The organism is Enterococcus hulanensis (genome assembly GCF_005405485.1).
Classification (GTDB): Bacteria; Bacillota; Bacilli; order Lactobacillales; family Enterococcaceae; genus Enterococcus_A; species Enterococcus_A hulanensis.
The window spans coordinates 1-45,596 of sequence record NZ_BJED01000028.1 but is presented as its reverse complement, the minus strand read 5'-3'; the positions used below and the strand labels follow the sequence as shown (position 1 = coordinate 45,596).

The 45,596-nt window shown below is 39.2% G+C and carries 51 protein-coding genes and 1 pseudogene; 47 read left to right on the top strand and 5 right to left on the bottom strand.

Annotated features, from left to right (window positions below; all coding sequences use genetic code 11):
• Positions 1-261: 261 nt before the first annotated feature.
• The 24 genes from fabT to FFR60_RS21185 all read left to right on the top strand — a co-directional run bounded on the left by fabT (position 262) and on the right by FFR60_RS21185 (position 18,800).
• Positions 262-702: a fatty acid biosynthesis transcriptional regulator FabT gene (gene fabT, locus FFR60_RS21300; protein ID WP_137665724.1), complete on the top strand. Its 441-nt coding sequence runs from the start codon at positions 262-264 to the stop codon at positions 700-702.
• Positions 699-1,661 (top strand): beta-ketoacyl-ACP synthase III, encoded by a 963-nt coding sequence (locus FFR60_RS21295; RefSeq protein ID WP_137665723.1) that lies wholly within the window; start codon positions 699-701, stop codon positions 1,659-1,661. Before fabT ends, FFR60_RS21295 begins: the two co-directional genes overlap by 4 nt.
• Positions 1,662-1,712: 51 nt before the next feature.
• Positions 1,713-1,940, top strand: coding sequence for an acyl carrier protein (locus FFR60_RS21290; protein ID WP_010746005.1), 228 nt, complete (start codon positions 1,713-1,715; stop codon positions 1,938-1,940).
• A gap of 64 nt (positions 1,941-2,004) precedes the next feature.
• Positions 2,005-2,949, top strand: a complete 945-nt coding sequence (gene fabD / locus FFR60_RS21285) for an ACP S-malonyltransferase (RefSeq protein WP_137665722.1) — start codon at positions 2,005-2,007, stop codon at positions 2,947-2,949.
• The gene (gene fabG, locus FFR60_RS21280) at positions 2,933-3,664 is read left to right on the top strand and encodes a 3-oxoacyl-[acyl-carrier-protein] reductase (protein ID WP_137665721.1); all 732 of its coding nucleotides are present in this window, start codon (positions 2,933-2,935) and stop codon (positions 3,662-3,664) included. Before fabD ends, fabG begins: the two co-directional genes overlap by 17 nt.
• 17 nt (positions 3,665-3,681) lie before the next feature.
• The gene (gene fabF, locus FFR60_RS21275) at positions 3,682-4,908 is read left to right on the top strand and encodes a beta-ketoacyl-ACP synthase II (protein ID WP_088932978.1); all 1,227 of its coding nucleotides are present in this window, start codon (positions 3,682-3,684) and stop codon (positions 4,906-4,908) included.
• A gap of 2 nt (positions 4,909-4,910) precedes the next feature.
• Positions 4,911-5,381: an acetyl-CoA carboxylase biotin carboxyl carrier protein gene (gene accB / locus FFR60_RS21270; RefSeq protein WP_137665720.1), complete on the top strand. Its 471-nt coding sequence runs from the start codon at positions 4,911-4,913 to the stop codon at positions 5,379-5,381.
• A 13-nt stretch (positions 5,382-5,394) separates the two neighbouring features.
• Positions 5,395-5,817 (top strand): 3-hydroxyacyl-ACP dehydratase FabZ, encoded by a 423-nt coding sequence (gene fabZ / locus FFR60_RS21265; protein WP_137665719.1) that lies wholly within the window; start codon positions 5,395-5,397, stop codon positions 5,815-5,817.
• A 6-nt stretch (positions 5,818-5,823) separates the two neighbouring features.
• On the top strand, positions 5,824-7,188 hold the full coding sequence (locus FFR60_RS21260) for an acetyl-CoA carboxylase biotin carboxylase subunit (protein ID WP_088934650.1): 1,365 nt from the start codon (positions 5,824-5,826) through the stop codon (positions 7,186-7,188).
• An 11-nt stretch (positions 7,189-7,199) separates the two neighbouring features.
• A complete protein-coding gene (gene accD / locus FFR60_RS21255) occupies positions 7,200-8,069 on the top strand; it encodes an acetyl-CoA carboxylase, carboxyltransferase subunit beta (RefSeq protein ID WP_088932975.1) in 870 nt (289 codons plus the stop codon).
• Positions 8,066-8,851, top strand: coding sequence for an acetyl-CoA carboxylase carboxyl transferase subunit alpha (locus tag FFR60_RS21250; RefSeq protein WP_088932974.1), 786 nt, complete (start codon positions 8,066-8,068; stop codon positions 8,849-8,851). Before accD ends, FFR60_RS21250 begins: the two co-directional genes overlap by 4 nt.
• 139 nt (positions 8,852-8,990) lie before the next feature.
• Complete coding sequence (locus tag FFR60_RS21245) at positions 8,991-9,797, top strand: transporter substrate-binding domain-containing protein (RefSeq protein WP_137665718.1); 807 nt, start codon at positions 8,991-8,993, stop codon at positions 9,795-9,797.
• Between the two features lie 203 nt (positions 9,798-10,000).
• Positions 10,001-10,840: a transporter substrate-binding domain-containing protein gene (locus FFR60_RS21240; RefSeq protein WP_137665717.1), complete on the top strand. Its 840-nt coding sequence runs from the start codon at positions 10,001-10,003 to the stop codon at positions 10,838-10,840.
• A gap of 17 nt (positions 10,841-10,857) precedes the next feature.
• Positions 10,858-11,547, top strand: a complete 690-nt coding sequence (locus FFR60_RS21235) for an amino acid ABC transporter permease (protein WP_088932971.1) — start codon at positions 10,858-10,860, stop codon at positions 11,545-11,547.
• A gap of 12 nt (positions 11,548-11,559) precedes the next feature.
• Positions 11,560-12,294, top strand: a complete 735-nt coding sequence (locus FFR60_RS21230; RefSeq protein ID WP_088932970.1) for an amino acid ABC transporter ATP-binding protein — start codon at positions 11,560-11,562, stop codon at positions 12,292-12,294.
• A 127-nt stretch (positions 12,295-12,421) separates the two neighbouring features.
• Positions 12,422-12,946, top strand: a complete 525-nt coding sequence (locus FFR60_RS21225; RefSeq protein WP_137665716.1) for a YqeG family HAD IIIA-type phosphatase — start codon at positions 12,422-12,424, stop codon at positions 12,944-12,946.
• Positions 12,947-14,056, top strand: coding sequence for a ribosome biogenesis GTPase YqeH (gene yqeH, locus FFR60_RS21220; RefSeq protein ID WP_137665715.1), 1,110 nt, complete (start codon positions 12,947-12,949; stop codon positions 14,054-14,056).
• Positions 14,057-14,086: 30 nt separating this feature from the next.
• Positions 14,087-14,398 (top strand): ribosome assembly RNA-binding protein YhbY, encoded by a 312-nt coding sequence (gene yhbY / locus FFR60_RS21215; protein ID WP_137665714.1) that lies wholly within the window; start codon positions 14,087-14,089, stop codon positions 14,396-14,398.
• 34 nt (positions 14,399-14,432) lie between these two features.
• Positions 14,433-15,068: a nicotinate-nucleotide adenylyltransferase gene (locus FFR60_RS21210; protein WP_137665713.1), complete on the top strand. Its 636-nt coding sequence runs from the start codon at positions 14,433-14,435 to the stop codon at positions 15,066-15,068.
• Positions 15,058-15,654 carry a bis(5'-nucleosyl)-tetraphosphatase (symmetrical) YqeK gene (gene yqeK, locus FFR60_RS21205; protein ID WP_137665725.1) on the top strand — a complete coding sequence of 199 codons (597 nt, stop codon included), beginning with the start codon at positions 15,058-15,060 and terminating at the stop codon, positions 15,652-15,654. The genes FFR60_RS21210 and yqeK overlap by 11 nt, the downstream gene beginning before the upstream one ends.
• Before the next feature lie 102 nt (positions 15,655-15,756).
• Positions 15,757-16,095: a ribosome silencing factor gene (rsfS, locus tag FFR60_RS21200; protein ID WP_088932964.1), complete on the top strand. Its 339-nt coding sequence runs from the start codon at positions 15,757-15,759 to the stop codon at positions 16,093-16,095.
• Positions 16,095-16,823 (top strand): class I SAM-dependent DNA methyltransferase, encoded by a 729-nt coding sequence (locus tag FFR60_RS21195; protein WP_137665712.1) that lies wholly within the window; start codon positions 16,095-16,097, stop codon positions 16,821-16,823. The genes rsfS and FFR60_RS21195 overlap by 1 nt, the downstream gene beginning before the upstream one ends.
• Positions 16,824-16,868: 45 nt before the next feature.
• Positions 16,869-18,008, top strand: a complete 1,140-nt coding sequence (locus FFR60_RS21190) for a nucleotidyltransferase (RefSeq protein WP_137665711.1) — start codon at positions 16,869-16,871, stop codon at positions 18,006-18,008.
• Between the two features lie 72 nt (positions 18,009-18,080).
• The gene (locus FFR60_RS21185) at positions 18,081-18,800 is read left to right on the top strand and encodes a YebC/PmpR family DNA-binding transcriptional regulator (RefSeq protein WP_088932961.1); all 720 of its coding nucleotides are present in this window, start codon (positions 18,081-18,083) and stop codon (positions 18,798-18,800) included.
• Between the two features lie 70 nt (positions 18,801-18,870).
• Here FFR60_RS21185 and helD read toward each other — a convergent pair whose 3' ends face one another.
• The 3 genes from helD to FFR60_RS21170 all read right to left on the bottom strand — a co-directional run bounded on the left by helD (position 18,871) and on the right by FFR60_RS21170 (position 22,582).
• Positions 18,871-21,153, bottom strand: a complete 2,283-nt coding sequence (gene helD, locus FFR60_RS21180) for an RNA polymerase recycling motor HelD (RefSeq protein WP_137665710.1) — start codon at positions 21,151-21,153, stop codon at positions 18,871-18,873.
• Positions 21,154-21,285: 132 nt separating this feature from the next.
• A complete protein-coding gene (locus FFR60_RS21175; RefSeq protein WP_137665709.1) occupies positions 21,286-22,152 on the bottom strand; it encodes a VOC family protein in 867 nt (288 codons plus the stop codon).
• A 19-nt stretch (positions 22,153-22,171) separates the two neighbouring features.
• Entirely contained in the window at positions 22,172-22,582 is a 411-nt protein-coding gene (locus tag FFR60_RS21170) for a VOC family protein (RefSeq protein WP_137665708.1), read from the bottom strand.
• A gap of 328 nt (positions 22,583-22,910) precedes the next feature.
• Here FFR60_RS21170 and thmT point away from each other — a divergent pair, with 328 nt between their 5' ends.
• The 7 genes from thmT (at position 22,911) to FFR60_RS21135 (ending at position 30,016) form a co-directional block, all read left to right on the top strand.
• The gene (gene thmT / locus FFR60_RS21165; RefSeq protein ID WP_088932957.1) at positions 22,911-23,087 is read left to right on the top strand and encodes a 2-hydroxymuconate tautomerase; all 177 of its coding nucleotides are present in this window, start codon (positions 22,911-22,913) and stop codon (positions 23,085-23,087) included.
• 319 nt (positions 23,088-23,406) lie between these two features.
• Positions 23,407-25,344 carry a threonine--tRNA ligase gene (gene thrS / locus FFR60_RS21160; RefSeq protein ID WP_088932956.1) on the top strand — a complete coding sequence of 646 codons (1,938 nt, stop codon included), beginning with the start codon at positions 23,407-23,409 and terminating at the stop codon, positions 25,342-25,344.
• A 404-nt stretch (positions 25,345-25,748) separates the two neighbouring features.
• Positions 25,749-27,866, top strand: coding sequence for a penicillin-binding transpeptidase domain-containing protein (locus FFR60_RS21155; RefSeq protein ID WP_088932955.1), 2,118 nt, complete (start codon positions 25,749-25,751; stop codon positions 27,864-27,866).
• 77 nt (positions 27,867-27,943) lie between these two features.
• Positions 27,944-28,417, top strand: coding sequence for a glutathione peroxidase (locus FFR60_RS21150; protein WP_137665707.1), 474 nt, complete (start codon positions 27,944-27,946; stop codon positions 28,415-28,417).
• A 124-nt stretch (positions 28,418-28,541) separates the two neighbouring features.
• A complete protein-coding gene (gene rpmG / locus FFR60_RS21145) occupies positions 28,542-28,691 on the top strand; it encodes a 50S ribosomal protein L33 (protein ID WP_010740369.1) in 150 nt (49 codons plus the stop codon).
• 183 nt (positions 28,692-28,874) lie between these two features.
• The gene (locus FFR60_RS21140; RefSeq protein ID WP_137665706.1) at positions 28,875-29,282 is read left to right on the top strand and encodes a hypothetical protein; all 408 of its coding nucleotides are present in this window, start codon (positions 28,875-28,877) and stop codon (positions 29,280-29,282) included.
• Positions 29,279-30,016: a DUF6681 family protein gene (locus FFR60_RS21135; RefSeq protein ID WP_137665705.1), complete on the top strand. Its 738-nt coding sequence runs from the start codon at positions 29,279-29,281 to the stop codon at positions 30,014-30,016. The genes FFR60_RS21140 and FFR60_RS21135 overlap by 4 nt, the downstream gene beginning before the upstream one ends.
• 59 nt (positions 30,017-30,075) lie before the next feature.
• On the opposite strand, the gene FFR60_RS21130 is transcribed toward FFR60_RS21135, so the two are convergent.
• A complete protein-coding gene (locus tag FFR60_RS21130) occupies positions 30,076-31,002 on the bottom strand; it encodes an ABC transporter substrate-binding protein (RefSeq protein WP_137665704.1) in 927 nt (308 codons plus the stop codon).
• Positions 31,003-31,161: 159 nt separating this feature from the next.
• Here FFR60_RS21130 and FFR60_RS21125 point away from each other — a divergent pair, with 159 nt between their 5' ends.
• The 12 genes from FFR60_RS21125 (at position 31,162) to FFR60_RS21070 (ending at position 41,514) form a co-directional block, all read left to right on the top strand.
• Entirely contained in the window at positions 31,162-31,950 is a 789-nt protein-coding gene (locus tag FFR60_RS21125; protein WP_137665703.1) for an ABC transporter ATP-binding protein, read from the top strand.
• 3 nt (positions 31,951-31,953) lie between these two features.
• Complete coding sequence (locus FFR60_RS21120) at positions 31,954-32,937, top strand: FecCD family ABC transporter permease (RefSeq protein ID WP_088932949.1); 984 nt, start codon at positions 31,954-31,956, stop codon at positions 32,935-32,937.
• The gene (locus tag FFR60_RS21115) at positions 32,934-33,917 is read left to right on the top strand and encodes a FecCD family ABC transporter permease (protein ID WP_137665702.1); all 984 of its coding nucleotides are present in this window, start codon (positions 32,934-32,936) and stop codon (positions 33,915-33,917) included. Before FFR60_RS21120 ends, FFR60_RS21115 begins: the two co-directional genes overlap by 4 nt.
• Before the next feature lie 17 nt (positions 33,918-33,934).
• Complete coding sequence (locus tag FFR60_RS21110; RefSeq protein WP_137665701.1) at positions 33,935-34,930, top strand: GDSL-type esterase/lipase family protein; 996 nt, start codon at positions 33,935-33,937, stop codon at positions 34,928-34,930.
• A gap of 56 nt (positions 34,931-34,986) precedes the next feature.
• The gene (locus tag FFR60_RS21105) at positions 34,987-35,523 is read left to right on the top strand and encodes a 5-formyltetrahydrofolate cyclo-ligase (protein WP_137665700.1); all 537 of its coding nucleotides are present in this window, start codon (positions 34,987-34,989) and stop codon (positions 35,521-35,523) included.
• A gap of 47 nt (positions 35,524-35,570) precedes the next feature.
• On the top strand, positions 35,571-36,239 hold the full coding sequence (locus FFR60_RS21100; protein WP_137665699.1) for a rhomboid family intramembrane serine protease: 669 nt from the start codon (positions 35,571-35,573) through the stop codon (positions 36,237-36,239).
• A 47-nt stretch (positions 36,240-36,286) separates the two neighbouring features.
• Positions 36,287-36,820, top strand: a complete 534-nt coding sequence (locus FFR60_RS23035; RefSeq protein ID WP_137665698.1) for a DUF1697 domain-containing protein — start codon at positions 36,287-36,289, stop codon at positions 36,818-36,820.
• 140 nt (positions 36,821-36,960) lie between these two features.
• Positions 36,961-37,167: a YqgQ family protein gene (locus FFR60_RS21090; RefSeq protein ID WP_137665697.1), complete on the top strand. Its 207-nt coding sequence runs from the start codon at positions 36,961-36,963 to the stop codon at positions 37,165-37,167.
• 1 nt (position 37,168) lies between these two features.
• Positions 37,169-38,125, top strand: a complete 957-nt coding sequence (locus FFR60_RS21085) for an ROK family glucokinase (protein ID WP_088932942.1) — start codon at positions 37,169-37,171, stop codon at positions 38,123-38,125.
• Between the two features lie 26 nt (positions 38,126-38,151).
• On the top strand, positions 38,152-38,553 hold the full coding sequence (locus FFR60_RS21080; RefSeq protein WP_088932941.1) for a rhodanese-like domain-containing protein: 402 nt from the start codon (positions 38,152-38,154) through the stop codon (positions 38,551-38,553).
• Between the two features lie 260 nt (positions 38,554-38,813).
• Positions 38,814-39,623 (top strand): sugar-phosphatase, encoded by an 810-nt coding sequence (gene yidA, locus FFR60_RS21075; protein WP_137665696.1) that lies wholly within the window; start codon positions 38,814-38,816, stop codon positions 39,621-39,623.
• Positions 39,624-39,744: 121 nt separating this feature from the next.
• Complete coding sequence (locus tag FFR60_RS21070) at positions 39,745-41,514, top strand: FAD/NAD(P)-binding protein (RefSeq protein WP_137665695.1); 1,770 nt, start codon at positions 39,745-39,747, stop codon at positions 41,512-41,514.
• A 26-nt stretch (positions 41,515-41,540) separates the two neighbouring features.
• Here FFR60_RS21070 and FFR60_RS21065 read toward each other — a convergent pair whose 3' ends face one another.
• On the bottom strand, positions 41,541-41,708 hold the full coding sequence (locus FFR60_RS21065) for a DUF3042 family protein (protein WP_088932938.1): 168 nt from the start codon (positions 41,706-41,708) through the stop codon (positions 41,541-41,543).
• Between the two features lie 211 nt (positions 41,709-41,919).
• On the opposite strand from FFR60_RS21065, the gene galE reads away from it, so the two are divergent.
• The 4 genes and pseudogenes from galE to FFR60_RS23210 all read left to right on the top strand — a co-directional run.
• On the top strand, positions 41,920-42,909 hold the full coding sequence (gene galE / locus FFR60_RS21060; RefSeq protein ID WP_088932937.1) for a UDP-glucose 4-epimerase GalE: 990 nt from the start codon (positions 41,920-41,922) through the stop codon (positions 42,907-42,909).
• An 11-nt stretch (positions 42,910-42,920) separates the two neighbouring features.
• Positions 42,921-44,402, top strand: a complete 1,482-nt coding sequence (gene galT, locus FFR60_RS21055; protein ID WP_137665694.1) for a UDP-glucose--hexose-1-phosphate uridylyltransferase — start codon at positions 42,921-42,923, stop codon at positions 44,400-44,402.
• A gap of 12 nt (positions 44,403-44,414) precedes the next feature.
• Positions 44,415-45,398, top strand: a complete 984-nt coding sequence (locus FFR60_RS21050; RefSeq protein WP_137665693.1) for a LacI family DNA-binding transcriptional regulator — start codon at positions 44,415-44,417, stop codon at positions 45,396-45,398.
• Between the two features lie 129 nt (positions 45,399-45,527).
• Positions 45,528-45,596 (top strand): annotated as a pseudogene (locus FFR60_RS23210) (helix-turn-helix domain-containing protein); the annotation flags it as partial.

Here is a 45,596-nt window from a genome sequence, read left to right as displayed (position 1 = left end):
TAGCTTCGTTTGAAGAACAATTCTTCAAACGAAGCTAGTGTTTATTTGTCAAGATGCTTAAGTTAATGACATTGCGTTTTCACGGGTGGTTCTGATTAATTCCTTTGATGATCAAAGTATTTTTTTATCTAAAAAATAAATAGGATTCAATAACAATCATTAATTTTTGGTTAATTGAAAAAATGTGGTTGCATTCAGAAAAAAAATAAGATATAGTTTGAACATCAAATGATTTGATAATCAAACTAATTAGGTGAGGACATGGAAAGAAACTGGGAAGAATTAAATGCCTATTTAGTTTCAATTTTCAACGACGTTTTGTCGATTGAAGAAAACGAACTAAAAAAATCACAATTCAGCGATTTGACGATTACAGAAATGCACACCATTGATGCAATCGGGATGTATAAAAAGAAGACAACGACAGAAGTTGCTAGGGAACTACTGGTAACCGTCGGAACTTTGACGACATCAATCAATCGTTTAGTGAAAAAAGGCTATGTAGAACGTATCCGCAGCGAAGATGATCGCCGAGTAGTCAAGCTAGGATTGACGAAAAAAGGACGCTTAGTCTTTCGAATCCATCAGCATTTCCATCATGAAATGGTTAAAAGTGCCATTAGGGATTTGAATGCAGAGGAACAAGAGATTTTCTTGAAAGCACTAGTGAATCTATATAGTTACTTAGAGGAGATCAAATGAGTATGAGCTTCGGAAAAATAATTGCAACAGCACGTTATTTGCCTGAAAAGATTGTGACAAATGATGACCTGGCTGAATGGCTGGATACTTCAGATGAATGGATTCAGTCGCGGACAGGAATCAAGCAACGCCATGTTGCAGAAGCAGAGAATACTTCGGACATGTGTTTGCAAGTTGCAAAAAAATTGGTTGATAAAGCAGCCATTGATCCTATGAGTTTGGATTTTATTATTGTCGCTACGATGTCGCCGGATTATACATCGCCATCTGTAGCTTGTCAGGTCCAAGGTCAGCTGGGGGCAAAACAGGCGATGGCTTTTGATGTAGCTGCCGCTTGTGCTGGATTTGTTTATGCACTAGCAACAGCTGAAAATTTTATCCGCGGTGGAATGAAGCGCGGTATTATTATCGGCGGTGAAAAAACCTCAAAACTGTTAGATTGGCATGATCGTTCGTCAGCTGTACTTTTCGGAGATGGAGCTGCGGGAGTTTTACTAGAGTCGAATGAAGAAGCTTCTATTATAAAGCAAATGCTCCGAGCAGATGGTGAGCGGGCAAATGCATTGACTTCTGGATTTCGCAAGAACAGTAATATTTTCCACGAAGGTGCAGAAACTAGTACGGCATTGTCAATGGACGGCCGTGGAATCTGGAACTTTGCCTTAAATGATGTAACTAAAAGTTTGAAGGAATTTATTGGTGATGAGCCTGTTGATTATTACTTGCTGCATCAAGCCAATAAACGAATCATTGAAAAAATCGCTCGCAAAATGAACGAGCCGATTGAAAAATTTCCTATGAATCTGATGAATTATGGGAATACTTCAGCAGCAAGCATTCCGATTTTATTGGATGAACTTGTTGAAGCAAATGTTTTATCATTAAATAGTAATCAAAAAGTGGTATTGACAGGCTATGGCGGCGGATTGGCATGGGGAAACCTACTCATTCAGCTGTAAGTTTGTTAAAAATATAAAATTAAAATTTAAAATTATCGGAGGAAACAACTTATGACATTCGAAAAAATCCAAGACATTATCGTAGAAGAACTAGGGGTAGAAAAAGAAGAAGTGAAATTGGAAACAAATATCCAAGAAGATCTTGAAGCAGACAGCTTGGACCTATTCCAAATTATCAACGAAATCGAAGACGAGTTTGATGTGAAGATCGAAACTGAAGATGGTATCACAACTGTTAAAGATTTAGTTGAATATGTTGAAAAACAACAAAACGCTTAATTAATAAAATTCCGGGACAAGGCTAGGCGTAAGGCCTGGCCTTTCCTGCTATTAGGAGACGATCATGAAAACAGCATTCTTGTTCAGCGGGCAGGGCGCTCAATATGTCGGAATGGGCAAAGAGTTGTACCAGCAAGAAAAAATCGTAAAGGAAACATTTGAAGAGGCTAGTGATTTACTTGGTTTTTCAATGGAAGACTTATGCTTCGATGAAAATCCCCAATTAAATGAGACAAAATACACTCAGCCAGCAATTTTAACTGTGAGTACCGCTTTTTTACGTGTGTTAACAGCTAAGGGATTTCAAGCTGATGCAGTTGCCGGTTTGAGCTTAGGCGAGTATACGGCATTAGTTGCTTCCGAGGCTTTAAAGTTCAGCGATGCAGTACAACTTGTCCATAAACGCGGACAGTTCATGAGTGAAGCTGCACCAACCGGTAGCGGAAAAATGGTAGCTGTAATGAATACAGCAGCCGAGGTGATTGAAGATTGCTGCAAGCAAGCTTCTGCCATAGGAATTGTTTCACCAGCAAACTATAATACTCCGCAGCAGATCGTGATTGGCGGCGAAGTAGCTGCAGTTGAGAAAGCGGAAGAATTATTGCAAGCTGCTGGAACAAAGCGTATGATTCCGTTGAATGTGAGCGGACCCTTTCATACAGCGTTATTAGAGCCTGCCAGCAAGCGATTGAACGAGGTATTGAACACAATCAATTTTGAGGAGATGCAGATTCCGTTAATTTCAAACACCACTGCAAAACCTATGCCTCAAAACGAGATCGTTTCATTACTAACAAAACAAGTGATGTCGCCCGTACGATTTAGCGATAGTATCGTAACCTTAAAAGAAATGGGCGTTGAACAATTAATCGAGATTGGTCCTGGAAAAACATTGATCGGATTTATTAAGAAGATTGATCGTTCGCTCTCAACGAGTCGTGTAGAAGATGCGAAGACATTAGCAGAAACAATCAGCTTTTTAGGAGGTTCGAATGGAATTAACGAATAAAACAGTGTTTATTACCGGCAGCAGTCGTGGAATCGGCTGGGGCATTGCAAAAGCTTTTGCTCAAGCTGGGTCAAATATCATATTGAATGGACGTAAAGCTATTCCTGCAGATAAAATTACTGAGATCGAAGCCTTTGGGGTGAAATGCACCGCAATTTGCGGTGATATCAGTTCATTTGAAGAAGCTGGAAAAATGATCAAGGAATGTGAAGATACTCTGGGGTCTGTCGATATTTTGATTAACAATGCTGGTATTACAAAAGATCAACTGCTTTTACGGATGAAGCCGGAAGATTTTGATGCCGTTATGGATATCAATTTGAAGGGGACCTTTAATATGACTCAGCAAGTTTTGAAGAAAATGATGAAAAAACGTGCTGGAGTTATTATCAATCTTTCCAGCGTAGTTGGTTTGATTGGAAATGTCGGACAGAGCAATTATGCTGCGAGCAAAGCGGGTGTCATTGGTTTCACAAAAGCAGTAGCAAGGGAAGTTGCACCGCGTGGTATTACTTGCAACGCAATTGCTCCCGGTTTTATCAAAACAGATATGACAGATGAACTAAATGATAAAGTCAAAGGACAAATGGAAGGTCAAATTCCGCTAAAATGTTTTGGCAGTGTGGATGATGTAGCAAATGCTGCTTTATTCTTGGCGCAAAACAGTTACATCACGGGTCAAGTATTGAACGTTGATGGCGGAATGGTCATGTAAAGAAAGGACGGAATAAAATGAATCGTGTCGTAATTACAGGCTTTGGTGTTGCCTCACCGATTGGAAATGATGAAGAAACATTTTTAAAGAATTTAAAAGAAGGAAATCACGGGTTTGGCCCGATTACCCGCTTTGATGCCAGTGAAACAGGTATCACGGTAGCGGCCGAAGTAAAAGACTTCCCTTTGGAAAAATATTTTGTCAAAAAAGACACTAAACGAATGGAAACTTACTCATTATATGCGATTTATTCTGCGCTTGAAGCATTAGAAATGAGCGGTATTGATACTGAAACAGAAAATATGGAGCGTTTCGGTGTAATGATCGGTTCAGGTGTCGGCGGTCTAGGTACAATCCAAGATCAAGTATTGAAGATGGATGCAAAAGGACCTGCTCGTGTTTCTCCTATGTTTGTTCCTCTAGCAATCGTTAACATGGCGGCAGGAAATACTGCTTTGCGTATCGGAGCAAAAGGTATTTGTACAAGTACGGTAACCGCATGTGCCAGTGGAACTCATTCAATTGGCGAAGCTTTTCGCAATATTAAACATGGTTATTCTGATGTCATCATTGCTGGTGGCGCCGAGTCTTGTATCAACAAGATTGGAATCTCAGGTTTTGCTTCATTAACAGCATTGAGTACTTCAGAAGATCCTGCTCGTGCATCAATTCCTTTTGATAAAGATCGTAACGGTTTTGTTATGGGAGAAGGTGCTGGTGTTTTAGTTCTAGAATCTTTAGAGCATGCACAAAAACGCGGCGCAAACATCCTTGGTGAAATTGTAGGGTACGGTGCTACTTGCGATGCTTATCATATGACGGCACCATCACCAGATGGCGAAGGAGCAGCAAGAGCTATTACGGAAGCAATCAAAGAAGCAGGTATCACTCCGGCTGATGTTAATTACGTGAATGCTCACGGAACGAGTACACAAGCAAACGATAAAGCTGAGAGTAAAGCAATTGAAGCGGCTTTAACAGAAGCAGCCTATGTCAGCAGTACGAAATCACTGACGGGTCATCTATTAGGCGGTGCCGGCGGTGTTGAAGCGGTAGCATCATTGATGGCTTTACAGCATCAATTTATTCCGCCAACCGCAAATATTCAAGAAGTAGATCCAGAAATCAAAGCAAATGTTGTTGTGAACGAGGCAAAAGAAACACCGGTTAATTACGCCGTAAGTAATTCTCTAGGTTTTGGCGGTCACAACGCTGTGATCTGTTTGAAACGCTGGGAGGATTAAGAATGGAAATCAACGAAGTCAAAGAACTGCTGAATCAATTCAATGATTCAAATTTAACCGAATTTGATTTGCGAGAAGGCAGTTTTGAATTATACATGAATAAAAATCAGACGAATCGTCAAACTGCAGCGCCAGTTCAAATTGAACAGTCTGTGGAATCAACGCCAGCAGCACCGGCTGTCCAAGCATCTCCGACTTCGAACTCAGAAGCTGCTTCAGTTATTGAAACCAAAGCTGAAGGACAAGTGATTACTTCACCAATAGTCGGGATCGTCTATTTGCAGCCATCGCCTGAACAAGATGCGTATAAATCGGTCGGTGATACAGTAAAACAAGGCGAGACAGTTTGTATTATTGAAGCTATGAAGTTGTTAAATGAAATCACTAGTGATTTTGATGGTACCATCGCTGAGATTTTGGTAGAAAACGAAGATGTTGTCGAATATGGACAGCCGTTATTCCGTATAAGCTAGGAGGAAAAAATAAATGTTAACGATTGAAGAAATCAAAGAAATTATTCCGCATCGCTATCCAATGCTATTGATCGATCGTGTGGAGGAACTAGAAGCAGGAAAAAGTATCAAAGCGAAGAAAAATGTTTCTGTTAACGAACCATTTTTCCAAGGTCATTTCCCGCATGAACCAGTTATGCCCGGTGTATTGATCGTTGAAGCAATGGCTCAAGCTGGAGCTGTCGCTTTATTATCAATGGATGATTTTAAAGGTAAAACGGCTTATTTCGGCGGAATCGACAAAGCGAAATTCCGTAAAAAAGTTGTTCCAGGAGATACATTGATTTTAGAAGTAGAATTAACAAAAGTTCGTTCTTCAGCTGGCTGCGGAAAAGGCATCGCATATGTCGATGGAAAAAAAGTGGCCGAAGCAGAACTGACTTTTATGATTGGATAGATGTCTATGTTTTCAAAAATTTTAATCGCCAATCGTGGCGAAATCGCTGTACGAATCATCCGTGCCTGTCGTGAACTAGGAATTCAGACAGTCGCGGTTTATTCTGAGGCGGATAAAGAAGCTCTGCACACAGAGATGGCTGACGAGGCAATTTGTATCGGGCCAGCTCGTTCAAGCGAGTCCTATTTAAATATGCAAGAAATCTTAAGTGCGGCGATTGTAACGAATGCTGAAGCGATCCATCCCGGATTTGGTTTCTTATCAGAAAATAGTTTATTTGCAACGATGTGCGGGGAATGCAATATCAAGTTCATCGGACCAAGTGAAAAAACCATTGATGCAATGGGAAATAAGATTCATGCACGTCAACTAATGAAAAAAGCAGGTGTTCCTGTTATTCCTGGTAGTGACGGCGCAATTGAGACACTAGCAGAAGCGGAAGCACTGGCTGATAAAATCGGTTATCCTGTTATGCTAAAAGCTGCGGCAGGCGGTGGAGGAAAAGGAATTCGTAAAGTTCCAACGAAAAGCGAACTTGAGAAGAACTTTTTATCTGCTAAATCAGAAGCGAAAGCGGCTTTTGGTGATGATGCGATGTATATGGAGAAAATTATTTATCCAGCACGTCACATCGAAGTACAAATTCTAGGTGATCAGCAAGGCGATGTGATCCACCTCGGCGAACGCGACTGCTCATTACAACGAAACAATCAAAAAGTTTTGGAAGAAGCTCCTTCGGTCGTAATCGGCGAAGAAAACCGTAAAATGCTGGGGGATATCGCGGTAAAAGCTGGAAAAGCTGTTAATTATGAAAGTGCTGGAACAATTGAATTTCTTCGTGATGAAGAGGGGCATTTCTACTTTATGGAAATGAATACTCGGATTCAAGTAGAACATCCAATCACTGAGATGGTTACTGGGATCGATATTGTGAAAAAGCAAATCAAAATTGCGGCAGGGGAACCCTTGGGTTTAAAACAATCAGATGTAAAATTCCAAGGTCATTCTATTGAATGCCGAATCAATGCCGAAAACCCAGCATTTAACTTTGCACCTTCTCCTGGTAAGATCAAGACGTTGCTTTTACCTAGCGGCGGTTTAGGCTTGCGAGTGGATAGTGCGATGTACAGCGGAGTGACGATTCCGCCGTATTATGACTCAATGATTGCCAAGATCATTGTTCATGGCGAAGATCGTTTTGATGCCTTGATGAAGATGCAGCGGGCCTTGGGTGAGTTTGTTTCTGACGGAGTCATCACAAATGTTGAATTCCAAATGGATCTTATTAGTCATCCAAGTGTTCTGTTTGGCGATTATGATACAAGTTTTTTACAAAAAACATTTTTACCTGAGTGGCAACAAAGCGAGTAGGAGGAATTTAGGTGGGACTTTTTAATAAGAAAAAAAACTACATTCGGATCAATCCTAATCGCGACAGCGCGCCAGCGACGAAACCAACCGTCCCCGACGATATGTGGGCGAAATGTCCTAATTGCAAACGGACGCTGTATAAAAAAGAAATTGGTGCTGAAAAAGTTTGTCCTCATTGTGGTTATAGTTTCCGTATCAGTGCTTGGGAACGATTAGCGCTGACAATTGATGAAAAAAGTTTTGCAGATTGGGATAACCAATTAGAACAAAAAAATCCGATTGATTTTCCTGAATACTTAGCCAAAATCGAAACAACTAAAGAAAAAACTGGTTTGGATGAAGCTGTGCTAACAGGAAAAGCAACGATCAATAATCAAACGGTTGCTATTGGTGTGATGGATGCTAATTTCATTATGGGAAGCATGGGTACAGTTGTTGGAGAAAAAATTACTCGATTATTTGAGAAAGCCTTGACTGAAAAATTACCTGTCGTTCTTTTTACTGCTTCGGGTGGTGCTCGGATGCAAGAGGGAATTTTTTCATTGATGCAAATGGCAAAAATTTCGGCCGCAGTCAAACGACATAGTAATGCCGGTTTGCTATATATTACTGTCTTAACGGACCCAACCACAGGTGGAGTAACTGCCAGCTTTGCGATGGAGGGCGATATTATTTTGGCTGAACCGCAGACATTAGTTGGTTTTGCTGGTCGACGTGTGATTGAGCAGACGATTCGTCAACAACTGCCAGATGATTTTCAGAAGGCCGAGTTTCTTTTACAACATGGCTTTATTGATCAGATTGTTCCAAGAATGAAGCTGAGAGATCGTTTGTCGCAATTATTAGCATTTCATCAACAGAAGGGCTGGTGTGAAGAATGAGCCTAACTGCTGGAGAAATTGTTAAGTTAGCAAGACATCAGGATCGTTTAACGAGTCTCGATTATTTCGAAAAAATCTTTACGGATTTTCAGGAATTTCATGGAGACCGTTTGTTTGGTGACGATCCTGCAATTGTTGGCGGGGTGGCCAACCTTGCTGGTAAACCAGTGACGGTAATCGGTATTCAAAAAGGTAACGATCTGAAAGAAAACATGGAGCGTAATTTTGGGCAGCCAAATCCTGAGGGATATCGTAAAGCACTGCGCTTAATGAAACAGGCTGAGAAATTTAATCGGCCAGTAATATGCTTTGTTAATACACCTGGAGCATTCTGTGGTGTTGAGGCAGAGGAACGTGGTGAAGGCGAAGCAATTGCTCGAAATCTTTTAGAAATGTCTGATTTAAAAGTTCCAATCATTTCAATCGTGACTGGTGAAGGCGGAAGCGGTGGAGCACTAGCTTTAGCATTAGCTGATGAAGTTTGGATGATGGAATATAGTATTTACGCAATTCTTTCACCAGAAGGATTTGCATCGATCCTTTGGAAAGATGGCAAACGTGCAGATGAGGCGGCAGAGCTGATGAAAATCACTGCGGCTGAATTATTAGAATTAGACGTTATTGATCGGGTGATTCCTGAAACGCTGAAGGGGAAAAAACTCAGTGAAGATAAGATCATTCGCATGATGCAGAAATCATTAATTGAAAAAATCACTGAACTCTCAAAATATTCCACAGAAGATTTGATTGAAAAAAGATACCAACGATTTAGAAAATTTTAAGCAAGTTAAAAAGGGACAGCCGCGGCTGTTTCTTTTTTTATGCGAAAAAACCAACCTTTTATAAATAAATATACATAAAAAGCTGGATAAAATGAAATAATATGCTATACTATACAAAACTGATTATGGGGGAAAGCAAATGAAAAAAGGGCTGAAGGTTGTTTTAGCAGGTCTTGCTTTATTAGTATTAGCAGCATGTGGAAGCAAGGAAGAAGAGGATAAATTAGACACTATAAACGAGAATGGGGTCATTAAAGTAGCGACTTCACCAGATTATGCACCTTTTGGTTTTCATACAACGATTGATGGAAAAGACAAAATTGTTGGTGCCGATATCGAGATGATGGAGACCATTGCTAAGAAAATGGGTGTAAAAGTTGAATGGTTAGACATGAGTTTTAATGCAGTTTTAGCTGCAGCAAAGGAAGGAAAGGCAGATGTCGCCGTTTCAGCGATTTCAGTTACCAGTGAACGTAAAGAAAGTTTTGATTTTACTACAGATTACTATACATCGCCGCAAGTAATTGTGATTAATAAGCAGCATGCAAATGATTTTACTTCAATTGATCATTTTGCAGGTAAGCAGGTCGGAGCTCAAAAGGGGACGATCCAAGAAAATATTGTCAAGGAACAGTTGAAAGATGCCAAACTAGTATCAATTGAAAAATTGCCAAATATTTTTGTGGAAGTAAAAAGCGGTTCTTTGGACGGTTTAGTTGTTGAAAAAACAGTAGCGGATGCCTATGTTAATAAAAATCCGGAACTGATGATTGCGAATATTTCATTGAAAAGTATGAAGGAGGATTCCTTGTGCATCGCGGTTCCAAAAGGTAATGAAAAATTAGTCAAAGAACTGAATAAACATATCAAAGAAATGAAAGAAGACGGTACCATCGAAAAAATGGTTGAAGAAAACAATCAGTTAGCTCAAAAAGGCGGAAATTAAAAATATTTATTCACTAAAGGGCGTATATATACATTATAGGAACTGATATGCAAACTATATTTAATATTTATACAACAAATCGCTTGTTTTATGAAAATTTCATGTTATAATAAATTCATTGAAAAAAGCCTTCAAAAATAGCTAGTAAACCAACTGTTTTTTGAAGGTTAATTAATAGTAAAATATTTTTAGGAGGAAATAGGATGAAAAAGATTACCGGCTTAGTTATGACATTAGTAGCATTATTCACTTTAGCAGCTTGTGGAGGAGGCAGCGATAAAACTGCGGATTCTTCAAATGCAAAATCTGAGGATCAATTAGCAGCAATTAAAAAAGCGGGCGTGTTAAAAGTAGCGACATCCGCTGACTATGCACCGTTCGAGTTCCATACAATGGTGGATGGTAAAGATAAAATCGTTGGTGCTGATATTGATTTAGTTAATGCAATCGCCGAAGAGTTAGGCGTGAAAGCAGAAGTATCTGATATGAGTTTCAATACCGTTTTAGCTTCATTAAAAGAAGGAAAATCTGATATTGCAATCTCTGCGATCTCTGCAACCAAAGAACGTAAAGAACAGTTCAACTTTACTGACAATTATTATAACCCGCCACAAGTGGTGATCATTAACAAGAAAAATCAAGACAAGTTTACAAGTATTGATTCTTTGAAAGATAAAAATGTTGGTGCGCAAAAAGGTTCTATTCAAGAAGATATCGTTAAAACACAACTAAAAGACGGAAAACTTGTTTCAATCGAAAAAGTTCCGAATATGGTGATCGAAGTAAACAGCGGCTCATTAGATGCTATGGTCGTGGAAAAAACGATCGCTGAATCGTACGTACAACAAAATCCAGATTTAATGATCGCAAATATCGAACTGGAAGCCTCAAAAGATGAAGCATTTGCGATTGCATTGCCTAAAGGCAGCAAAGAATTGCAGACAGAAATAAATAAAATCATTAAAAAGCTAAATGATGAAGGCAAGATTGATGAGTATGTTAAACAAAATCATGAATTAGCTGAAAAATCAGCAAATGAATAGAATTGAGGGTATAAGTTTTGGACTTTTCTTTTTTAGATAAATACTTATCTTACTTTGCTTCCGGAGCAGGGATCACAGTAGTCATCTCATTGGTGACAGTCTGCTTAGGAACCTTAATCGGTCTGGCAATGGCTTTGCTAAAATTATCGAAACACAAACCATTGAACTGGTTAGCGAATGTTTACATCGAAGTGCTGCGAGGCACTCCGATGTTATTGCAAATTACGATTGGCTTTTTAATTCTGCAAGGCTTCTTTCCTTCAAAAGATTTAGATGTTGGTGTGTTATCGGTCGGTGTGAATCGTTTATTTCCCGGGATGATCATTTTATCCTTGAACTCTGGGGCTTACGTGGCGGAGATCATTCGTGGCGGAATCACAGCTGTTAACTTTGGTCAAACTGAAGCGGCTCACTCATTGGGGCTGCGTCCATCCCAAACGATGCGTTACGTGATCTTACCTCAGGCGTTGAGAAATATTTTACCACCGTTAGGCAATGAATTTGTTACCTTAATTAAAGATTCCTCTTTATTAGCAACGATTGGAATCAATGAATTAATGGGTTCTGCTCAAATTGTTGTATCAAACTCCTATATTCCGTTAGAACCATTGATCGTGGCGGCGGGACTATACTTTGTGATGACATTTATCACGTCGCGTCTGCTAAACTTATGGGAGAAAAAACTTGGAAAAGGATATCAACGATAAGAGGTGGATATAATGACAGAAGCATTGATTCAGATTGAACATTTAAATAAAAAATTTGGCGACAACGAAGTTCTTAAAGATATATCCGCGGAAATCATTCCGGGGGAGGTTGTTGTAATTATCGGACCCTCTGGATCTGGTAAAAGCACTTTTTTACGTTGTGTCAATTTATTAGAAGTTCCGACATCTGGTACGATCAGATTTGAAGGTACGGACATTACAGATAAAAAGAACGATATTTTCAAGACGCGGGAAAAAATGGGAATGGTCTTCCAACAATTTAATTTATTTCCTAATATGACGGTTTTAGATAACATCACTTTATCACCCATTAAAGTTAAAAAGATGACTAAATCGGAAGCTGAAAAAATTGCTAAGGAATTGTTGGAGAAGGTCGGGTTGTCAGAAAAAGCGGATGCTTATCCGCAATCTCTATCTGGAGGACAGCAGCAACGGATCGCTATTGCGCGAGCATTGGCGATGCAGCCGGATGTTATGTTATTTGATGAACCAACTTCAGCTCTTGATCCTGAGATGGTCGGTGATGTGTTGCAAGTTATGCAGCAGTTGGCTAAAGAAGGAATGACCATGATGATCGTTACACATGAAATGGGCTTCGCTAAAGAAGTTGGGGATCGTGTAATCTTCATGGATGGTGGTGTAATCGTTGAAGAAGGAACGCCAGAAGAAGTTTTCGATCACACAAAACATTCCCGAACAATCGATTTTTTATCAAAAGTATTATAAGATTAATGAGACTAGGCGGAGAAAGCCTAGTCTTTTTTTAAACCTTTGTAGTCAAATGTAGAGTTTTCAAAAAATTTGCGTTATAATCAGGTTTTGTAGAAGTATAAATAAAGTTATAGGAGTTGCCATGTTAGATAAATTCAAACCAACGTGGATGGTCGAAGCCATTTATCAAATAACCCCAGAACAATTGAAGGCTCATGGATTTAAAGCAGTATTAACTGACTTGGATAATACACTGATAGCTTGGAATAATCCAAATGGTACCAAAGAGCTGATTGATTGGTTAAAAATGATGGATGAAGCGGGGATTCCTGTGGTCGTCGTTTCAAATAACAAAGCCAGTCGTGTAGCCAAAGCGTTAGAGAGTTTTCAATTAGATTTTGTTTCACGGGCAATGAAACCTTTCTCGGTAGGAATAAAGAATGCACAAAGACAACTAGGTGTTTCAAAAGATGAAATCGTCATGATAGGAGATCAAGTGATGACTGATATTCGCGGCGCAAGTGCAGCGGGTATTCGCAGTATTCTTGTTCGGCCGATTCTTGATACGGATGGCTGGAATACAAGAATCAATCGTTTCTTTGAACGTCGTGTGATGCATATTTTATTAAGCAAAGATCCTGAGATGAAATGGAAGAGTGAATTATAAATGGAAGAAGAATTATTTTGTATCGGCTGCGGCGCAAAAATTCAAACGGAACATCCCAATGAACTAGGTTATACTCCGCAAACAGCGTTAGAAAAGGGTTTGGAAAATGGTGAAGTATATTGTCAACGCTGTTTCCGTCTTCGTCACTACAATGAAATTCAAGATGTTTCATTAACTGATGATGATTTTTTACGCCTATTGAACGAGTTAGGCAAAGCAGATGCATTGATCGTGAATGTGGTAGACATCTTTGATTTTAATGGTTCGTTGATTCCTGGGCTGCACCGATTTGTCGGTGATAATCCGGTATTACTGGTTGGTAATAAAGTTGATCTACTGCCTAAGTCATTAAAAAGAGGCCGATTGACACAATGGATGCGAGAACGTGCTCATGAAGAAGGTCTGCGTCCAGTTGATATCCTATTGACCAGTGCGCGTAAATCTAACGAAATGGCTGATTTATTAGAAAAAATCGAAGAATATCGTGAAGGCCGCGATGTTTATGTAGTGGGCGTGACTAATGTTGGCAAATCAACATTAATCAATCAAATCATCAAACAAACTGCCGGTGTCCAAGACTTGATTACCACTTCACAGTTCCCAGGTACAACTTTAGATAAGATTGAGATTCCGTTAGATGATGGTCACTATCTTTTTGATACACCGGGGATTATCCATCGTCATCAAATGGCTCATTATCTTGGTAAAAAAGATCTAAAGATCATCGCACCGCATAAAGAAATCAAACCCAAAGTTTATCAGCTAAATGCTGGACAAACTTTATTTTTAGGCGGATTGGCACGTTTTGATTTTATTCAAGGAGAACGAGCATCTTTTGTTGCATATGTGTCGAATGATATCGATCCGCATCGAACAAAATTGGAAAAAGCTGATGCTTTTTATGAAAAGCATGTGGGTGGATTGTTGCAGCCTCCACGTCCAGATGAGGTAGCAGATTTTCCTGAATTAGTCCGGTTTGAATTTTCAATCAAAGAAAAAACCGATATTGTTTTTGCTGGACTAGGTTGGGTTACAGTATCCAAGCCAGCAGTCGTTGCTGGTTGGGCGCCAAAAGGCGTGGATGTATTGACCCGTAAAGCATTAGTCTAAAAAACTTTTATCCGAATAAGGGGAGTATTAATGGAATTAAGAGGAAAACAAAAACGTTTCTTGCGCAGTCAAGCACACCATCTGCAGCCGATTTTCCAAATCGGCAAAAATGGGATCAATGATGCAGTGATCATTCAAATCGCTGAAGCGTTGGAAAAAAGAGAATTAATCAAAATTAATTTATTGCAGAATACAGATGAGATTGCCGAAGAGGTGGCACATGTTTTAGAAGACCGAATTAACTGTGAAATTGTTCAGATTATTGGACGTGTGCTGGTTTTATATAAAGCTTCAAGCAAGGAAAAATATCAAAAAATATCTAAAGAAGTTCGAGGCATTTAAACGTCAATTTATCAAAAACGAGGGGGAATAACCGTTGTATCAAGATGTCTTAACAATTCCAAAAGTCAAACCAATGACAGATACCGCAATGCCTAAAAAGCAGGTTGGACTGTTAGGTGGGAATTTTAATCCGATTCATCACGCGCATTTAATGATTGCGGAACAGGTCGGGCAAAAAATGGGATTTGATGAAGTGCATCTGTTGCCGAGTTATTTGCCGCCGCATGTAGATGAAAAGAAGACGATCGATAGTAAACATCGTTTGGCGATGGTGAAATTAGCGATTGAAGATAATTCATTTTTGTCAGTCGATATGAGAGAATTAGCGCGTAAGGGTAAGAGTTATACAATCGATACGATGTTGGAGTTAACAGCAGAAAATCCTGATACGGAATATTATTTTATTATCGGCGGGGATGAAGTGGCTTATCTGCCTAAGTGGCACCGAATCGATGAATTAGTTCGGATCGTCAACTTTGTGGGTGTGAAACGGGCTGGCTATGCTCCGGAGAGTCCTTATCCGATTATTTGGGTAGATGTTCCTGAGATACAGCTATCTTCTTCATATATTCGCAAACAAGTTAAACAAGGTTGTTCGATTCGTTATCTTGTACCTGATCGGGTAAGGGAATATATCACGGAAGAAGGCTTGTATCTTGATGAAATATAGTGATAAGTATACAGCAATGGACCGTGAAGCATTGATGCAAGCTGTTCAAATGCGAATGAGCGAACGTCGGTTTAAACATGTGTTAGGTGTAGAAGAAACGGCTGTGGCTTTAGCCGAGCGTTTTGGTGAATCGTCGGAAAAGGCGAGCATCGCTGCATTGACACATGATTATGCGAAGGAACGATCTGATGAGGAATTTCAACTTGCTATCGAGCAAGGGGATTATGAAAATAAAACGGAATTGTTAAAGTATGGCAATGCCATCTGGCACGGACTGGTCGGTGCTGATTTTGTTGCTCGGGAGTTGAAGATTGCCGATGAGGAAATCCTAAACGCGATTCGTCTTCATACCACGGGGGCAGCCGAGATGACTATGTTAGATAAAATTATTTATGTGGCAGACTATATTGAACCTGGGAGAAATTTTCCTGGGGTAGAAGATGCGCGGGTTATTGCTTTTAGTGACTTAGATCAGGCTGTTGCCTTTGAAACCAAGCATACTCTGGCACATTTAGTTGAAGCAGAGAATCCTGTTTACCCGAAAACGATCGAAACTTATAATCGTTGGGTTGCCGGGATACAATAAATAAGAGAGCTTATTCTTAACAATTATTGAAATGTTTAAGTTTTTTAGAGAGAATGTAGATGGTAAGAAATAAGGAGGAGAATTATCATAGAGAGTAAAAATATGTTAGAAATTGCCGTGAAGGCAGCCGATTCAAAGCGTGCGGTTGACATCGTGGCATTAGATGTTTCACAAGTATCATTATTGGCGGATTATTTCATGATTTGTTCAGCTAACTCTGATCGTCAAATCAATGCGATCGTGGATGAGGTTGTCGATAAAGAAGAAGAAGCTCAAGTTGAAGTGAAACGTGTCGAAGGAAAAGATGGTGGAAAATGGGTCTTGATCGACTTAGGCGATGTGATCGTACATGTATTCAGTACTTCAGAACGTGAGTTTTACAATTTAGAAAAATTATGGTCGGATGCACCGCTTGAAAATATCGAGGCTTGGTTGGACTAATGGCTTATGAGACCTTTGCTTTTGTCTATGATGAGGTAATGGATGATTCTTTGTATCAGCAATGGCTGGATTTTTCATTGCGTCATTTGCCAAAGGCTACGAACCAAGTTTTAGAACTGGCTTGCGGAACCGGTGCATTAGCAGTGGAGTTTGCTAAAAAAGGTTTTGATGTGACGGGCTTAGATTTGTCAGAAGAAATGCTGACATTGGCCAGTGATCGTGCAATACAAGAGGATGTTTCTATCAACTGGGTTGCTGGAGATATGCTGGATTTAACTGATATTGGAAAATATCAAGCTGTGACGTGTTTTTCTGACTCGCTTTGCTATATGCAGGATGCTACGCAAGTCCAACAAGTTTTCAAGGGTGTTTATCAGCTATTGGAGGAATCGGGAACCTTTATTTTCGATGTTCATTCGATCTATCAGATAGATGAAGTTTTTCCCGATTATAGTTTTCATGATCAAACCGAAGACTTTGCTTTTCTCTGGGATAGTTATTCTGGTGATTCATCCCATAGCATTGAACATTTTTTGACCTTTTTTGTAAAAAAGGAAGGCGAGATGTTCGAACGATTCGATGAACTTCATAAAGAACGAACTTATTCTTTGGAAATGTATCAAAAAATGCTGACTGAGGTTGGTTTTAAGGTGGAAGTTTTTGCAGACTTCACGGACGATGAACCAATGGAGACAAGTAAACGCTGGTTTTTTGTCTGTCAAAAATAGCCGAGAGGAATCTCGGTTTTTTTGTTATTAGAAAGGGGCAACAATATGCGAAGTTGCGGGATCGTAGTAGAATATAATCCATTTCATAATGGGCATCGTTATCATGCGCAGATGGCTCGTAAGTTAAGTGGTGCAGAGGTTGTTGTCGCAGTCATGAGCGGCAATTTTTTACAACGTGGGGAACCGGCAATCATTGATAAATGGGCGCGAGCCAAGGCAGCATTACAAAATGGTGTTGATCTGGTTGTTGAATTGCCGTTTTCTTGGGCGGTCCAATCGGCAGATTATTTTGCGAAGGGCAGTATCAAACTATTACAAGCGTTGACCTGTGATGCGCTATGTTTTGGTACTGACAGCGAATCTCAATTTGATTATGCTGCTTATGGCCGTTTCTTCATTGAAGAGAAAGCTGCGATCGACCAATTATTCCATAAGTTGCCAATTGGCTGGAGTTATCCAGAAAAAATGGCAGAAGTTGTTTCACGGTTATATCCGAAGGCCCAAGATTTCCCTCCGAATCATATTCTAGGCCTAAGCTATGCAAAGGAAAATGCTCTTTATGAGCATCCGATGGAAATTTTTCCTTTGGCTAGAAAAGATCAAGGATATCATGATGAATCATTGATTGTGGACCAGTTTGCAAGTGCTACTGGAATTCGGCAGGCTGTTTTGGCTGATGAGAATGTTTCTTCATTTGTCCCAACTGAGACACTGGAAGAATTAAGAGCTACGCATATTTCGTGGACAGATTTATGGACATTTCTAAATTATCAATTACGAGCCAGCTCCTTAGCCAGCCTTCGAGAGATTTATCAAATGAGAGAAGGGCTTGAGCATCGTTTAATTGAACAGGAAGCGGATAGCTTTTCAAATTATTTGCAGATCATCAGTACCAAACGCTATACTCAACCGCGGCTTCAACGGCTCTTAACGTATGTTTTGCTGCAAATCACAGAGGCGGAAATAAAAAAAGAGCAAGAAAATTCAATGCTTCATATATTAGGCTTCACTGAAAAAGGTCAAGCTTTTTTGAATGAAAAGAAAAAGCAGTTTAGTTTGCCGGTTGCCGCAAAGATTGGACAACAGGAGAAGGAAAAACATTTTTTGACCTATCGTGCTGATCAAATTTATCAATTGGTTCATCCCAAAGAACAAACAATCGGTCGATTTCCTATCCGAGCATAAAAAATACTTTCCAAAGCGCAGGTGAGTCGTTATAATGGGAAAGTATGAAATTAACGAAAGAGAAGTGAAAACATGGGACGTAAATGGGCGAATATCGTAGCTAAAAAAACTGCGAAAGATGCAAACAACAGTAAAATTTACGCTAAATTTGGAATCGAGATTTATGCGGCAGCGAAATCAGGAGAACCTGATCCGCATGCCAATCAAAAATTGCGTTTCGTAATTGAGCGTGCCAAAACGTACAATGTTCCAAAACATATTATTGATCGAGCAATCGAAAAGGCTAAAGGCTCTGGCGATGAAACTTTCCAAGAATTGCGTTATGAAGGTTTTGGACCGAATGGTTCGATGGTCATCGTAGATGCTTTGACAAACAATGTAAACCGAACAGCTTCAGATGTTCGCGCTGCTTTTGGTAAAAATGGCGGGAACATGGGTGTTTCTGGTGCGGTTGCTTATATGTTCGACAATACGGCATTATTTGGTTTTGCTGGGGATGACGCGGATGAGATCTTGGAGTATTTGATGGATAAAGAGATTGATGTTCGCGATGTTGTAGATGAAGAAGGCCAAATTATTGTTTACGGCGAACCAGAAGACTTCAATGCGATTCAAGAAGCCTTGAAAGAAAAAGGCATTACAGAATTTACAGTTGCGGAAATGCAAATGATTCCTCAAAATGAAGTAACTTTAACTGGGGAAGACTTAGAAAAATTCGAAAAAATGATTGATGTGCTGGATGAACTAGAAGATGTTCAACAGGTCTATCATAACGTTGAATTAGACGATTAATCTAAATAAAAATAGCCGACCAAATCTTTTTAGATTTGGTCGGCTATTTTTGTTTTTTGTCTGAGAGATACTAGTTTAATGATTCTTGAACATATAGATTTTCTGGCACCATTTCTAGTAAAGGACTTCTTTCACCAATGACTAAAAGATTCAATTCATGCATTGCACGGGTGCAAACGGTGTAGAGAATTAGTTTATCCTGTTCAGTATGATAATTTTCAGGTGAAACATTCCAAGCGAACACGCGATCGAACTCCAAGCCTTTTGCTAAATAAGTAGGAATGATGATCAGACTTTTTTTCATAAAGTCTTCTTCATCCGTCAGCAATTGGACTTGATCTTTTTGTTCAGGTGTCAATTGTTCATAGAGCGCCTGGCAGTCTTCAACAGTTTTTGCGATGATTGCTGTTCGCCAGTATTTGGCCAGCTCTGAAGTTTCTTCAATCTGATGAATCAAACCATCGATCATTTGCCGAGAATCATTTGCATAATAAACCTTTGGCAGATCACCAACACGCGCAGTCAATTCGACGCGGTTTTCCTGAGTTAAGAATTGATTTGCAAAGTTAGTGATTTCTTCGGTCGAACGATAGCTGGTCGTTAATTCAAAGTGAGTCAAGGTTTGATCTGGGAAAATCTCTTCTAAAGAATGAACCATACTTTCGTTGCCGAAAACTTTCTGGTTCAAGTCGCCGCATAAAGTATAAGTAGCTTTAGGATATAGGTTTTGTAATAAAGCGACTTGCGCTGGCGAGAAATCTTGCATCTCATCAATAAAAATGAACCGAGCTTTTTGCTTCACGTCTAACGGATGGATGGATTTCATTAAAAGAAACATCAAAGTCCCATCTTCTAAACTGATATCCTTCCGTTTGAAATCATTGCGCAATTCCTCAAGCATCGTTTTCCAATGCTCTTCTGTTAATTGATAGTGGACCAATAACTGGTTTGGCACATTTTGTAAAAAGTGCAGGTATTGTTTTGCGTAATTAATGAAAGCAAAACGATTGATTTGTCTGCGGATCGGCCGCATTTTTTTACGGACGACTTTTTGCGCCATTTGCCGCCGTAAACGACGTTCTGCTTTTTCGGAATCTTCCATATCGGGATTATTCGCAAATACCGCTTCAACTAATTCATCTGCGGCTTTTTTAGCCCAATCCTTTTTCATTTCATCTTTTTCTAAGCCGCCCAACTTTTTCAAGAGCTTCGTCTGTAATAACTGCATCCGCTGATACATTGGTAATTCAGGATTGGCTTCTTGATACCAATTGCGAATTTGTTTTTTCGAGATCAAAACATCTTGGTTCAACTTGAGGTCGCGGAACAATGGACCAAGGTCTGTGATCCGTTCGACATATTTGTACAATTCTTGCACGATTGCGTTACTGCTCTTTGCGCGTAATACGCGGTCATCTTGCCCTGAAAGAAAGACCTCTTCGTGGCTTTCTTCTGTGTGAATCTGATAAGTAGGCAATAGGGCACTTAAGAAAGTCTTGAATGTTTCAGTTGGTATGCCGCTTTCGCCAAGTGAAGGTAAGACAGTTGAAATATAATCCGAAAAAATGTGGTTAGGTGAGAATAGTAAGACTTGCTCATTATCCAGCCATTTCCGATTATGATAAAGCAGGTAAGCGACCCGTTGAAGTAAAGCGGAAGTTTTTCCGCTGCCGGCAATTCCTTCCACGACTAAAACTTTACTATTTGTATCACGAATAATTTCATTTTGTGAATGTTGAATCGTCGCAACGATATTCTTCATATGGTTAGAAGAAGCCTCGTCTAAAATTTCCAATAGAAAATCATCATTAATTGCCTCTGAGGTATCAACCATCGATAAGATTTGACCTTCGCGAATTTTAAATTGACGTTTTAATAAGAGTTCAATAGGAATAATCGCATCATGAGCCTCATATTGTGTTTGACCTAAAGTTCCTTCGTAATAAAGATTAGCGATTGGAGCGCGCCAATCAATGACGACTGTTTCCTCTTGAGTGTCACGCAAAGAGGCGATACCTAGATAAAGTGTTTCTGCTTCTTGATCTTCTTTGAAATCAATTCGCGCAAAATAAGGATTGGCACCCATTAATTTCAACACTTTTTGCCGCTTTTCCTGTGAGGCAAATGTTTGATAGCGTAAAAGCAGTTCGGCTTCGTGTTGGCGTGTTTCCGCCATTGTTTCCGCCAATGCTTCAAAGGAACCGCCTTGAACTCTTTGCCCGGCATTTTCCCGCATATCGTTATCAAATTTTGATTTTGTTGCTTTCTTTTGGTTGTCTAAAAATGCAATTTCTTGTTGGATCAAAGCGCTTGTCTGTTGGACGTGCTCTTGTTCATACTCTCTCGCATTCATTGAGCATCCTCCTTTGTTTTTCCGTCAACTGTTTATAACAGCATAATAGTATATCACATAAGAGTGAGGAGAAGCAAAAGGCTGATTTCAGCAAAAAAAGGAGACAGGCAGTCCCATCTCCTTTTACTGAAATTAGTTTAATCCGTCGTGTGCTCGTTGAATCTGAGCGAGATCGATTTTTTTCATTTTATACATTTCTTGCGTTGCACGCTGAGCCTTTTCTAAGTCTGGGTCATTGGTCCAGTCCAGCAATTTTTGATTAACTGTTTGCCAATAGACGCCATAGCGATCCTCCATCCAGCCGCAAGGCCATTCTTTGCCGTCACGAGTAATTGCCTCCCAAGCATGATCGATATCTGCCTGATCCTTAAAATAAAAGTAAAAGGAATTTCCCATAGAAAAATCAAAATCGTGTTTTTCTGGACTATCCATGATAATCAACTCCTGTCCGCGAAGTTGAAAGCCGGAGGCACGCAGACGATCTTCCTTTCCTTTGATCACAAAGGTCTGTTTTCCACCGAAAGCGGCAATCCACTCGTCAATTGCCGCTTGAGCCAGACCGTAGTTTTCGTTAGCGAACATGATACATGGAACTATTGTTTGCAAGCTGTCGCCTAAGCGAACTTGCCAAGAAAAGCCATAGCGATCATTCGTCCAACCAAATTTTCCAAGCTCAGGATAAGTAGTTAAGGGCATCAAAGTTTCTCCATCCTGATTCAACCGACTCCAGACGTCATTCAACTGTTTTTCATTTTCGCAGTTGACGACATAGGAAATCGCAGGTGTCGGTTTGAAATCTGATCCGCCATTCAATAAAAGAAACTCGCATCCAGCTAATTCTAAAGCGATGGTTAACAAGTCGCCGATTTTTCCGTGTTCATCCGTAATATAATGAGTCTCATCTATTTTTTTACTGTCTTCAAATGTTTTTAAATAAAAGTCAGCCGCTTCAGTCAAATGACCATCAAACCAAAGACAGCAGCCAAATTGCTGTTCCATGTAAGATCATCCTTTCTTATTAATAGAGATTAATGTGCCAAACTACCCCATATCGGTCTTTGACCATTCCGTATAATTCTGCCCAAAAGGTTTGTTCAAGGGGTAATAAAACAACCCCCTTTTCTGCTAATAGTTGAAATATTTCTGTGGCTTCTTCAACACTAGTTGCATTGAAAACTAAAGCGACATTATTTCCGATGATTAACGGAGGAGCCATGCCTTCAGGACTGTCAGAAATCATGACATTGGTATCATTGATTTTCAGATTCGAGTTCATTACTAGATCCTTCATATTTTCATCAACAGGGTGCTCATCGTCGTGGGGCATATCGCCAAAGGTCATAATTTTCGCGGGTTCTGTTTTGAATACTTTTTCGTAATAAGTGATTGCTTCTGTTGCCTGATCTTTAAAGTGCAAATAGATATCCATATTATTTCCCCCATTCTTATGCCTATACTTTACCATGGAGAAAGGGCTATCAATAACGATTTGACTCAGGAAAATGTTTTTGTAAAGGTTAGTACTTGAAATCGAAAATTTTTGATGAGACATTTTAAATTAATGGAGAAATGTTTATAGGTTTAAAGGAAATAAAAGCAATTGGCTCGTTTGATAATTACCGACAGCTATGTCGGATATCAGTTAATATCATTTAAAGTTTTGAAAAAAATAGAGATGTAGGTAGAAGACTCATTTTATTCCTAATTATGATAAAATATGAAACGAAAGAATATAAAAGTCAAAGGAGCGATTCATTATGCCATTTGTTCACATTGAGTTAGTCGAAGGAAGAACAGAGGAACAATTAACTAAGATGGTGGAAGAGGTAACCGAAGCAATATCAAGAACAGCAGGTGCCCCTAAAGAAAATATCCACGTCATCATCAATGAAATGCAAAAAGGAAAATACGCACAAGGCGGCAAGTGGAAATAATAGTTCATCTTATACTTGCATTTCAAATCAATAAGTGTTTATAATTACCTTGTAATTGATTGATGAAGAAAGACACCTGAACTTGAAAGCTGTTTATCAGAGAGGAAAAGCACGGCTGAAACTTTTCCAGACAAGCACAAGGGATGACCACTTTCAGAGACTTCTGCATAAATGCAGAGGCGGGCAGCGCCGTTATCGCTTGTGAGAGGCAGAAATTCTGCTCAAAGATTAGGTGGAACCACGTTTATTCGTCCTAGTACCGATTATCGGTACTAGGATTTTTTTTATCAATCAAAACTAATTAAGGGGGAAGTACAGGATGGTAAAAATTTCATTTCCAGATGGATCAACAAAAGAGTTTGATAATGGTATTACTGGTTTAGAGATCGCAAAAAGTATCTCTAGTTCATTAGCCAAAAAAGCATTAGCTGTCGTAGTAAACGGCGAGTTAGAAGATTTAAATCGTGCAATCGAAGAAGATGCGGAATTAAAAATCGTGACTGAAAAAGATGAAGAAGCTTTACCGCTTGTTCGTCATTCCAGCGCTCATTTAATGGCGCAAGCAATCCGCCGCCTGTTTCCAAATATGCATTTTGGTGTAGGACCAGCGATTGATTCAGGGTTCTATTACGATACTGACAATGGCGAAAGCCAAATCAGCGAAGAAGATTTTCCAGCGATCGAAAAAGAAATGAAAAAGATCATTAAAGAAAACTTGCCAATCGAACGTAAAGTGATGAGTCGTCAAGAAGCATTGGATTTCTTTAGCTACGATCCTTATAAAGTAGAATTAATCACTGATCTTCCTGAAGATGAAGTCATCACTGCTTATACACAAGGGGAATTCACTGACTTATGTCGCGGCCCGCATGTACCATCAACAGGAAAAATTAAAATCTTCAAATTGTTATCTGTTGCAGGTGCTTACTGGCGTGGAAATTCTGATAACAAGATGATGCAACGGATTTACGGAACGGCTTTCTTCAACCAAGCAGACTTAGATCATTTCTTGAAGATGCGTGAAGAAGCCAAAGAACGGGATCATCGTAAACTTGGAAAAGAATTAGATTTGTTTATGATCTCTCAAGAAGTAGGCTCAGGTTTGCCATTCTGGTTGCCAAAAGGTGCAACAATTCGTCGGATCATTGAACGTTACATCGTTGACAAAGAAATCTCAATGGGCTATGAACATGTTTACACTCCAGTTTTAGCTGATACTGGTTTGTATAAAACATCTGGTCACTGGGATCATTATAAAGAAGATATGTTCCCAATCATGGATATGGGTGATGGCGAAGAATCATTGGTGCTGCGTCCAATGAACTGCCCGCATCACATGATGATCTACAAAAACCATATTCACTCATATCGTGAATTGCCAATTCGTTTAGCTGAACTTGGCATGGATCATCGTTATGAAAAATCTGGTGCACTATCAGGATTGCAGCGTGTTCGTGAAATGACAATGAATGATGCGCATATCTTTGTTCGCCCAGACCAAATCAAGGAAGAATTCCGCCGTACGTTAGATTTGATCTTAGAAGTATATAAAGATTTTGGTTTCGAAGATTATCGCTTCCGTTTAAGCTATCGCGACCCTGAAAATACTGAAAAATATTTTGACGACGATGAAATGTGGGAAACATCTCAAGGTCTGTTGAAGGAAGTAATGGATGAATCCGGCTTTGATTATTTTGAAGCTGACGGCGAAGCTGCTTTCTATGGTCCTAAGCTGGATGTTCAAGTATCCACAGCACTAGGAACAGAAGAAACACTTTCTACTATTCAATTCGATTTCTTATTGCCTGAACGTTTTGATCTAACTTATATCGGCGAAGATGGTAAGGAACATCGTCCAGTTGTTGTTCACCGTAGTGTCGTTTCAACAATGGAACGCTTTACTGCTTACTTGATTGAACAATATAAAGGTGCTTTCCCAACTTGGTTAGCTCCAGAGCAAGTAGCGATCTTGCCGGTATCACCAGAACATCATGGTGACTATGCATATGAAGTGAAAGATCGTTTGGTTCGTGAAGGTGTGCGTGTTGAGGTTGATGACCGCAATGAAAAACTTGGCTACAAGATTCGCCAAGCACAAACACAAAAAATTCCTTACCTATTAGTAATCGGGGACAAGGAAGTGAATGATGCTTCTGTTAATGTTCGCCGCTATGGTAGCGAAGAACAAGAAGTACAAGATTTGAATATGTTTGTTGAAGCAATCAAAGATGATATTGACAACCTAAGTCGTAATTAAGCTAAAACGGTGAGTTCGCTCACCGTTTTTTTTGTGCTCAAATCAATTTTAAACAATTAGTAGAATTAAGCAGCGTACGAGAAATTCCAATTCATTTGTGGAAAACTTTTTAAAGAAAATGCGTAATAGCCGCTGTTTAAATTGCAGGAGTTTTCCACAAATAAAATCGAAAAAGAATGTTTCACGGAATATGAGTTTTGAGCTTGTATGAAATCCAGCTATTATGCAAACGAATGGATATGCGATAAAAAAATAATTGTTTGTGTGAAACACTTTGGTTGTTTAAACGTAAAAGAACTTAAAGTTTTTAAACTATCGTAAAGGAACTACGATTAATCCTTTTGAAAAAATCCTTTTTCGGCTACAATAAGACAAGTAACTGTCAAAGTGGAAGGAACAGATGAATGAAAATAACGAATCCATTTAAGAAATTTTTCGAAAAATTGAAGCTTGCGGACGAAGGCGGACGTAATCAAAATAAAAGCCATATCCCTTTTAGGTTGAACTTTCTGTTTTTTGTCATTTTTGGCTTGTTTGTAATCCTAGTTTCACGATTAGGCTACTTGCAGATCGTTGAAGGTGACAAGATGAAAGCCGAAATGAAGGCTTCAACAACTATCACTGTAAAGGAAAATGCGCCTCGTGGGGAGATATATGATGCCAACGGAACAGCATTGGTCAAAAATACAGCAAATCGTGCGATTACCTTTACTCGCGGAAATCAGATGGAAGCTAAGGACATTCTTAAACTGGCGATTGAATTAAATAATTTAATTGATGTGCCGGCAGATGATAATTTGAGTACGCGTGATAAAAAGGATTATTGGTTAGCCGATGAGGACCATCTGAAGGAAGCCGAAGAACGGCTATCTTTCAAAGAAAAGAATCTTGATACTACGAATGAATATCAAAAATTAGTCGATAAAGTCAAAGACAGCGAAATTCAACTCAATGATGAACAGTTGAAAATTGCAACGATCTTTAAACGAATGAATGCTGCTTCATCACTTAGTACCGTCTTTATAAAAAATGAAGGTGTGACAGATGAAGAATTAGCGGTGGTTGCCGAACGTGCTTCAGACTTGCCTGGTGTATCGACAGGTCTTGACTGGGATCGCTCATATAATGATGCACTTGAAGGCTCATTGAAAAGTATTTTAGGAACGATCACTACTGAAAAAGAGGGCCTGCCCGCTGAAGAAGCAGATGCTCTGTTGAAAAAAGGCTATGCCCGCAATGATCGTGTTGGTAAGAGCTATTTAGAGAAGCAATATGAAGAACAGCTTCAAGGGAAAAAAGGCGAGTACAAAGTTACTTTGAATCAGAATGGGAATATCGAGAAGCAGGAAGAAGTCAAAAAAGGTGAAAAAGGGTCAAATATTGTCCTAACAATCAACTCAGACTTCCAGAAAAAGGTCGAAGATATTCTGAAAAAGCATTATCAGGGATTAGTCGATAGCGGTGTTGCGAGATATTCACCAGGTGCCTATGCTGTCGCGATGAATCCAAATACCGGTGAAGTTTTAGCGATGACTGGTTTCACTCATGATGCTAATAGTAAAGAAATAGAAGAAAATACTTTAGGAACGATCACTAGTGCTTTTGAACCAGGTTCGGTAGTTAAAGCAGGGACAGTTACAGCGGGCTATCAAACTGGTGCAATAACAGGAAATGATACGTTGATTGATCAGCCGATTAAATTATCCGGTACAGCACTAAAAGGATCAATCTATAATAAAGCTTTAGGGAATCAAATTCCTCTAAATACAGTAAAAGCTCTTGAATGGTCTTCCAATGCTTATATGATGCAGATCGTCTTGCGGATGCTGGGGGTTGAATACCAGCAGAATATGACTTTACCTGAAAGTGCATCTTCCAAAGAAATGTACGATAAGTTGCGGAATGCTTTCGCTGAATATGGTATGGGGGTAAAAACGCAGATTGATTTACCGAATGAATCTCCCGGTTTAGTCAATGACCAATTTGGGACAGATAATGCACCTGGTGGCGGTAATCTGCTTGACTTGTCATTTGGACAGTACGATACGTATACACCGATGCAGTTGGCACAATATGCCTCAACTGTTGCCAATGGCGGTACAAGAATTGCTCCTCATGTTGTAAAGGGAATCTATGGCAATAATGACAGCGGCGGCTTAGGAGCTCTGCAAAAAGAAATCACTGGCAAGAAGCTAGATCAAGTCAATATTACAGCTGAACAGATGGGAATCATTAAGCAAGGTTTCTACCAAGCGGTCCATGGCTCAGATCCATATACTACTGCTAAAGATTTAGCTTCTGCTAAACTAGATCCGGCTGCCAAAACAGGTACGGCCGAAACGGTAGCAAAGGATGGTACAAACACCATCAATAGTAATATCGTGGCTTACGCACCTTATGACAATCCTCAAATTGCCATTAGTGTGATGCTGCCAAACTTGGATGAAGAACATGACGATACGAACAAAGCCATTGCAAAAGACATAATAAATGCATTTGCCGACACATATGGCGTACAATAAAGCTGAGGAGCGATGCTCCTTAGCTTTTTTTGCTGAAATTTTAACTTGAATAATTTATACAAAAAGGAGTGCTAAGTATGTCAGTCTACGATTTTGAAGTGAAACAAACAGATGGAAACGAAAAGTCTTTATCAGATTATCAAGGAAAAGTTCTTTTGATTGTCAATACCGCAACTGGTTGTGGCTTCACACCACAATATGAAGGATTACAAAATTTATACGACCAATATAAAGGCAACGGATTCGAAATTCTGGATTTTCCTTGCAACCAATTTGGAAATCAAGCACCAGGGACCGATGTGGAGGTGGCGGGATTTTGTCAGTTGAAATATCATACAACCTTCCAAACATTTGCTAAAATTGATGTGAACGGAGAAAACGAAGATCCGTTATACAGCTACTTGAAGAGTGCGCAAGGTGGTTTACTTAACAAAGCAATCAAATGGAATTTTACAAAATTTCTCGTCGACCGTGAAGGAAACGTGGTAAAACGCTATGCATCGCAAACGAAGCCAGAAGATATTGCTAAGGACATTGAAGTGCAGCTTTAAAAACGTCAAGTAGAACTACTTAACAAAAATAGCAAAAAGACTAGTCAAAGAAATAAAAACATGATATGATATCAAAGTCTGAGAAATATCTTGGAAAACTTGTATTTGCAGGGGAGGGAAAATCATGCGCGTAAACATCACTTTAGAATGTACTTCTTGTAAAGAACGTAACTACCTAACAAATAAAAACAAACGTAACAACCCTGATCGTTTGGAAAAAATGAAATATTGCCCACGCGAACGCAAAGTTACTTTGCATAAAGAAGTGAAATAATTGCACTTACGAGTCAGCAATCAAATTCGATTGCTGGCTTTTTTATTTTTTCTCACTGACTAATGGCGCTTGCGAAATTTTTCAGAAATCTACATAGAATCTTCACAGAATCCTAAACAAAAGCTAACTTTACAATGATAAAACTAGTTATTAAACAAATCAATTATAGAAAGGAAGGATCAGATGCGCAAAGTGCCACCGATTTTGAAGCCGATTGCTCTTCTAACATTGTCGATTTTGATTGCTACAACGTCTGGAATTTTGAATAATTCCAGCTATCGTCAGGTGAAGGCTACGACACCGACGACAGAATCTTCTACCACCAGTATGACCGATTCTTCTTCTGATTCAAATAGTATGACGAATGAGACAGGAACGACTAATGAGCAGTCGTCACTTGAAGAACCTGATGTAAACAATAATGCAGGGGAAAGCACGATTGAAAGCGATCAAATCGAAAATTCGCAATCTTCAATCCCTAGTGAATCCACTGTTCCGTCTTCATCAACGGTAGAATCACAAACAACACCAACACAACAACAGCAGCCAGCGAATGAACCTGCTGACTCAGAAGCGGGTGATAATCAATGACAATACTTTTAGATGTTATCAATGGATTAAACAAGTTTTTAGGCTTCTTGGATATCAGTCCTAAATATTCGAATCGAGCGTATACGTTATTGAGCATTATTCCAACTGTTTATATTTTGCGAATCGTTTATGGCCTTTGGCTGAACCAAAATTATATACAATTAGTGATCTACAGTTTGGTTTTTATTGGATTGGTCTATTTCATTGTTTTGAATTTCTTCTATTATTTTTTGGATAAAAATTTAAAAGGGGATATCACGCAGCTTTTCGTTAAATATTTACCGGACGATGCGTTTAATATTCAAAATGAAGAGTCTAAAAAACAGAAAAAAGTTTTTGAACAGGCCGAGGAAGTCCCAGTTGATTTTAATGAAGACTATCAATTGATTTTAGTAGAAAACATTCAAGCATTGATTGAGGGAAAAGAAATTACAACGAGAGATCTAACGAAGCAAGAGGGTTTCTTGATTGAAGAGAATACATTGTATCCTTATTACTATGTGAAGCAGATAGACGCAGGAACATATCAGTTACAAATTGGAAAAAATTATCGTGAACTGGAAACCATTGGGACAATCCGACAAACCGAACCATTAAGACCAATTGGATTATTTATTGTCGGCGGGGATTTTGTTAGGGAAGGCGTTCGTTATCATGAGCCTTATCGTTTGAAATTTTTGGCTAAAAAAGAAGAAGCGACAGCTGTTACCCGAACACGTCGCAGTAAAAAATAAAATGCCGTCTGATCGAGAAACTGCTATTAAAGAAGCAGTCTCGATCAGCTCGGCATTTTTTATTTTAAAACATCATGAATGCTTTCAACCATTTTGGTATAGGCGATTGGTCCATTGTATAACCAGCTTGATTCACCGTCAAATTCATATAAGTGATTATTTTTAACCGCCGGGATATTACTCCATAACGGATCTTTAAACATTGCAGCACCAGAATCACTGTTAACTAAGAAAATATAATCTGCGTCCAACTGGGACAAACTTTCTAATGAAACTGGAGAGAAGTCCGCGGTTGCTTTTTTGCTGATATCTTTAGTTAATTGGGGAACGTCAAAACCTAATTCTTGATAAAGCAGCTGGCCGCTAGAACGAGTGTCGGCCACCATAAAGGCTGAATTATTTGTCACCCACAAAACAACAGCAGATTTGCCTTCGATTTTATCTTTCAACTCTGTTTTTGTTTTGTCGACTAGCTGGTCATAATCCTTTTCGACATCTTTGGCTTTATCTTCTTTCCCTAGAACTTTTCCAATATCTTCTAATTGCTCACGCCACGTAATATCTTCACCGTTTTTTACGACATAAGTTGGTGCAATTTTAGTGTATTCCTTGTATTTTCCACCTTCAAGTGAGCCGTTTGAGCCGATTAATAATAAATCAGGTTCAAATTTCAGCACATCTTCGTATGGCAGGTCATAATTAATTGTTGGAATACCTTTTAATTTATCTTGTAGATAATTTTGAATCTTGCCTTCACCAACGGTCCATTGTGCAACAGGTTTTTCGTCCAAAGCGACTAGGTAATCCTCTAAATATGAGGCGATGATCCGCTTTGGTTTTTTAGGAATTTCGACCTTGTGATCTTGAGCATCAGTCAAAGTCCGAGTATCGTTACTTGTATCTTTACTGTCACTGCTTTGTCCACAAGCAGCTAAGCTAAATAGCGCTAACAGAGAAGCGGTTCCTAAAACTATTTTTTTGAACATAAAAAAACTCCTTCATGCTTAATTGAGAAAAGTTCTCAATTGATATTATTACCGAAAGCACAAGGGGTGTCAACAGGGATTTTTCTTTAATTGACAGTTGACGGTGATGAAAAAGAAGGTCATAATTGAGAACGATTATCAGAGAAATGAGGAAGATCTATGACAAAATTAAATACGACTGATCTTTCAATCGGATACGATAAAAAAATAGTTGTGAATGACATCACAGTAGAAATTCCCAAAGGACAGATCACTAGTTTGATTGGTCCAAACGGTAGTGGAAAATCAACATTTCTAAAGGCCCTCGCTCGGATTCTTGAGCCGGCAAAGGGAGAGGTTCTGATTGATGGTGAAAATGTTCAGCGATTAGACACTAAAACAGTTGCACAAAAAATTGCCTCATTATCACAAACTAGCAATCAAATAAATGGATTATCTGTTGAAGAAATCGTAGCCTATGGCAGATTTCCTTATCAAAAAGGTTTTTCAGGATTAAAAGAACAAGATCATCAATTAATCAACTGGGCTTTAGAGGCTACGAATCTGCAAGACTTAAAGAATCGTAATTTGACCACCTTATCTGGTGGACAGCAGCAGCGTGTGTGGATAGCGATGGCTTTAGCACAGGATACGGATATTTTAATTTTAGATGAACCGATTACTTTTTTAGATCCGGCCCATCAATTGGAAATCCTGGAGCTGCTGCAAGAAATCAATCGGCAAGGAAAAACGATCTTGATGACGATTCATGATTTAAATCATGCTTCGCGTTTTTCCGATTATTTATTAGGAATGAAAAAAGGTGAGTTGGTTTTTCAAGGAACACCGAAGGAAATTTTTACAGCAGAGAAATTATTAAATCTTTTTGATATACAAGCGACTTTTGCCACTTTGCCTAATAGCGACAAACCCTTAGTTATTGCGTATGACTTAGTAAAGGAGCATTAGGAGATGGCTAAACGAAAATATTTTTTTCCTGTTGTTGTGATTTTACTTGCTGCAGCAATGATCTTGTCTTTGAGATATGGGGCAGTTACGAGTAAATGGTCCGATGTTTCTCAAGCGATCTTGAACTTCGATCCTGCGAATCAGGGAGAACAATTGGTTCGCTATTTACGGCTGCCAAGAATGCTTGGTGCGGTTTTAGTCGGAGCGTCCTTCGCCATATCTGGCGCCTTGATACAGGGAATCACATCAAACCCCATCGCTGATTCTGGTTTATTAGGAATCAATTCCGGCGCAGGATTAGGTCTCGCATTGGTCTTTGCATTAAATGCCAATCCTTCGCCAGCAATGGGTGTAATTGGTTCATTCATCGGAGCATCAGTTTCGATTTTATTGATTTATTTGATTTCGACTAGAGTGTCCTTTAGTTTATCGCCAGTTCGAATCGTCTTGTTAGGGGCCGCGTTAAGTTCATTTTTTGCTGCTGTCAGCCAAAGTATCAGTCTGATCTTTGATTTGAATCAGGATATGACCTTTTGGTTTGTTGGCGGTACCGCTAATATTTCGTGGCAACAGTTGCAAACGATTTTTCCGCTGATCCTGCTTGGAATCTTAGGCTCTTGTTTGATTAGTCCACAAATTACTCTATTAAGTTTAGGTGATGATACCGCAATTTCGTTAGGTAAAAATCCTAGTCGAATCCGTCAATTGAGTCTGTTCTTTGTTTTGTTATTGGCGGGCAGCTCAGTGGCTTTAGTTGGAACGATTAGCTTCATCGGTTTGATCGTTCCTCACGTAGTTCGTTTTTTTGTCGGATATGATTATCGTTATGTGATTCCAGCTTCTGGAATATTTGGAGCTTTATTTTTTGTTGTAGCTGATATTGCTTCAAGGCTGATCGCACCGCCTTTAGAGACACCTGCTGGAGTGATCATCACGATCATTGGGGTACCATTTTTACTTTTACAAATTAGGAAGGGAAGCTTATGAGGAAAAAAATAGGTTGGCTGATATTGCTTCTTTTACTGATTATTGGAATGCTGCTTAGCTTAACTGTCGGGACCATTCCATTGACGATAAATGATCTGCTGCGAGTTTTTCAGAATACTGCTACGACCAGTCAGCAATTGATTGTCTTTGATTTTCGTTTCCCGCGTCTGCTTGTTTCGATCTTAGCGGGAATGGGCTTAGCGGTATCCGGGTACTTATTTCAAACGATTACTCATAATGATTTGGCTGATCCGGGAATTTTAGGGATCAATGCGGGCGCAGGATTGACGGTTTTGATTTATTTAGGTTTTTTTGCTACCGGAGAAAGCAGCTGGTATTTACCGTTGATCGCCTGTGCAGGTAGTTTTATTGCAACGGGAATGGTTTATTATTTTGGACGGCAATCTGAACGAATTACCCCTAATCGATTGCTTTTAGCCGGCGTTGCAGTCAATGCAGGGATTTCGGCATTGACACTGCTGGGAACCATTCGAGTCTCTAAAGATAATTATCAATTCGTGACGTCATGGCTTGCCGGAACGATTTGGGGCACGACTTGGCAGCATGTTTTATTGTTACTGCCATGGATTATCTGCCTCTTGCCTTTGGTCTTATTGAGGGGGCGTTCACTGGAAGTCTTGGAGTTAGGCGACGACGTGGCTGTCGGATTAGGTGTGAAGCTAAAACGAACACAGCTATTCTTTCTAATTTGTGCAGTTTGTCTAGCAGCAGTGAGTGTCTCGATTGCTGGAAGCATCAGTTTCATCGGTTTGATTGCCCCCCACATTGCCCGTCAATTAACAGGGCGTAAGAATAATCAAACGTTGGTGATAACTGCTTTGATCGGTGGGATTTTATTACTGTTTAGTGATGTTTTAGCAAGAGTAATTTTGCCTAGTGGTGAAATGGCTGCTGGAATTATTGTCTCGTTGATCGGTGCACCGTACTTTATTTTGCAGTTGTTGAGAAAAAGTAATTAGAAATGAGGAGGGATTAGATGACTTGGACGACGATCTGGAGCCACGCGCAAAGAGGAATTGCTCACCACAGTATCTCAGCAGGACGGATTCAATTAACGCTGCGGCAAATCGCTCCGGTTGAGAAAATCCGTTTGGTATTTGCGAATGAATATGGCGCGCATGAGCAACAGATTCAAAATTTATCTTTTAAAACAAATGACAAGTGTCAAATGCTTCCTGATTTTTCTATAGCGCCGAATGAGGTCTTTAAAACAGCTCCTATTTTTATTGATCCCGAAGCGAAAAAATGGCAGATTGTTTTTCAGGCAGATGAAAGTGAAAGCGGCTTTTCTTATAGTGATGCTGATATTTTTGCTGAAAATAGGGAGACGGGCTTTTGCTCAGGATTAACGGCAATTGAGGCGGAGACTGGTGGAGAATGCATAGTAGCATTGGGAGACTCCCTAACTGAGGGTGCAACTTGGACTGCACCATTGCAAAGAAAATTGCGTAAACAAAATCTTTATTTGGTGAATCAAGGTATTAATGGCAGCTGTTTGTTAAAATCGATTACTGACACTGCTAGTAAAGATCCGCAAAACCTTTTTTATGGCTATAATGCTTTGCAGCGATTGGAAAATTGTTTGAACAGCCACAGCAATGTTAGGAAAGTGATCGTATCGATTGGTATAAACGATTTGATTAATGATGAACTAACATTAAAGAGTTTTCAAACAGAGATCAAAAAAATAACTCAATTTTGTGAAAAACAAAATATTGCTTATCAAATGTGCACCTTAACACCCTGTCTGGGCAACTCTGGTATGAATGAAACGAAAGAAAAACTGCGTAAGGAAATTAACGAATGGTTAGCTAAAAATTATGTGGATCTATGGGACTTTGCCGACATCGTAGAAGGAGTATCAGGATATTTAAAGACGAATTTTGATAGCGGGGATCATTTGCACTTTAATGCAATCGCTGGTTTGGCTATTGCTCGACAAATTTCTAGTGATTTTGTTAAAGGGGAGTAATCCCCTTTTTATTTTGTTTCGATTTTGTTAGTATTTCTAGATAAGAAGGTGAATGGATGGAGAAAGAAAAACTTCGACAGCTGGCAATTACACGACTACAAAAATTAGCTAATAACGGAGAAAGACAAGTTCAAGTTGAGCTTATTTTGGATAAGTTTTTTCAGAGTGAAGCGTGGAGAGAATCGGAGACTATTGGTGTGACGATGGCAACCAAATTCGAGTTTCCAACTACACCATTGATTCAACGAGCTTTTGCGGAAGGGAAAAAGATCGCTGTCCCTAAATCGCTACCAAAAGGTGAAATGGTTTTTCATTGGATTGATCATGAAACAGATTTTAATACAACAAAATTTGGTGTTGAAGAACCAGCGATTGAAGCCGCAGCAGAGTCAGATGAATTGGACTTATTAATTGTTCCCGGTCTAGTCTTTAATCGAGCGGGCTATCGCATTGGTTTTGGCGGCGGCTACTATGACCGCTATTTAGCAAATTTTAAAGGAAGAACCTGCAGCTTTGTTTTTGCTGAACAGTTAATGGAAGAGTGGCAGAAGGAAGAATTCGATCAACCGGTCCAGCAATTATTTCTGTCTTAGGCTGAGCCTGTTTTCTAAGAGAAATCAAAGATGAGAGAGGTAGATATATGAGAAAAGATAAACCGTATGTAATGTATACACTTTTTGCAATTAATACAATTGTTTTCTTGATGCAATATTTATTACCAGGGTTATCAATTGAAAATCAATTAGGGATGTTCTCGCCGTCGGTTATTTGGCAGCATCAGTATTGGCGTTTCATTACACCCATGTTCATTCATTTTGGCCTGATGCATTTTGCATTAAATGGCGTTGTTCTTTATTACATGGGACAGCAGTGTGAAGCAATTTTTGGACACTGGCGCTTTGCGATTATTTACTTATTGAGTGGCATAATGGGAAATTTTGCAAGTTTTGCTTTTAATCAACCAACTACTTTATCTGGTGGAGCCAGCACGGCAATCTTTGGTTTATTCGGTGCTTTTTTAGTAGTAGGCCTTCATTATCGTGATAACGGAGCGATTCAAGCGCTGACCAGACAATTTGCATTGTTCATCTTAATGAATCTAGCTTTCGGGCTGTTTGATTCAACGATTGATATTTGGGGGCATTTAGGCGGTATCATAGGAGGAGCCTTGTCAGGCTGGGCATTAGCTGTTCCTTATTCCCAAGATCGCTTTTCTACACGTGCACGAGTTACTGCTGCTCTATTTTTTATTTTTGCGATCGTGCTTTTTGTCTTTTTTGGGTTAAGAAAATTTAGTATGTATCAATAGCTGCGGACGAAACTGTCCGCCTTTTTTTGGAATGAGGGATTTAAACGATGCGATATCTAGCGCTCTTTCGTGGAATAAATGTTGGTGGGAAAAATATAGTTAAGATGAAAGAGTTAAGAGAACTTTTTACAGAACTCGGTTTCGTGAATGTCCGCAGTTATATTCAAAGTGGGAATCTTCTTTTTACAAGCGACAAAGAGTTAAATGAACTCTCTAAGTTAGTGACAGATGCTTTTGTTAAGAAATTTGATTTTTCGGTACCGATCATTTACCGAACAAAATCAGAAATGCTGTCAATGGTTCAAAGTCTGCCATTTACAGTTGAAGAGCTTGCTGAAGTAGAAAGTAGTGATTCTCAAATAGCACATCTTTACGTTTATTTTTCTGGAAAAGAAATAGCAGAACAGGAGCTATCTTATGCAGGAGAGCGAGCAGTTGTGAGATCAAAAAATATTTATTATCTTACGGAAAAAAGCATTCGACTTTCAAAATTGACTTCTCAATTAAACAGACTATCTGATGAATTAACCGCGCGTAACTGGAAGACGATCTTGAAATTAGTTGATTTACTGAACGAATAAGACCTATTCAATTTGCGACTGTTGCGACAATACTATAAAATGTAATATGGACTAGATAGCTTTGAAAAAATAAACTAGGAAATAAAAATTAGGCTATAAAAAAGAAAAAATTTTCTGTATAATACTAGGGATGTGGTTTGATGGAAAGTTTGTATGATGTGCAGCAGTTGCTGAAGCAGTTTGGTATTTATGTTTACGTTGGAAAGCGGATCTATGATATCGAATTGATGCAGATTGAGTTGAAAAATTTATATGAAAGTCGCGTGATCGAACGAGACACTTATATGCAAGGATGGCACATTTTAAAACGGGAACATCACATTGAAGAAAGTCGAGAAGGTGACTAGAATGGATAAAAAATTACTAGGTATTGATTTAGGCGGGACGACCGTGAAATTTGCTATTTTGACTGAAGCAGGTGAAATTCAACAAAAATGGAGTATTGAGACGAATATTTTAGACGATGGTTCACATATTGTGCCAGATATCATTACTTCGATCAATCACCATTTGTCTCTATATAATATGACGCCAGAACAATTCATCGGGATCGGCATGGGAACTCCAGGAAGTGTCGATATTGAAGCTGGAACAGTTATTGGAGCGTATAATTTGAATTGGACGACATTGCAACAAGTTAAAAGCGAGATTGAAAAAGGAACGAAGATCAAGTTTAGTATCGATAACGATGCCAATGTCGCTGCTTTAGGCGAACGCTGGAAAGGTGCTGGCGACAATGAGCCGGATGTAGTCTTTATGACTTTAGGAACGGGTGTTGGCGGAGGAATCGTGATGAACGGGCAATTGCTTCATGGAATCGCTGGTTGCGCCGGTGAAGTCGGGCACGTGACGGTCGACCCAAATGGCTTTGAATGTACTTGCGGCAAACGCGGTTGTTTAGAAACTGTCGCTAGTGCAACGGGGATTGTTCGAGTGGCTCGTCAACTAGCAGAAGAATATGCGGGCGGTTCAAAACTAAAAGCACGTTTGGATAATGGTGAAGACATCACAAGTAAAGACGTTTTTGAATTAGCGGAAGGTGAAGGCGATGATTTAGCATTAATGGTCGTTGACAAAGTAACTTTCTATTTAGGTTTAGCTTGCGGAAATATCGGAAATACGTTGAACCCGTCAACAATTATTATAGGTGGCGGCGTATCTGCTGCTGGCGAGTTTTTACGCAGTCGTGTCGAAAGCTATTTCAAAGAGTTTACTTTCCCACAAGTACGGGAAAGTACTAAAATTAAATTAGCAGAGTTAGGAAATGAAGCAGGCGTGATCGGCGCGGCTTCATTGGCTAAATAGATTAAGGGTAAGAGAGGAATCAATTCATGTCAATTTGGTGGAAAATTAATATTGTACTAATTTCGGTAATCGCTCTGTATGCTCTTTATGAGTTAGTGGTTCGGATCATGATGAGACGTTCTGCAAAAACCATTTCTCAAGAGGAGTTTCAAGCTGGGATGCGTAAAGCACAGGTCATTGATGTTCGTGAACGGGATGAATTCAATGCAAAACATATTTTGGGAGCACGTAGTTTCCCCTATAGTATGTTGAAAGAAACATTCAGCTCTTTGCGAAAAGACCAACCGATTTATATTTATGATCAGAATAAGGCAGTTAGTGCCCGAGCAGCAAATATGTTGCGTAAAAAAGGCTATACGGACTTATTCATTCTTAAAGGCGGTATGCAAGAATGGACTGGGAAAATTAAACAGAAAAAAATCGATTAGTTTTTAACGGCTGGATAAATGTCTGGCCGTTTTTTTCTATTTTCGGTTCAGTATTAAGTATTAGTGGGTTTATAAGTTAGAGTGAATATTTAGCAGAATTGACGGAATAATGAATTACGCTTATTATGAAATCTGTAAACTTTTTATAGAGTGCTATAGAACTTTGCCGATTTGAAACTAGAATTGAATGAGTAAAATTCAGTTATCGTCTAATCAAAAGGTTTAGTTGATAGTAAAAAAAGAAGAATTAGGAGAATTATATGAGTATAAAGTTAGTTGCCATCGATTTAGATGGAACATTGTTGAATGATCATCATGAAATTAATCAACCAGTCGTTGATTGTATTAAGAAGGCGCGTAAAGCAGGAGTATATGTGGTTCTTTCCACGGGTCGGCCATTATCTGGAACTAAGGCACAATTAGAAGTTCTTGGTTTAGATAATGAAGATGATTATATCATTACTTATAATGGTGCGTTAGTCTTGAATACAAAAACTTGGGATATTGTAGCAGAACATAGTTTAACGAGAGCCGATTATTTAGAGATAGATTATTTGGCTCGTTTGCTTGATGTTCATTTACACATTGCAGATAAAAAGGCTATGTATACTGCTAATCGTGATATCAGTCCGTATACAATTTTAGAATCTTATTTAGTTAATATGCCATTACACTATCGAACTCCAGAAGAAATTGCTGCGAATGTGTCGCCGGTTAAGATGATGATGATTGATGATCCGGAAATTTTAGGAGAGGCCTTCAAGAAAATTCCAGCAGAGTATTTCGAAAAATATACGATTGTCCGTAGTACACCGTTTTTCCTTGAAGTGCTAAATTCGAACGCCAGCAAAGGCTTAGCATTGAAAGAATTGAGTGAGCATCTAGGGATTCAACAATCTGAAGTAATGGCGATCGGTGATGCAGAGAATGATCTATCAATGATCGAATTTGCAGGTACTGGCGTAGCAATGGGAAATGCCAGCGAAACAGTTAAGTCAGCCGCTGATCATACCGTGGCAACGAATTTAGAAGACGGTGTGAAAGAAGCTTTTGAACGCTGGGTATTATAATAATTTTTTGAGTTTCTGGTGGATTGAGCATCAGAAGCTTTTTTTTATTGCTTATTCTACGATTTTTCTCTACTCTTAAAGAAACGAAAAGAGACGAATCTATCAAAAATGAGGAATGTGTATGAAAAGAATTGCAATTATTGGAGCAGGGCCGTATGGATTGATCGCCTTGGATCGGCTAATTAAACAAACTCCAATAAATGAGCAAGTTGAAGTCTTGCTATTTGACCCTGATGGCCCAGGTGGAAATGTTTGGCGTGAAGATCAAAGCGATCAAGTCATTATGAACACTGTCATGCAGCATGTGACACTATTTTCCGAAGATGAAGGTCCGAATCTAGCCGAATGGAGTCGAGCGGAAGCACCAAAATATTTGACTTCTTTAAACTATGAAGAAGTTTTTTCAGCGGAGACCAAACTTGAAAAAAATGATTATTGCCAGCGGCGTTATTATGGCGTTTACCAAAGTTGGTTTTTCGATGAGTTGTTAAGAGCTTTGCCAGAGAATGTTACTGTTGATTTAATCAAAGAAAAAGTCATTGATCTAACTATGACAGAAACGGCCATTTTGATTCAAGCTTCAAGAAGCTATCAAGTAGATGATGTCATTTTAGCGACGGGTCACTCTGCCAATTATTTGAGTAAAGCTGAAATGGAAAATCAAGAGTATGCAGAAGCGCATAAGCTTTTTTATCAAGGACCCGGGAATCCTTCTGACACTCAGCTGGATCATTTAGTTGAGGGAGATACTGTGATTCTCCGCGGTTTGGGGTTGAGCTTCTTTGATTACATTGCGTTGTTTGTTGCTAAATGGGGTGGTAAGTTTTCTGAAGAAGAGAATTGCTTAGTTTATGAGCCTTCTGGAAAAGAACCGCTTTTGATTGTTGGTTCTGGAAGAGGTCTGCCGTATCATGCACGACCAAATAATCAGAAAAATCCTGGAGAAGAGGCTCAACCGCAAATTTTAACACAAGAATTTATGGAACAGTTTCAAGGCAGTGCAGAGGAACTATTTGATTTATTAAAAAAAGAAGCTGAACTGGTTTTCTATCAGAAGAAATTGGCGCATTCAGAGCTTGATTTAGAAAAATTTTTACAAGATTATCGCAAATACGACCGAGAAAAAGTTTTGAACGACTATCAAATTTCTGCCGAGAATCGTTTAGATTGGCTAGCACTTTTAGATCCGGCGAATAACGTTTCTCCAGAAGAGTTTCCTGATTTCATTCAAAATTATCTGAAAAAAGATATAGCTGAAGCTGAATTAGGGAATCAAACAGGTGCAATCGCTGCGGCAATCGATACGTATAAAGAGTTGCAGGCCCCGTTTAATTTTATGCTGGATCAAGAAAAATTTACACCAAAAGAATATTTTGAAGATTTCTTTGGGACGTTTAATCGAAACTATAGTTTTCTAACGATCGGGGCACCAGTGATTCGGCAAAAACAATTATTGGCGTTAGCAGAGGCGGGAGTTATTGAATTTCTGGCACCTGAAATGGTGATTGAAAGAACAAATGGATCATTTTTGGCTTATAGTAAAAAGAATCCAAACCGTTCTTTTAAAGGAAAAAATTTGATTGAAGCTCGTTTACCTGCGACTAGCCTGGAGCGGACGAAAAATTCTCTGTTGTTGAAAATGCGGGGAAAAGGCTATCTATCCGCTCATAGCTTAACGTTTGACGGTAGTAAGCATGCCACAGGAGCAATCCAAGTAGCTCGTAAAACGCATCAAGTGATTGATAAAAATGGTACTGTGTTGCCACATATCTATTGTTATGGGATACCTCTTGAAGGATTGGATTGGCTGAATGCTGCTTCACCACGACCAAAAAGCAACGATCGTGTCTTTTACTTAGCTAATCAGATCGTCAACTCAATTTATAGATAAAAAAGAAAGCCAAGCGGCTTTCTTTTTTATCGTGCGATTCTTTTTCTGCGAGCTTTTTTACGATTTTCATCGATTTTTGATTCTTTTTCTTCGATAGGATCGATTACTTTTTTCTTAACACCCATCACAACTCCAGCTACTACTGCTGCTGCAGTTAAAGTACCAGTAACGAATCCTGAGGCAAATTTACGCATCGTTTCATCACTCCTTTCTCAGCAACATAATTTCCAATGAAAATTATGTTTTTGTTTACGAGCTGTAAACTAATTACTTCGTCTTACATTCATTATGAAGCAAAACTTCAAAAATGAAAAGTTTAATGAATGCAAAAGGGTCTTGCATTTATTTAGTAAACAAACTATAATTTGTTTACTAAATAAAATAGAGATGACAGGAGTAGATCAAATGGCAATTTTAGTTCTAGGCGGGGCAGGATACATTGGTTCTCATACAGTCGATAAACTAGTTTCTCAAAATTATGATGTAGTCGTGATTGACAATTTATTAACAGGACATCGCAAGGCTGTCCATCCAGATGCAAGATTTTACGAAGGAGATTGTCGTGATAAGGCTTTTATGACAGATGTCTTCAAAAAAGAAACTATCGACGGAGTTGTGCATTTTGCAGCTAGTTCATTAGTTGGGGAATCAGTAGAGAAGCCCTTAAAATATTTCAATAATAATGTCGTCGGAATGGAAAGCTTATTAGAAGTTATGGAAGAGTTTGGTGTGAAAAATATCGTCTTTTCTTCAACAGCAGCGACTTATGGCGAACCTGGTGTCTCGCCTATCACAGAAGAAGTTGCAACTAATCCGACCAATCCTTACGGTGAAAGCAAATTAATGATGGAAAAAATGATGAAGTGGTGTGACAATGCTTATGGCATGCGTTATGTGGCTTTACGCTACTTTAATGTTGCTGGTGCAAAAAGAGATGCAAGTATCGGTGAAGACCATGATCCTGAAACGCATTTAGTGCCAATCATTTTACAAGTTGCTTTAGGACAAAGAGATCACTTGACGATTTTCGGTGAAGATTATGATACACCTGACGGCACATGTATTCGCGATTATGTACAAGTAGAAGATTTGGCTGCTGCCCATATTCTTGCTTTAGAATATTTAAAGGCTGGAAATCCCAGCAACTTCTTTAATCTAGGATCAAATAATGGCTACTCCGTTAAAGAAATGTTAGATGCAGCTCGTGAAGTAACTGGTAAGGAGATTGCAGCTGAGATTGGTCCGCGTCGTGCAGGGGATCCAAGCCGCTTAGTCGCTTCCAGTGAAAAAGTCAAAGAAACGTTAGGCTGGAATCCAGAATATACGGATATTAAAGCAATCATTGAAACAGCGTGGAACTGGCATGTTAGTCATCCACATGGATATGAAGACTAGGGGGAGAAAATGTGTCAGTTAGTCAAACAATCAGAGATTTTATTACCTTAGCGATCCAATCAGGCGGTTGGATGGAAATGGATCGTCTGTATTTAGAAAATCGAGTTATCGCTATGATTGGAGAGAATTCTCTAACACAGGCAGAAATCCGAAGAGTCACTGAAAGTGCGGTAGATTTAGTGGACCTGCTTTTAATTCAGGCAGAAAAAAATAAAGTAATTACTGATCTGCAAGCAGAAAAAGATATGTTAGAATCCCAGCTGATGGATTTGATGACACCTCCGCCATCAGTAGTTAATGCCTATTTTGCTCAATATTATTCTAAAGATCCAGTGCAAGCAACGGATTATTTTTTCAAGCTAAGCAAAGACAATGATTATATCAAAACACGGGAAATTTCACGCAATATCATTTTTCCCGCTGAAACTGAATATGGTGAGTTAGAGATCACAATCAACCTGTCAAAACCAGAGAAGGATCCGAAACAAATCGCTGCAGAACGTCAGGCGGTAAAAGTAGATTATCCCGAATGTATGCTGTGTATGGAAAATGAAGGGTACAAGGGTCGATTAAATTATCCGGCAAGGACCAACCATCGCATTATTCGGATGAATCTTGATGGGGAAAGTTGGGGCTTTCAATATTCGCCGTATGCTTATTATGATGAACACTGCATCATTTTATCAGAAGAGCATCGCCCAATGAAAATCACCAAAGCAACATTTCAGCGCCTATTAAAAATCACGGAGGTTCTGCCGCATTATTTTGTCGGGTCAAATGCTGATTTGCCGATTGTCGGTGGTTCGATTCTTTCTCACGATCACTATCAAGGCGGACGCCACACATTTCCAATGGCGATAGCTGAAATGGAGCGAACCTTTGAGTTAAAAGCTTTTCCAAATATTAAAGCCGGTATAGTCAAATGGCCGATGTCTGTAATTCGGCTGCAAGGAAAAAATCAAAAAGATTTAATTGAAGCAGCGAATATGATCTTTCAAAAATGGCAAACTTATTCAGATAAAGATTTACAAATCGTTGCTGAAACGGAAGATGGTATACAGCATCATACAATCACACCAATTGCTCGTCGAAAAGATGATCTTTTTGAAATGGATCTTGTTTTACGCGACAACAATGTTTCAGAGAAATTTCCTGACGGCATTTTCCATCCGCATCCTGATGTGCAGCATATCAAGAAAGAAAATATCGGTTTGATTGAAGTAATGGGGCTGGCTGTTTTGCCTCCACGTTTGGAATCTGAATTAAAAGAGGTCGAAAAATACTTATTGGATGAGGACAACAGCATTGCTGATTATCATGCTGAGTGGGCGGATCAATTGAAAACTAATAATCAAATCACACATGAAAATGTGACGGAGATCGTTCAAAAAGCAGTTGGGGCCGTTTTTGCCCGCGTATTGGAAGATGCTGGTGTTTTTAAACGTGATGTTGTGGGACAAGAAGGGTTCACACGATTTATCGAGACTTTGTAGAAAGGGGCAGCGATGGCAACTATTCGTGATATTGCAAAACTAGCTGGTGTATCACCTGCTACAGTTTCCCGTGTATTGAATTATGATCAAGAGTTATCCGTCGCTCAAGAGACAAAGCAGCGCATCTTCGAAGTAGCGGAAGAATTGAATTATACCAAACATAAACGAGCTAATAAGATTGGGAAAGCAGTGATCCGTCTTGTTCAATGGTATGATGAAGCCGAAGAGTTGGCTGACCTATACTATTTATCTATCCGTTTAGGAATCGAGAAAAAGGCGGAAGAACTGAATATCCAAGTTCGCCGTGAAACGCTGAATGAGCTATCAGATATTCAAGTTAGCGGAACAATCGCTTTAGGCAAGTTTGATGCGGAGCAGATTCGGCAGTTAAAAGAAATCGATGAGAATTTGCTTTTTGTTGATTTTGATGGAATGAGTCTAGGATTAAATTCAATGGTCGTTGATTTTGATCAGAGTGTGGATCTTGTAATTGATCATTTTATCCGTCATGGACATCAAAAGATCGGAATTCTTTCAGGAGAAGAAAAGACCAAGCATAATTTTCAGCCTATTGAAGATCCGCGACTATTGGCCTTTAAGCTTAAAATGAAACAAATAAATCTATATCGTCCGGAGTTTACATTGACGGCAGCTTTTTCAATGGAAGCTGGAAAGAAAGCAATGGCTGATTTCCTATCGAAAACGCAGGAACTGCCCAATGCTTTGTTCGCGTCGAGTGATGCGCTGGCTGTAGGTGCGATGCAGGCAATTCAATCAGCAGGGTTACGAATTCCAGAAGACATCTCGGTGATCGGATTCAATGATGTCAGTGTAGCAAAATATGTATCACCGGCCTTAACGACGATTAAAGTCGAAACTGAATGGATGGGGGGATTAGCGGTCTCAACGATTCTGGATTTAGCAAAAGAATTTTCGCCGGTCCCCAGAAAAATTATGCTGGGAACGAAGCTCATTCAACGAGAATCGACAAAATAATTTGGAGCAGCGTGTTTTGCTGCTCTTTTTGATCGGCGGATTTACACTTTAAGTGCAACACAAAAAAGACTCATAGATGATTTCCTTGTAAAATTGTAATTGCGAGATAACTATTGAAAGGAAGGATACACGATAAGAGAGATTGCCCGTCAACTTCGAAGGAACCCTTCTACAATTAGCCGAGAAATGAATCGAAAT

Coding starts and splice junctions, on each gene's coding strand:
- fabD (WP_137665722.1), top strand. CDS start 2,005: ATGAAAACAGCATTCTTGTTCAGCGGGCAGGGCGCTCAATATGTCGGA.
- FFR60_RS21105 (WP_137665700.1), top strand. CDS start 34,987: ATGGAGAAAGAAAAACTTCGACAGCTGGCAATTACACGACTACAAAAA.
- FFR60_RS21260 (WP_088934650.1), top strand. CDS start 5,824: ATGTTTTCAAAAATTTTAATCGCCAATCGTGGCGAAATCGCTGTACGA.
- FFR60_RS21140 (WP_137665706.1), top strand. CDS start 28,875: ATGCGCAAAGTGCCACCGATTTTGAAGCCGATTGCTCTTCTAACATTG.
- FFR60_RS21125 (WP_137665703.1), top strand. CDS start 31,162: ATGACAAAATTAAATACGACTGATCTTTCAATCGGATACGATAAAAAA.
- FFR60_RS21175 (WP_137665709.1), bottom strand. CDS start 22,152: ATGGAACAGCAATTTGGCTGCTGTCTTTGGTTTGATGGTCATTTGACT.
- FFR60_RS21135 (WP_137665705.1), top strand. CDS start 29,279: ATGACAATACTTTTAGATGTTATCAATGGATTAAACAAGTTTTTAGGC.
- FFR60_RS21065 (WP_088932938.1), bottom strand. CDS start 41,708: ATGCGTAAATTTGCCTCAGGATTCGTTACTGGTACTTTAACTGCAGCA.
- thrS (WP_088932956.1), top strand. CDS start 23,407: ATGGTAAAAATTTCATTTCCAGATGGATCAACAAAAGAGTTTGATAAT.
- FFR60_RS21100 (WP_137665699.1), top strand. CDS start 35,571: ATGAGAAAAGATAAACCGTATGTAATGTATACACTTTTTGCAATTAAT.
- FFR60_RS21245 (WP_137665718.1), top strand. CDS start 8,991: ATGAAAAAAGGGCTGAAGGTTGTTTTAGCAGGTCTTGCTTTATTAGTA.
- FFR60_RS21170 (WP_137665708.1), bottom strand. CDS start 22,582: ATGGATATCTATTTGCACTTTAAAGATCAGGCAACAGAAGCAATCACT.
- FFR60_RS21225 (WP_137665716.1), top strand. CDS start 12,422: ATGTTAGATAAATTCAAACCAACGTGGATGGTCGAAGCCATTTATCAA.
- FFR60_RS21085 (WP_088932942.1), top strand. CDS start 37,169: ATGGATAAAAAATTACTAGGTATTGATTTAGGCGGGACGACCGTGAAA.
- fabF (WP_088932978.1), top strand. CDS start 3,682: ATGAATCGTGTCGTAATTACAGGCTTTGGTGTTGCCTCACCGATTGGA.
- accB (WP_137665720.1), top strand. CDS start 4,911: ATGGAAATCAACGAAGTCAAAGAACTGCTGAATCAATTCAATGATTCA.
- FFR60_RS21150 (WP_137665707.1), top strand. CDS start 27,944: ATGTCAGTCTACGATTTTGAAGTGAAACAAACAGATGGAAACGAAAAG.
- FFR60_RS21155 (WP_088932955.1), top strand. CDS start 25,749: ATGAAAATAACGAATCCATTTAAGAAATTTTTCGAAAAATTGAAGCTT.
- rpmG (WP_010740369.1), top strand. CDS start 28,542: ATGCGCGTAAACATCACTTTAGAATGTACTTCTTGTAAAGAACGTAAC.
- FFR60_RS21080 (WP_088932941.1), top strand. CDS start 38,152: ATGTCAATTTGGTGGAAAATTAATATTGTACTAATTTCGGTAATCGCT.
- fabZ (WP_137665719.1), top strand. CDS start 5,395: ATGTTAACGATTGAAGAAATCAAAGAAATTATTCCGCATCGCTATCCA.
- yqeK (WP_137665725.1), top strand. CDS start 15,058: ATGAAATATAGTGATAAGTATACAGCAATGGACCGTGAAGCATTGATG.
- FFR60_RS23035 (WP_137665698.1), top strand. CDS start 36,287: ATGCGATATCTAGCGCTCTTTCGTGGAATAAATGTTGGTGGGAAAAAT.
- yidA (WP_137665696.1), top strand. CDS start 38,814: ATGAGTATAAAGTTAGTTGCCATCGATTTAGATGGAACATTGTTGAAT.
- FFR60_RS21185 (WP_088932961.1), top strand. CDS start 18,081: ATGGGACGTAAATGGGCGAATATCGTAGCTAAAAAAACTGCGAAAGAT.
- FFR60_RS21295 (WP_137665723.1), top strand. CDS start 699: ATGAGTATGAGCTTCGGAAAAATAATTGCAACAGCACGTTATTTGCCT.
- FFR60_RS21115 (WP_137665702.1), top strand. CDS start 32,934: ATGAGGAAAAAAATAGGTTGGCTGATATTGCTTCTTTTACTGATTATT.
- FFR60_RS21230 (WP_088932970.1), top strand. CDS start 11,560: ATGACAGAAGCATTGATTCAGATTGAACATTTAAATAAAAAATTTGGC.
- FFR60_RS21050 (WP_137665693.1), top strand. CDS start 44,415: ATGGCAACTATTCGTGATATTGCAAAACTAGCTGGTGTATCACCTGCT.
- rsfS (WP_088932964.1), top strand. CDS start 15,757: ATGTTAGAAATTGCCGTGAAGGCAGCCGATTCAAAGCGTGCGGTTGAC.
- FFR60_RS21130 (WP_137665704.1), bottom strand. CDS start 31,002: ATGTTCAAAAAAATAGTTTTAGGAACCGCTTCTCTGTTAGCGCTATTT.
- thmT (WP_088932957.1), top strand. CDS start 22,911: ATGCCATTTGTTCACATTGAGTTAGTCGAAGGAAGAACAGAGGAACAA.
- FFR60_RS21250 (WP_088932974.1), top strand. CDS start 8,066: ATGAGCCTAACTGCTGGAGAAATTGTTAAGTTAGCAAGACATCAGGAT.
- FFR60_RS21090 (WP_137665697.1), top strand. CDS start 36,961: ATGGAAAGTTTGTATGATGTGCAGCAGTTGCTGAAGCAGTTTGGTATT.
- galE (WP_088932937.1), top strand. CDS start 41,920: ATGGCAATTTTAGTTCTAGGCGGGGCAGGATACATTGGTTCTCATACA.
- FFR60_RS21070 (WP_137665695.1), top strand. CDS start 39,745: ATGAAAAGAATTGCAATTATTGGAGCAGGGCCGTATGGATTGATCGCC.
- FFR60_RS21120 (WP_088932949.1), top strand. CDS start 31,954: ATGGCTAAACGAAAATATTTTTTTCCTGTTGTTGTGATTTTACTTGCT.
- FFR60_RS21195 (WP_137665712.1), top strand. CDS start 16,095: ATGGCTTATGAGACCTTTGCTTTTGTCTATGATGAGGTAATGGATGAT.
- helD (WP_137665710.1), bottom strand. CDS start 21,153: ATGAATGCGAGAGAGTATGAACAAGAGCACGTCCAACAGACAAGCGCT.
- yqeH (WP_137665715.1), top strand. CDS start 12,947: ATGGAAGAAGAATTATTTTGTATCGGCTGCGGCGCAAAAATTCAAACG.
- FFR60_RS21190 (WP_137665711.1), top strand. CDS start 16,869: ATGCGAAGTTGCGGGATCGTAGTAGAATATAATCCATTTCATAATGGG.
- fabG (WP_137665721.1), top strand. CDS start 2,933: ATGGAATTAACGAATAAAACAGTGTTTATTACCGGCAGCAGTCGTGGA.
- yhbY (WP_137665714.1), top strand. CDS start 14,087: ATGGAATTAAGAGGAAAACAAAAACGTTTCTTGCGCAGTCAAGCACAC.
- FFR60_RS21240 (WP_137665717.1), top strand. CDS start 10,001: ATGAAAAAGATTACCGGCTTAGTTATGACATTAGTAGCATTATTCACT.
- FFR60_RS21110 (WP_137665701.1), top strand. CDS start 33,935: ATGACTTGGACGACGATCTGGAGCCACGCGCAAAGAGGAATTGCTCAC.
- fabT (WP_137665724.1), top strand. CDS start 262: ATGGAAAGAAACTGGGAAGAATTAAATGCCTATTTAGTTTCAATTTTC.
- FFR60_RS21290 (WP_010746005.1), top strand. CDS start 1,713: ATGACATTCGAAAAAATCCAAGACATTATCGTAGAAGAACTAGGGGTA.